Genomic DNA, 57,671 nt, shown 5'->3' with positions numbered 1-57,671 from the left:
ATGCTTTTTACTTTGCCGATAGGCTTGTAGTAATGATGCACCCTCAAGTACAAAAGCAACCGCCAAGACAATAAAACCAATGGTGTAGTTGGTCTCAGATTCAGCAGCATTCCATTCTGTAATTCCGGTATAAATAGAGACAATAGAGCCTGCCATGAATACACCAAAAGCCGCAATCATCGACCAGACATAGGATTCTTTGCCATAGCCTAGTGGGTGGCTTTTATCAGCAGGTTTGACTGCCTTTTTTTCCGCAACGATTAGTAACGTGCCATTACCTGTGTCCGCCCAGGAGTGTGCCGCCTCTGCAATCATAGAGGCTGAGCCGGTCATAAAAGCAGCAACCGTTTTGGCGATAGCGATGATCAGGTTGGCACCAACTGCAATCAATACTGTAATCAATGAGCTAGAGTGCTTATCATCACCAGGTACAGAATTAGAATTATTATTAGACCCAGAACTGGCATCATCATTTGCATCGAAGATAACATGACCAGCACCACGGGCACGACCGTTCGGCGTAGGCACGGGATGCTTGAGATCAGGCGGCGGATTGGCAACAGACGGCTTTAAACTCATGCTAAGCTCAATAAAATGACCAAAAACATCCTGATGTTTAGGATGTTAATATTTAGATTAAAAGATAGCTTAGCCTAAAATAAGTTGCTTATAGTATCAATAGCTTTTTAGTGAGTCGCTGTTTAGTTTGTTAGTACTTTGAACAGTTGGTTGTTACTGTATTTATTGCCGCACTAAAGCGTGTTTCCTGGCTCACCAACCATGGTGGAGATTTCACAGCTTGGGCGATTTGAACCTTCCGTATGCAAACGCTTGCGCTCTAGGGCGGCGTCAAAACGGCATTGCTGCATCGGGGTGTCTACTTTGAGTGGTGGAATGAGTGTTGGTTTACCATTGTCATCAATAGCGACCATGGTAAAATAACAGCTATTAGTATGACGAATGGTGCGCGCTCGCACGTCTTCCGCCTCAACGCGGATACCAATTTCCATCGAGGTTCTACCAACGTAGTTGACACTGGCTGCAAAAGTAACCAACTCGCCCACATAAACGGGCTTACGGAACATCACTTGATCCACTGATAATGTCACGACGTAATTACCGCTATAACGACTGGCACAGGCATAGGCAACTTGGTCAAGCATCTTGAGTAAATCGCCACCATGGACATTACCGATAAAGTTAGCCATATCGGGAGTCATGAGCACCGACATATATAACTCATGGTTTAAAGGTGCTTTTTTGGCAGTTGAAGTGGTGTTAGCTTGAGGCATAGCATTCCTTACGAGCATTTGAGATTTGTTTATTTGGAGGCATATTTATACAGCAGCACGCATGGTAGCGCAACTTAATGGCGACTAGACAGACACCTCATATACCAAATAGTCTTTCAGTAGCAGTTTTAACTCATGACTCGGTGAGAGTTTTTAGCTAAGGACAGTCATAGGTTTGAGTTGATGGGGCTATGTTAACGGGGCTATATTAACCGGGCTATATTCAAGCTAATAAAAAACTATGAATTGCTTGAGCTCTCAGAGCCAAACAACTCATAGTTAAATATAAGCGGCTGATTTAAGTTAGCTGAGCCAGTGAAAACGATAAGCCAACCATGCCACGATGGCACTGACTGAACCAGTCAATAATCCACCCCATGCAAAATCGACTAGTGCCGTATCTAGGGTAAAGCCTTTGTACAATGCTAAGTTGGTGAAATCATACGTTCCATACGCCATCAGCCCAATTAGGCCACCTAATAAGAAGATATATCCAACTGAATTACCAGCTTTAATTTGTGGGTACAATACCAGTATGCATAGCGCCAATACATAGAACATATAAAAAACGCCAGCTGCGAGCATATTTGGTTCATCAGCAAGCAAGTGTCCGATACGCTCCTCATAAAATGCGCCTTTCATGGTCGTCAGCCAGACCGCATCGACACCTAAAAATATGACAACAGCTGCAAGATAAATAAATACGTAAGCCATGATAATGTCCTTTTATAATGACATGCTTTAAGCATGATGCTTTTTTGTAGCGTTGGTTGTGATGATAGCGCTTCATCATAACAATGTTTGCCTACTCTTTCTATGCTCCCCCACTCAACCGACTATTATGCTGCTGGCAAGTCGGAAAAGTGTAGCGTATCTATATTGTCGGGTTTCACCGCAGTGACCTGTACCACACCAATAGTACGCTCCAAAAACCCCCCTTCACAATAACAGAAATAAAACTCCCATAGGCGAATAAAGGCCTCATCATAGCCAAGCGCTTTAATCTCTGCACGCTGCGCCATAAAGGTCGCACGCCAATCCCGCAAAGTATAAGCATAATCAAAACCATAATCATGTAACTGCTTGACGACCATATCCGTTTGCTTGGCAAATTGTGTGGTCAGTTCCTGGTTGGACAATAAGCAACCACCAGGGAAGATATGAGTCTGAATAAAGTCGACAGATTTTACATAATCGCTATAATTTTGATCATTAAAAGTAATGGCTTGTAGCACCATCAACCCAGTTGGCTTGAGGAGATCATTACATTTGGCAAAAAAAGTAGGTAAATACTCGTGTCCAACCGCCTCAATCATCTCAATACTGACCAGTTTATCATAATGCCCGGTCAGCTCACGATAGTCCTGTTTTAGCAGAGTAATGTTATCAGAAAGCCCAGCTTCCTCGACACGGCGGCGTGCTTCTTGGTACTGCGCGTCAGAGATAGTGGTGCTGGTCACCTTGCAGCCATAATGTTGCGCCGCATAAATCGCAAACCCACCCCAGCCTGTGCCGATTTCAATCACATGATCCTCAGCTTTGAGTTGTAATCGCTGACAGATGAGCGCCAGCTTGTGCTGCTGCGCCTGTGCCAGTGACATATCAGGCGTAGGATATACCGCTGATGAATACATCATGGTTGGGTCTAAAAACCGCTGATACATCGCATTGCCTAAATCGTAGTGTGCCAAGACATTTGACTTTGCACCCGTCTGATCATTACTACGTAACTGATGCTTGGCTTTTTCAAAAGTCTTACTAATGCTGGCAAAGCGATTCTCTAAATTATCAATTACCGCTAGGTTGCGCGCTGATAGACGTATGAGCCCCGTTAGATCATTAGTGTCCCACTCCCCATTAATATAACTATCGGCCAAGGCAATAGAACCCCCAAACAACAGTTGACGATAGACATTGCTATCATGAATATTCATGGTGATATGTAAGGGATGTCGACCAACCGCCGAGCTACTACGCACTTTTGAATGATTGGAAACTGAATTTTTGGTAGGGTCGCCAAAGGTCTGAACGACAGGTGTCACTTCATCAGAGTCCTCAATGATAGTGATACTGCCAAACTGAATATGCTGCAGTGCACGAAATATAGCCTTTCTTGCCAGATAGTTCACACTATTATTTACAGGTTGCAAGACTGCGCTGTTATTAACGGCTTGGCTTAATCGTGCCGTAATTTTTCCAACAGTTGAAGATGGTGTACGATCGGTTGGGCGTGCTGGCATGGTCTCGTTATCCTTGTCTATATATTTTGTATTCTGTGACTGGACTCCTGAAGCATCCAGAATGGTCTTTTGAGAGTGACTGTTTTTGTCATCATATTTATTGATATCGACTGCCTGCTGTTGGCTATCTGCTAACTTTTGATCATAGCTAATGTAGGGCACTTTTTTAATGGCATACAGTTTAAATGCGTGCCAATAAATGCGGGTCAATGAACTGATATTCATCAACGGATTTTGACGTAAGCTTTGTCGGACACTGTCAGCAGTCATCGGGATGCCGGTCATTTTTACCCCAGTTTTTAATACCTCACCGCGCACATCGCTGATATTGATTGCGATACGAATCTGCAAGCAATCACCTTTCCCATCATTTATGTCGGTAGTTTTAGGCTCTTTGATGGCATTATTTTTTACCGAAACCTGCCATTGGTACCGTTGATCGATAGGATTAAAGGGTGAAACATGGAAATCCTTATCATGACAAAACTCAGTATTCGCACCCGTCAATAAAAATCCATAATAATGGCGTTTATTCCACGGGGTGTTAGAGACTTCTGCCAACAAATGAGTGGGCGTCTGCTCACTATCGAACCCCAAATAAAAATTTACCGGGCTAAAATATATTCCTGCATTACGGCAGACTACCAAGCCGATCATGTCACCGGTCGGCACGCTACCTGCATACTGGTTAAACGCCTGATGTAGACGCTGTGTCAGATTTTGCGCTGAAGTTTGCGCTGACAGTGGCACTGATGACGCTGGTTGTTCGACCTTACTGCCATGAGCAACATCAACACCAATGTCAGTATCATTGTTGTCGTCATCGACGCTATCCCTGACTTTTGCATCATCATTTAGACAATCGGCATGTAGAGAATCAGCAGGTAGAGAAGGATTATTTAAATAATTGCCCTTTAAATAATCTTCAGCGTAAAACTGCTGCAAAGCGCTATGCTGTGCTGAAAATAACGGTAGCCCTTTCAGACCTTTATGCTGACTAAATGTTGGTGTCGCTACTTCTGGCAGGCACTGGCCTGCTGCTAATGCGCTAATATTCACACCCCAATAACGATAAGGATAAGTGAATTTGTGCACGCTTGGTAATAGGCGACTGTGCCAAGTCGTACCCTCAAATAACTGATGAGGATAGCTTGGCGTCGAAGCCGATTCGGACGGATGAGCAATTGTGGACATAAGGCTCTCTTTAAGTGTTGCAGCTAGCAAATGTTGCAGCAATATTAATTATCTTAGATACCACTATTAAAATATAAACTATTGTTGAACTATAAGTTGTCGTTACTAATTAGCCAGTATCGACATCCTATTGTGCTTTACGACGTCTACCAAACAAGCCCCGTTTTTTCTTGCCACTGAATTCATGAATGGTTGGTTGTAGAGTGGCAATATAGTCAACCAACTCTTGGTTAGTAGTCGCGGTAACCACCTGACGTTTTTTAAGTTTCCGCGGCTGCTTGTCTGCCTTTACTGGCAAATCTTGATAACGAAATGGCGTATGGGCCGTTTGGGCATCAGGTAAATGGCTAGGGTCAACCTCATCTTTAATCTCAATATCACGACCCAACGCTTGGCAAACGCGCAGCCCACTTCGCACGCCGTCTTCATGGAAGCCATTGAACCAATACGCCCCACAAAAGTGCGTATGCAAGCCATTACCAGAGATGCTGGTCCACTTTGTTTGAGCGGCAACCATCGCTTGATCAAACACTGGGTGACTATAATACATACGCTTTATAACCTGAGCGGGATCTATATCATGATTTAAAGTGACCAGATAATTATGTTGCTTCGTCAGCCGCTGCAAAATATTCATATGATACGTGAGTGCTGGTTTGACCGGCTGTTGCTCACTCTTATTTTCAACATCATTTTTTCGATTGGGCTTTTTATTTGCCTTATTATCAATAAGGTAATTCCAACTTGCCCATGCCAATGGTTTTTTGGGTAACACGCTAGTATCGGTATGCAGTACAGCGGTATTTTTGGTAAAGTGGAAATGGCTTAGCACTTCGGTCTCATCTTCGCTGGCATCGCTTAATAGACGCAAAGCGGTATCGGCATGGCAAGCAAAGATCACTTCATCAAATATTAAAGTTTGCAAGTCACCGCTAGTTTTAACATTTGTATCAGTATTCGCATTGGTATTTGCATTAGTACTGATATTGGTATTTGCATTAGTACTGACATTGGTATTTGCACTAGTAGTTACAAAACTTATGGACACCTTGCCATCATGACGTTCAATGGACTGTACTGGGCTATTAACTCGCACGGTGCCGCCCGCTTTGACAAAACGGGGCACCAGTTTATTAACATATTGCTTAGAGCCGCCCTTGATAGTAAACCACTGCGGACGATTAACAACCTCAAGTAAACCATGGTTATCAAAGAACTGAGCAAAGAATACCAGTGGAAATCCTTGCACTTCTTTCAGATTAGTTGACCAAATCGCGGACACCATTGGTAATAAATAATTATCAGTGAACAACTTACCATAGCGCTTACTGGCTAGATAACTACCCAATGTTTGTTCTGTAAAGGCACTGACATCTTGTCCTTGCTCGCGTGCAGTATCGTAGTCTTTTCGGATCTGCAAGATATGCTTGTTAAACTGCAAAATATCTTTGATAAATTGCCAAAATTTGGGGCTGAGTATGTTTTTGCGTTGCGACAATAAGGTGTTGAGCGTATGACCGTTGTACTCGAAATTACGCGCGGTATTTTTAACCGAAAAGCTCATGTCCGTTGCCTGAAACGGTACTTGTAAATCGTGAAGTAAACGAAAAAAGTTAGGATAAGTACGTTCATTAAACACGATGAAACCGGTATCTATCGCACTGCTTTCTGTTTTGCTGGCTTTTGATTTTTTGCCATCTTGTAATGCCACATCGATAGTATTAACGTGCCCACCGATATAGTCATTGGCCTCAAATACTGTCACCTCATATTGCTTCGCCAAATAGTGCGCGCAAGTGAGACCTGATACCCCTGAGCCGATAATGGCCACTCGTTTCTTAGCTTGAGAATTAATGGCATTAGAATCAATGGCATTAGAATCGACGCTTGTTTCAAGTTCAGATTTAGACTTCGTTGATTGCGACATTGATTGCAACTTTACAGATTGAGCTGGTGCAGGCTCACGCTTGCGGCGGATAAACGACATAAACACTTTCCTTTGTACTCTGTGTAGACATTCTATTTGGTGGTGTGTTACTGACTATTTTTTATTCATTTTTTTGCTGACTTGCTGCCAGATCATATCGGGTAACGCCCCCAAAGTCTTTAGTGGTAAGGTCAGCTTTTTGGGAAATTCAATGACCTTATTGCCATTCTCAATCCCAGCACGGATAGCGCGGCTGGCTTGCTCTGTAGTCTGAAGGAAGGGCATTGAGAAGTCGTTTTGCTTGGTCATTGGGGTTTCCACAAATCCGGGCACCACTAAACTCACCGCAACACCCTGAGGCGCTAAGCTAATTTGTAAGGTTTTCATTAGATAGTGAATCGCCGCTTTTGAGCTACCATAAGCTTCTGCTCGTGCAAAAGGCACATAAGCAGAGGCTGAACCAATACCAACTAATCGGCCTTTGGATTCAATCAGTTTTGGTAACACCCCTTCAATAGCATGCGATAAAGTGCCCATATTGACTGACAATACCTTCATAAACACACTGCTATCAAAGTCTGGCATATCTAAATATTCGCACATGCCAGCACCACAAATCGCTAGGTCAACCTGACTTATTTTATCAAAGGCCTCAATCACCTTATCGCGGTCCATCAAGTCCAGATTAATCGTCTCTGCTCCCAATTCTTTGAGCGCAGCTAATGCCTGATCATCACGTCCAACGGCATAGACTTTGTGGCCTGCTAACAGATAATCTTTAGTCAATTGGTTACTAATACCAGAGGTCGCACCAGTGATGAGAATATGAAGTTTTTTAGGAGAACTGGTCATCGTGAACATCCTTCTTTTGATCGTTATTTATTGGGATTCATTATAGTTTATCACTAAAAATTGCTGTATTTACCGCATAAGTAGTTAATTCTTTATGTTCTTTTAGAACCTGTTTCTAACAGACACATTATTAACCCTCTTTTAATAATTTAGGTTTTCTATTTAGAGCATCTAACCAATTATAGTATAAGGTAAGACAACTGTTGTTGTAACTTCGCAAACCATTGCTTAATTGTAGATTTTTATTGAGTATTTTTCTCAGATTAATTTGGCAATTGGTGTAATCAACCCCTATATATTTAGGGCAGGACAATAAATATAGGTTGTTGCTTTTCTGTTGCTAGCCACCTAAGACAGCCTGATAGCAGCATGCTACAATACTAAAACGGAACCTGTTTATAGTGACCATTAAAAGAATATTAGGCAAACTCATAAGTAGAACTATAGATTTTTATTTAATCGTTTCATAATGATCGAATAACTGTTAACAAATTTGATGTAAAACGCTATGAAAATTATCAAAGCATTATGAAAATCATTAAAACGTTATATAATCGGTATTCAATTTTTCCAAGCCCCACTCACAGATAAAAAGGATCTCTCATGAGCGAACTGCAACTGTCTGACCGCGTCAATAATATTAAGCCGTCACCGACCCTTGCCATCACCAACAAAGCCAAAGAGCTTAAAGCGGCTGGCAAAGACATTATCGGTCTGGGTGCAGGTGAGCCTGACTTTGATACCCCAGAACATGTTAAGCAAGCAGCAATCAAAGCAATCAATGATGGCTTCACTAAGTATACTGCCGTTGATGGTACCCCAGAGCTCAAAAAAGCAATTATCGAAAAGTTCAAGCGTGATAATGACCTCAGCTATGAACTCAATGAAATCTTAGTGTCAGTTGGCGGCAAGCAGTCATTCTTTAATCTTGCCCAAGCTTTTATGAACCCCGGTGATGAAGTCATCATTCCAGCCCCATACTGGGTCAGCTACCCTGACATGGTTATCATCGCTGAAGGCGTGCCGGTCATCGTAAAATGCCCTGCTGAGCAGGACTTCAAAATCACCCCGGAGCAATTAGAAGCCGCCATTACTGACAAAACTAAAATGTTAGTGTTGAACAGCCCTTCTAACCCTACCGGTATGATTTATACTTTAGATGAACTAAAAGCACTGGCCGAAGTACTCAAAAAGCATCCACAAGTCTATGTTGTTTCAGATGATATGTACGAGCACATTCGCTGGACCGGTGATAAATTTTATAACATCTTGAACGCTGCCCCTGAATTAAAAGAGCGGGCGATCATCTTAAATGGGGTATCAAAAGCCTATGCGATGACCGGCTGGCGTATCGGCTATGCCGGTGGTCCAGCTAAATTGATTGGCGCGATGAAAAAAGTACAGTCGCAGTCAACCTCATGCCCAACGTCAATCAGCCAAGTGGCTGCCGAAGTGGCTATCAGTGGTGATCAAAGCGTCCTTGTGCCGATGGTAGAGGCCTTTGAGAAACGTTGTGACCTAGTAGTTGATGGCTTAAATGCTATTAAAGGTATCACCTGCTTACGTCCTGATGGTGCGTTCTATGTTTATCCTAATATCGTACCGTTGATTAAAGCTGCTGGCTTGTCTTCTTGTACCGAATTCTCAGAATGGTTGCTAGAGAAAGTTGGTGTTGCGGTCGTTCCTGGCGATGCATTCGGCCTCGGTGGTCATATGCGTATCTCATACGCGACTGATGAAGCAACGCTAAAAGATGCGCTAGCACGTATCGAAAAAGCAATCGCTGATTTAGACGTTGTCGAATAAGCGTTAAAAACCAGCTGTTTTAGGAACTGGTTTTAAAAAACAGTCGCAAAAACGAGCTTAGCAGAGAGTGTTTAAACTAAAAAAGACGTCCTATACTAGGCGTCTTTTTTGTCATAACTTTATAGACGCTTTATTTTTGTAGACACTTTATTCTTGTAGATGCTTTATTCTTGTAGATGCTTTATTCTTGTAGATGCTTTATTGGAATTTTAGAGATATTTTATCTTTGCTGTTATTAGCGCTGTCATTGATGAAACCTAACCTTAAAATGGCGTATTCACGCGAAAATAACGCTAATGGTTATTAAAAATAAAAAAAAGGCTTGACCTATTTTTTATCTTTGCTAGAATACGCACCTCTTAGCAAGAACTCGTTAGAGTCTGCGCTAAGCTAATTGTGAAAATGTTAACTTTCACAACTTATTCCTCAATAGCTCAGTTGGTAGAGCAACGGACTGTTAATCCGTGTGTCCCTGGTTCGAGCCCAGGTTGAGGAGCCAAATTTTAGTAATAGCTAGTAAATAACTTGAGTCACCTTTGATTCGATTATGGCATATGCCAAAACCCTCATCACTTTGATGGGGGTTTTTTTATAGCTGTCTCTTTATAGCTGTCTCTTTATAGCTGTTTAGAATCACTTGAGCCCTGCTATAAACCGCTGTGCAACTATAGTTAAAATACCTTAAAAACGCGACGGCACTGCTGGTATAAGCTTTTTGCAGCCTCTGTCTGCGTAGGCACAGCAAGCAAGAAAAACTTATGCCAGCCGTAGGCTATGTATCGATATTACTTTTCATTGACTATACTGGCGTCAGAGGACTGTTACTAAACATGATTAGAGATAATAATGTTGCACAGAAATTATTTATTTAGCGACTGAATGGATATTTTTACACGATACAAACTTCATATTAAGCTTAGTAATGGGCTTTTATCTGCTCTTAAAGAAGAATCTCATAAAGTTACTGATAAATGACATCTTAAGGTTGACAGCTAATCGCTACTTGGCTAGAATATGCACCACATAACGCGAACTGGCTCAGCATTTATGCTCAGTAAGTCCGTGGTTATCACCGTTTATTCCTCAATAGCTCAGTTGGTAGAGCAACGGACTGTTAATCCGTGTGTCCCTGGTTCGAGCCCAGGTTGAGGAGCCATATTGTAAGAAACCTTCATCACTATCCGATGAAGGTTTTTTTATGGATGCTGTTTTGGCGTGGCCATAGTGTTCTTTTGGGCCGTTTTGTTGTATGGTAGGTACTACTGCTCACGTTTGGTCAGTAGCGTCTATCTTCAGCATTGTCGGACGTTGTCAGCGCTTTTAACAAATAGCCTAACCGCTATTTATATAAGACCTACCTATAGTTTTCGTTCAAGTTCTTTATTCCTACTCACTACTAGTAATGGTTTATTATGATACCTGCACGCATAAAAAATAAATTTTCTGATCATCCGCAAAAAATCATGCGCCCGATTAGTATTCGTCTCTCTGAGGAGATGATTGAGCTGTTAGGGGCGACTTCATCAGAGCTTGGCTTTAAACGTATTCAAGGGCTGATTCGTTTGTATATTCGCCAGGGTCTTGATCGTGATCATCAAGATTATACCTTAGCACATGACGAGGTCTTCATTGAAACGCTACGTAAGCGTGGTGTCAGTCAGCATATTATTGATGAGGCTATTGTCGTCACTCATAACAATAATACTACCCACCCATTATCTGAGCTTCAAGATGATGATTAGCCTTCCCGCTCATATTCTCGTTGTTATTAACAATCGCATTACTGTGAAAAATCACTGATAAAAACAGCTGTTGATAAAAAATACGTCAAGGTTAAGCTTACTAAGTAATGCTTAACCTTGACGTATTTTATTTTCTGATACGCTTACCTGCCTCTTGTTTACTTTAAATCCTTGTTTTTTCAGTCAGCCATTATGGTTTCTTAGCCCTTATCTTGCAAAATTTAACACAATATTCAGCGATAGTTGAGCGCACTAACCCGTGAAACACAGTATATTAAGACTAATGGTCTACTTATAGATCATAGTATATTTTCGCTCGGACCAATTAATTGATCGCATTGCTAACACTGTTAAATGATATAAGAATACCTTGGTCCAATTGTAAAAATCTATAATGACGCACTGACCGTAAGCATATACTTAGCTGAGTGTTGACCTAGATAGACGCTCACAATAGCTAGACACTCGCAAAGACTCAGTACTTGTAATGGCTCAGTACTTGCGTAGTGACCTATACCTAGATGCTGATGAGGAGGCATATGATGGTAAATTTCTCAAGTAAGCAGTTAATAAATCGCTGTCACGCGGTAATACACTGCCTTGATATATTGCGCCCAGCGCTAGCCGGTAAGGGTATCCCTAAGCGTATGAGCAGCGTTATGCTGCTGTTGCTGTCTTTGGGTATGGCACCGGTCTTCAGTGGCTGCACTATGCCCCAATCTGATCCCAGTAAGCAAGTCATTCCTACTGACTCTGATCAATGGCAAAAAAAGCTAGGTGATAGCTTTGAGCAATTACCTGAGAACGATCGTCAGCTTCTCAGCCGCTATATGCTGCGTATGAAACTTAGTGATGCTTACAAATCAGGAGCCAATACACGTACGTCTATTAAGCAGGCTCTAGTACAGCAACGTGAGTATGAACGCCTCCACCCTAATAATCCAACGGGCAGAAAAAGCCCAATCGTCGCTAGTAGACAAATGGGAGCTGTTAATGCCCAAACTTATCCAGTTGCCCTACTGCCAGTCAAGACTAGCGATAGTGACAGCCTAAACCAAGTTAAACTACCGTTTATGCTTTCCAATCATGGCACTGTACCTATTAAGAGCTTTAAAGGCTCGCTACTAATGAAAGATGCTAGGCTAACTAAGGGGAAACGCTTTAACGTGCCGCTTACTCAGTTCGTACCGCCTATCTTGCCTGAGCAGTCGGGTAAAGTAGTTATTGAGAGTAGTATTGAAGACCTCAACGTCATGCGCGCCATTAAAAACACGCAAGACGTAACCATAGAGATTAGTGAGGGCACACTGATGCTTGCCGATGGACAAAAAATTGAGTTTACCGATATCCTAGAAAAATGATGGTGGATATTAATCTTTGGTATTTACTAATCATAAGGTTAAAGCATAAAAATGAACCATAAAAAAAGCCCCAATCAGCTAATGATTGGGGCTTTTTGAATTTGGAGGAGACGGAGAGATTCGAACTCTCGAAGGGCTACGAACCCTTGTCGGTTTTCAAGACCGGTGCATTCAACCACTCTGCCACGTCTCCATTTGTGCATCATTATAACGATCTGAAATGAGAATGCAAGGGCTAATGTAAAAAACCCAAACTATTTTGCCACTAACCGCTGTTTGCTGGCCTGTTGTTTACTAGAAGCGAGATGCAAGCACATATCGAGCAGCCGGTTGGCATAACCCCACTCGTTATCATACCAGGCAAAGACCTTATATTGATTGCCGATTTGCATCAGCTGCTGACCATCAATAATCAGCGACTCAGGCTGGTGAATAAAGTCGCTTGAAACCAATGGCTCATCAGTATAGGCCATAATGTTGGTCAAATTATCGTCGCTAGCAGATTTGAGCGCCTTACGCAGCGCTTCTACACTGACATCCGGCGTACTAAATACAAAGGTCACATCAATCGCCGCGACGTTAATCGTCGGTACTCGGATCGAGTGGCCGTTTATCTTCCCTACCATTTTCGGTAACACGCGCTCGGTCGCCGCAATACTACTAGAGGTAGTAGGAATAATATTGTATCCCGATGCACGCGCCCGTCTCGGATCTCGATGTGCTTGATCAAGCACAGTTTGGTCAGCAGTAACCGCATGAATCTCGGTCATCATCGCCGACTCCACTCCAAAGGCTTTATCAAGGGTAGCGATTAGTGGCACTAGTGCTTGAGTCGTACAAGATACGCTGGAAATAATTGGTAGATCATTGGTTAGTTCGTCACTATTAACCCCCATAACGATACAGGCATCGACATCATCAAAGGGTGCTGCACCAATGATAACTTGGCGTGCACCCGCTTCAATGTGTAGATATGATTGCGCATAGGAGCGAAAATGGCCAGTGCATTCTAGTACCACGTCTACCTGCAAATCTTTCCATGGCAATGTTGCTGGATCAGATCTTGATAATAGACGGATGCAGTAAGTAAGATTGTTTTTGGTCAAGCACAGCTGAATGTCATTCTTTGCTGTCGCACAGGGTTTTTGCTGACGATCGGTGATGCCTTCTTGTACTATATCAGCAGTAACGCCCAATCGGCTCAAGCGTCCATGCGTGCTATCGAACCTGAGTAGATGCAATAAGGTCTCAGCCGGCGCTAAATCATTAATAGCAACCACATGAATGGCACGACCAAGCACCTCAAAGCGCTCCAGTAGCGCGCGTAGTACGTTACGCCCTATACGACCAAAACCATTAATAGCAATTCTGAGCGGCTGGGTATGCTCGCTGGTCGCATGAAGCGCCGCTGCTATCGCGGGGTCAGACGTCAGACGATAAGTGGCACTAGAAAAATCAGGCATAAAGAGTTATCGCTATAGATATAGGAGCAGGGAGATTTAGGCGTTGTAAGGACCACAACAAAATGATGTCAGAATACTAGTACGCAGGCTTAGGAACGCGAGCTTCTAGGATAGTAAGCACTTATAGTGTAAAAAAACCAGTATCTTACGGTGTGATAAAAATTAGGGCCAAACGGATAATGTTATAATCGATGCTCTGCTTGAGGTGCTCAAAAACGGGGCGCAATTTCACATTGCCATCGTCATGAAAATCATTAGGATTGTTGGCCACTTTAATAGCCACATAGGCATTACCGACCGCCGTCATCACCTCATCTTCAGGGCGCAGATGATCACAAGCAAGGCTTGAATCTTGGCGTTTAAGATCACTAATATGGCGCATAATCGTCGATTGTGCAAGCCCACGTGTCTGTGCAATTTCAGCTATGCTGAAACTTTCTTCCAATAGTAGCCGTGTTGCGAGTAAAGTACTCTCTGATTTGTCGGCAACTTGATTGCCTAATTTTTGCTTTTTATCTTGCTGTGCTTGCTGCTGTTCCCGGCGCTTCTTTTGCAGATTAGCGTAAGCATCAATCACTGCTTGGTTGAGAGTACCACCCGTTTTTAGAATGAACTTCTCATGCGCTTGTTGCATGCTTTTTTCGTCAAGCATCGCATAGTTGGCATCCGCTTCATCAGAAAGCACTAAAAACCGTTTATCTGCCCCGCGCGCTAGAGGGTCTAGCTGTAAGCTCATATCATTCATGCCAAGCAGCTGTAAGCCTGCCAGAGACTTTAGCCGCGATAATGCTACATATCCCTGCCCAAGCTCAAAGGTACGGGATAAATCGATTTCAGCGGCATCTAGGGTCATCCCTTGCGATTTATGAATAGTAATCGCCCACGCTAGACATAGGGGTACTTGTAAATAGCTGGCCAGCACTTCACCACTTTCATCCTCAATCATCCACTCTTCAGGCTCAGCGACCACTTCACGTCCTGTATTAAGCCGGACCACTGGCATTTTTTGCGGTGCAGGTTTCTTGGTTTTAGCTTTAACTTTTTCTTTTGTTTTAGTGCCCGCCTTAACATTAGTGCTATCGTTAGCGCTTAGTTCCTCGCTACCTTCATTAATTAAAGCATCGTTTTTATCTTTGCTACTATCATCAACTTTTACGGCTGCAAAACCAATCAACTCGCCCATCGTGCCATTAGAGACCCCAAGCTCAGTGTTGTTTTTGATAAACATCACTTTCGCACCGACTTTCAAAATAAGCTCGTCTTGGGTACGCACAGTTTTCTTTAGGGTATCTACTAGTTTATCGTCGCCAGTCGAGGTCGCGTCGAAACGCATCATCTCGCCAGATAAGTCTGCCAGCTCTTTATCATTGATTTTATTAACGTTGAGATTATGGGTGTATAGACGAGTACGTTTGATGTCGACATCTTGATCGTAGGTAGCTTCTAGAGCCGTAATTGCCTCAAAGGTCACATGCTGACGGCGAATTTGGTTCAAAATATCGTCCAAATCGATACCACCATTTGCCGCTTCACTGACCTGCCGATGCTGCTCACTCAAATAGCAAACATGAAACTTAGCATCCAACCACGCCTCAGACATAAAGGCAAACTTTTCTCTATTACTCTCGCCCTTACTACCAATGGGTGGCAACTGAAAAAAGTCCCCTGCGACCACCACCTGAATCCCGCCAAATGCGGTGTCATTTTTACGTACATGCTTGAGCACTTGACTGACTAAATTCAGCTGCTTGGCATGCAGCATGGATATCTCATCAATGATAAGTACTGCAGTGTCTTTCAGTCTATCCGCTAAAAACTGTTTGCGAGATAAATTGGTCAAATCGCGTTCGCTCAGTTCATCCTTAATGCCAATCCCTGACCAACTATGAATCGTAGTGCCATTCATGTGGGTAGCAGCAATGCCAGTACTGGCAGTCACTGCGACTGGCACTCGGCGGGCACGCAAATAATTGATGTACTGGTTAAGGGTATAGGTCTTACCTGAACCTGCCGAGCCCGTCAAAAAGACGTTTTGACCTGTTTTTAAGATATCGAGAGCAGAAGATTGACGCATAGATCCAAACCAACCAATAATATGAGAAAAGAAGAGAGCTGCTATTGAAAACATTCAATGGGTAGCGGCCTAAACATGGTAAAAAGTAGAACTGTCTGACTGTCTATTGAACAAGTAGACTGTTAAGCCCACAATTATAGCAGCTGTGCGAACTTTGCGAACCTCTTTAAGCACCTAACAACTAATAACTTAAAGTTATTATTAAACTAAATTATTATTATTAAAAGTAACTATAAGTCAGAGCGAAAGATTAGTAGGATAGAGTGGTAACACAAGTCAGGCAGATCAGGAAGATCAGAAAACCAAGCAGTCAAATATATGTAATTTCGACACCAGCGAACCGAGCGCGAGCGATACACAGTTATGGCAAGCTCGACTAAGACCGTTGCGAAACTATAAGTATTTGGCTATATATACAACCAAGGAGTCTTTAATGTTATACGCCAATCCCAATACCGAAAGCAGCCCCGTACAATTCCGCAAAAAATACGACAACTTTATCAATGGTGAATGGACCGCACCGATTGATGGCGAGTATTTTGACAATACCAGTCCCATCAATGGTCAAACTATTTGTCAAGTTGCCCGCTCTAAAGCCGCCGACATTGAAAAAGCCTTAGACGCCGCCCATGCTGCCAAGGATGCTTGGGGTAAAACCAGTGTCACTGAACGCTCAAATTTGTTACTCAAGCTCGCCGATAGCATCGAAGCCAACCTTGAACATATCGCTATCGCCGAATGCTATGAAAATGGTAAACCCGTCCGCGAAACCCTGGCTGCTGATATTCCATTAGCGATCGATCATCTCCGTTATTTTGCCGGTGTCATTCGCGCCCAAGAAGGGGGCATCAGCCAAATTGATGACGATACCGTTGCTTATCATTTCCATGAGCCCCTTGGCGTGGTGGGTCAAATTATTCCATGGAACTTCCCAATTTTAATGGCCATATGGAAGATTGCTCCGGCACTTGCTGCGGGTAACTGTGTCATTCTCAAACCTGCCGAACAAACACCTGCCTCTATTATGTATTTACTTGACGTCATTGGTATCGCTGATATTTTACCCAAAGGCGTACTCAACGTGGTTAATGGTTTCGGTGTCGAAGCCGGTAAACCTCTCGCCTCAAGCCCGCGTATCAATAAGGTGTCCTTCACTGGGGAGACCACAACGGGTCGCCTGATTATGCAATATGCTAGTGAAAACATCATTCCAGTTACCTTGGAGCTGGGTGGCAAAAGTCCCAACGTATTCTTCGCCGATATTATGGATGAGGACGATGACTTCCTAGATAAAGCAGTTGAAGGTCTCGTACTGTTTGCCTTTAACCAAGGTGAGGTTTGTACTTCTCCCTCACGTGCTCTAGTACACGAAAGTATCTATGATGAATTTATCAAGCGCTGCGTTGCACGGGTAGAGGCCATTAAACTGGGCAATCCGCTAGATACGGACACGATGGTAGGCGCTCAAGCGAGCTCTGATCAGCTAGAAAAAATCCTCTCTTATCTCGATATTGGTAAGAAAGAAGGGGCTAAAGTTCTGGTGGGCGGCGAACGCGCTCATCACGATGGCGATATGGCAGACGGTTATTATGTGCAGCCGACTATCTTTGAAGGCACTAACGACATGCGGGTGTTCCAAGAAGAGATCTTTGGTCCTGTGCTGGCTGTGACGACCTTTAAAGATGATGAAGAAGCCATGAGCATCGCCAACGACACCCTATATGGGCTTGGTGCTGGCGTATGGACGCGTAACGGTAATCGTGCTTATCGCTTCGGTCGTGGTATCAAAGCGGGTCGCGTCTGGACCAACTGCTATCACCATTACCCTGCTCATGCAGCCTTTGGTGGTTACAAGCAATCAGGTATGGGCCGTGAGAATCATTTGATGATGCTCGCTCACTATCAACAAACTAAAAATATGCTGGTTTCTTATAGTAATAAAGCGATGGGGTTTTTCTAAATCATTCACTCACAACATTTTATATATCGAATCATAATCGTAAAACCATAGCATAAATATTTTTTGACCCTTTAAATCAAATGAATATAACTAGGAAACATTATCATGAGTAATAAAATGAAAGCGGCTGTCTTACATGAGTTTGGACAACCTTTACAGATTGAACAAGTTGACATACCAACGCCAGGTGCTGGCGAGATTGTCGTCAAGATGCAAGCGTCTGGCGTTTGCCACACAGACTTGCACGCCATTGAAGGAGACTGGCCGGTAAAGCCTAGCCCGCCATTTATCCCTGGTCACGAAGGCGTCGGCCTGATAACCGCAGTTGGCGACGGCGTCACCCATGTCAAAGAAGGCGACCGTGTTGGGGTTGCTTGGCTGTACTCTGCCTGTGGTCACTGTACCCATTGTTTAGGCGGTTGGGAGACTTTATGCGAGAGTCAACAAAACTCTGGCTATTCAGTTAATGGCAGTTTTGCAGAATACGTGCTAGCCAATGCCAACTATGTCGGTATTATCCCTGATAGTGTTGACTCTATTGAGATTGCACCGGTTCTATGTGCAGGTGTCACTGTATATAAAGGTCTTAAAATGACCGACACTAAGCCAGGCGATTGGGTCGTTATTTCAGGTATCGGCGGATTGGGTCATATGGGCGTACAGTACGCGATTGCCATGGGTCTTAACGTGGCTGCTGTCGATATTGATGATGACAAGCTTGAATTTGCCAAAAAGCTAGGCGCCACTGTCACTGTTAATGCTAAAAATACCGATCCTGGTGAGTATCTAAAAAAAGAGATTGGTGGTGCTCATGGCGTGCTAGTGACCGCTGTGTCCTCTAAAGCGTTTGATCAAGCACTAAGCATGGTAAGACGTGGTGGTACTGTGGTCTTTAATGGTCTACCAACAGGTGATTTCCCAGTATCGATTTTTGATACCGTTCTGAACGGTATCACCATTCGTGGCTCAATCGTCGGTACACGTCTTGACTTGCAAGAGTCATTAAATATGGCAGCAGCAGGAAAAGTAAAAGCGACCGTCGCTGCTGAACCGTTAGAGAATATCAATGATATCTTTGAGCGTATGCGTGCTGGAAAAATCGAAGGGCGTATTGTCATCGATTACACTATGTAGCTGTATCATAGCTCGATGTGGCTATGGGGTTTAATATAGTTGCATCGTTTAATATAGTTACATTGTTTAATAGTTAATACGCTTGGTCATAAATAATGGGTTGTATTATCTCCAGTCACATACTACTAGTCATGTGACCAGATGTGATACGACCTTTTATGTTTTTACACGGAGCGCTTATCTCTAATAAAATGGACGTTTTAATGATAAGGAGTACGACATGAAACTCGAAGCTACAGAATCTTGTAAAGAGCTTATCGAATTATTGAAATCTAAACATGGCGAGCTGATGTTTCATTTATCAGGCGGCTGCTGTGATGGCAGCTCTCCGATGTGTTATCCATTAGGTGAGTTTAAGGTGGGTGGTCAAGATGTGCTGATCGGTGAACTTGCTGGCTGTCCATTTTATATGGGTAAGCCGCAATATAACTTATGGCAACATACAGACTTAACCATCGATGTAGTCAACGGTCGCGGTGCTAGCTTTTCGCTAGAAATACCAGAAGGCAAACGCTTTATGGTGCGTTCAGAAGTGTGTGCGGTTGAAAGTGATACTGAATCTGCTAAATAATTAAACTATTATATAGCAACTTGTTATTAGCTGATATTCACCACTCCACGACACTTTGGAAACTGTGCAGCCAGTAGCAAATGCTTTATCAATTATTAACTAGCTATTTCCCAATTTTGGTAATGCTAATTATTTTCACAACATATAACTTTAATAATACACGACAATCAAATAGGTGTAGTACGCTATCGACTCGTTACTCGCTGTAAAAAGCTGGCCAAATTTTCATATAATTTCGTGAAGATCGCCCTTTGGATTATAAGAATGAATGCACCTATCACCTTTTTACTTAAAATAACCCTGACTGCCTGTTTATTAATATCAGTACCGGTAATGGGTTTAGCCTCCACCAACACCCCGCAAAAGTGGAAGATGGATGTACCAAAAACCAACGTAGACTTTAAAGTGGCCTATTTAGGAAATGGCACTATTGACGGTCAGTTTAATAAAGTTAACGGTTCAATCAATTATGATATGAAGAATCCAACGGCTACTACGATAAATTTTACCGTGCATACCCATAGTGTCGATGCAGGTGGCAATCTACGGAATGCTTTGTTGCGCCGAAAAGAGCTACTTAACATTGCGCAATATCCTACTATGACCTTTGTATCAAAAAAAGTTAATATGATTAATGCTAAAGAAGCGAACGTAACGGGTGACTTTACCGTTTTGGGTCAAACCAAACCTTTAACCGTTAGGGTGACGCTAGCAAATATGAAAAATGATCCCGTGACTCAAAAACCTATTTTAAAGTTTCGGGCAACGGGCATGATTGATAGGTTTACTTATGGGGTAACGGCTTTTCCAAGCATCGTCGGCAATATGATACCCCTTGATATAACAGGTAGCCTCGTGGCTGCTAACTAAGAGTGACAAGCATAAAAAAAGAGCTACTAGAATATTCTAGCAGCTCTTTTTTAATTCAAACTATTAGAACCTCTTAAACCAAACTATTCACCGCATCAACTACCGCTTCAGTGGTAATACCAAACTCTTTATACAAGTCTGTCGCAGGTGCCGACTCGCCATAAGTGGTCATACCTATTACCTTGCCGTCAAGACCTACGAACTTGTACCAGTAGTCCACATGTGCCGCTTCTACTGCGACACGTGCGCGGATATTGGCCGGCAATACCGCTTCACGATAGCTGGCGTCTTGCTCGCTGAATATTTCAGCACATGGCATAGAGATTACACGAACGCTAACGCCATTTTCACTTAAGGTCTTATACGCTTGCATGGCAAGACCGACTTCTGAGCCAGTAGCAATAATGATAGCTTGTAATCCTTTATCACCAGCCCCCTGCTCTTTTGCTAATACATAACCACCTTTGGTGATGTTTGCCACCTGTTCGCTATCACGCTGCTGATGCGGCAAGCTCTGACGACTAAAGATCAATGCTGATGGATTATTTTCTGATTTGATGGCTTCAACCCAAGCGCTAGCAGATTCTGTCGCATCACACGGACGCCATGTGCGTAGATTAGGCGTGGTACGTAGGCTAGTCAATTGCTCAACTGGCTGATGCGTAGGACCATCTTCACCAAGACCAATCGAGTCATGAGTGTAGACATGGATAATACGCTGCTTCATCAATGCGCCCATACGGACGGCGTTACGTGCGTATTCCATAAACATCAGGAAGGTTGCTACGTAAGGGATAAAGCCACCATGTAGCGCGATACCATTAGCAATTGCGGTCATACCAAATTCGCGCACACCATAATAGATATAGTTGCCTGCGGCATCATCTTGAATACCTATGGCGTCTTTAAATAGCGTTAAGTTCGAGCCAGCTAAATCCGCTGAACCACCCATGAGCTCTGGCAATAATGGCTGTAAGGTATTAATCGCGTTTTGACTGGCTTTACGACTGGCAACATCACCGCCTTGCTCTTGAGTTTGCTGAATGTAGTCTTGCGCTTGCTTATCAAAGTCAGCTGGTAGATCACCATCTAGACGGCGTAATAGCTCAGCTGCTAACTCTGGATAAGCTTTTTTATAAGCTGCAAAATCCGCATCCCAGTTCTTCTGCAGTACATCGCCTTTTGGCTTGCCGTCCCACGCTTGATAGATTTCGTCGTCTAACTCAAAGGGCGCATGCGTCCATGATAATGCATCACGGGTTAAAGCGATTTCGTCATCACCCAATGGCGCACCATGGCTAGACGCTAAGCCTTGTTTATTCGGGCTACCCGCGCCAATAGTGGTTTTACAAATAATGAGGCTAGGTTTGATGCTCTCTTTGATCGCTGCTGCTGTCGCTGCGGTAATGGCATCGGTATCATGACCATCAATTTTTATAACGTGCCAGCCGTAAGCTTCAAAACGTGCTTGCGTGTCATCAGTGAACCAGCCGTCAACATTACCATCGATAGAGATGCCATTGTCGTCGTAGAAAAGTACCAATTTACCAAGACTTAAGGTGCCAGCAAGTGAGCAAACTTCGTGACTGATGCCTTCCATCAAACAACCATCACCTAAGAAGGCATAAGTATGATGATCAACGATATTATGACCATCACGATTGAACTGTGCGGCTAGCGTTTTTTCTGCGATAGCAAAACCAACAGCGTTGGCAATACCTTGGCCTAATGGACCGGTAGTGGTTTCGATACCTGGGGTATAACCCAGCTCAGGATGGCCCGGAGTCTTTGAATGCAGTTGACGGAAGCCTTTTAGGTCATCAACACTAACGTCATAACCTGATAAATGTAGCAATGAATAAATAAGCATCGAACCATGGCCGTTCGATAACACAAAGCGGTCGCGGTTATACCAGTTAGGATCGGCAGGATTATGCTTTAAAAATTTGCGCCACAAAACTTCAGCAATATCGGCCATGCCCATCGGCGCGCCAGGGTGACCAGAATTGGCTTTTTGAACCGCATCAAACGACAGTACGCGGATGGCATTGGCTAATTTACGTTCGCTAATTGGAGCAGGCATAGAGTGTCCTAATATTCGAATGAGAGGTATTGAAGATAAGAGGAGAGTTTACTCAAGGGTAAGCAAATAAGGACGCTAAATGCGCCCTTAAATAATAGGCTGTAAAATTAAAGCGCAATCTTAACATATTTGGCACCAGCCACACCAAAAATTGGCATGATAAGACCATGTATATTTAACAATAACTCATATCAGTTTTATTAAATGAGTATCAATAATAAGTGTGAAATTATCAGGCTATAGTGCCTAATTTTCGGCTACTCATTAAACAGAAATAGTTTCTGCACCGCCCATAAATGGACGCAACACTTCTGGAATGGTGATACTACCATCCGCGTTTTGATAGTTTTCCATGACCGCGAGCAAGGTGCGTCCGACTGCCAATCCCGAACCATTTAAGGTATGAGCCAGACTGGTTTGCTTACCATCTTTAACACGAGTGCCCATACGCCGTGCTTGAAAATCGCCACAGTTTGAGCAGCTAGAGATTTCGCGGTAAGTGTCTTGGCTGGGCAACCATACTTCAATATCGTAAGTTTTTTGCGCACTAAAGCCCATATCACCGCCACATAGCTGCACAACACGATAAGGTAGATTGAGCTGTTGTAAGATATCTTCTGCTTGGCCAGTCATTGCCTCAAGCAATGCATCAGATTGCTCAGCAGTAGCGATATTAACCATTTCAACTTTTTCAAACTGATGCTGGCGAATCAGACCACGGGTATCGCGACCATGCGAGCCCGCTTCGCTACGAAAACAGGGCGTATGGGCGGTGAATTTTAAAGGTAACTCACTGATGTCCAAGCGCTCGCCGCGTACCAGATTAGTCATCGGCACTTCAGCAGTAGGGATCAGATAAAAATCCATTCCCTCATTATGCGTGTGATTGGTTAGCTTAAACAAGTCATCTTCAAACTTGGGCAGCTGCCCAGTACCTTTTAAGCTGTCTGAACTGACAATGTAGGGCACATAGGTCTCGGTATAACCATACTTCATAGTGTGAGTATTGAGCATAAATTGAATCAGTGCCCGATGCATTTGCGCCAGCTGGCCGGTTAGCACGTTAAAACGACTACCCGTAATCTTGGTGGCCGCTTCAAAGTCCAGCATACCCAAAGTCTCACCAATATGGGTATGGTCTTGAATCTCAAAATCAAACGCGCGAGGCGTGCCCCATTGGCGCATTTCCACATTATCGTCTTCTGAGGTACCAATTGGTGTATCTGCTGCGGGGATATTTGGTATTTGTAATGCCGCTTGAGTGATACGTTCTTGTAAGCGGCGCAACGCGTCTTCAGCCGCCTTAATGTCACCACTCACACTCTGCATCTCGACTAACAAGTCGCTAGCATCTTCACCTGACTTTTTGAGCGCGCCCACTTGCTTGGCCCCTGCGTTACGACGCGACTGCAACTCTTCAGTCTGCATTTGTAACGATTTACGTTCGTTTTCGATGGTTTGCCAAAAGTCCATATCCAACTCATAGCCACGGGTGGCCAATTGCTGTTTTAAATCGTGTAAGTCGCCGCGTAAGAGTTTGGGATCGATCATAATATCTGCCTGTAGCGCTGAGAGTTAATAAAAAGTTGATAAAGAAAAACAATAGAGTCATTAAATAATGAAGAAAGAATTAATCTTATATGCTTGTTAAGCTATTATATCTAATGTGCGGGTCATAATGGCGCATGCTAGCTGCTATGATACCAAGACCCAGCAAATTTAACTACATTTTCACGCGTTTAAGTCATCGCTTGCCAGGTACTTTGCTGCTTTAATGTCAGCGTAATTTTATGCTAACCTTACTATGTTTGACGTTACTCATCCGATGTAATCTATAGCATATAGACCGATTAGTACTGTCGCCTGTAAATCTAACAGTGAGTTGATCTGCTTATATGTTTCTTTTAGAGACACTTTTCGGTAAGATAAGCGCATAGCTTCAATCCACTTCCAGCCAAGTACGGCGTAATCGATCACGCCTAGCGCTTTTAAACCAACGCCTTTAATATAAGTATTTGAGAAACCTTTATGGCCCTGTACCCCTACACCCTACAACCTGTCGCCTTAAACCTGACCGAGGCTGAATTTTATCAAGCGCAATATGAGCTATTTGCTAGTGCCAGCCCTTCTTTTGGTCTAAAGAGTCTCAAGACTAAAGAATGGATCATTATGGCAGTGGTTGTGATACTAGCGCTTGCAGGACTAGTCTTTGTGACCGGTTACTCAACGATTATTTTTTGGCTAATGCTAGTCGCTGTGGCGATTTATCTACTGGTTCGCACTCTAGGCTTTAAATGGTATGTCAAAAGAGAGTTTGAAAAGCAAGTTGCTGAACAAGAAATGCCCGATGAAATGCGCCAAATGAAGCTAGGTATACAGAAGCATGGATTGGTTATGGTGATGCCAACCATTCAACCCGATTTAGCAAAAAACTCACAAGCGCGCGGCATGCAGATGCGTGCTGGTAGCACTCAGCAAGCTATTGTTCCGTGGACCGCAATCAAAAGCTGGGATGAAACTGACGACTTTATCTTTATGATGTTCGAAATGAAAGGCCAGCAAGGTAGCCAAATCGTACCCAAACGTCTACAAGCCCAAAAGTTCCCTATTGCGACCGTACGCCAGCATTTAGAAGCGGTGGTACCAGTACGAGGCTTACAAACCGAACAATTACAGCCACCCGCATAATTATGATGAGAGCGCCTAAAAGATATATTGGTTTTACAAAACATAACTGCGTTTTTGATTTAATTAACTTAACTTATCGCTGATAGCTTGCTATGATAGTAAACATCAGAGGTAAGGCCACTCACCCACTACTTTTATATTCACCCTTTTTATATTCACCCTTTTTATATTCAAACCTTTTATAATTAGATTCTTATAACCAAAAATTTTATACTTACACCATAAGGATAACACTATGAGTAACTCTACTAACAATACCACTAATAATGATAGCACCAATCAAATCGGTTTAGAAAAAGCTGAAGTAAGTCAAGTTATTGCCAAATTGAATGGCTTATTGTCTAGCTACCATGTGTTTTATATCAACGTGCGTGGGTATCATTGGAACGTCAAAGGCGAACACTTCTTCTCGCTACATCCTAAATTTGAAGAGCTGTATACCGCATTGCAAATGCAAATTGATGAGATTGCTGAGCGTATCTTGACTCTAGGTGGCACGCCATTCCATGCTTACAGCGATTTTGCCCAACATGCTGGCATTCAAGAAGACAAGAATGTGAAAGATGGCAATACTTGCGTCAAAGGCGTGGTAACTGGTCTACAAGAGCTTATTGAAGAGCAACGTCAAGTATCTGCCCTAGCAGCAGAAGCTGAAGACCAAGGATCAGCGGATCTGGTTGATGCTTATGTACAAGAGCAAGAGAAACTGGTTTGGATGTATAACGCCTTTTTAGGCTAATAGCTGTATAACCATCATTATTTATTAATAGACTCTCAAGTAAAGAAAAGCACCTCATTTAGGTGCTTTTTTATTACTTAAATATCGCTAAGATTAAAACAGTTCAACTTAGAACGACAACAACTTAGTTGCTGCTGTTTATTTTTGAGCCCATTGGCGCATCTTTTCACGCTCAGCTGGGGTAGCATTGAGCCATAACTGCATGAATTGGTCTAGGGTGTTGGTAGATGTACTAACACTGGTCGTTTGCTTGACAGTAGCCACTGCCCCCGTATTAATGGCACTTTGATTAAAGCCACCTTGATTGACGTCGCCTTGAGTGGTCGTGGTGGCAGGCTGACCTAATGCAGCAATGGCACGCTGATTTTGTAGTTCAGCATTACCGTTGCCACCGAACACCCCGCCCAAGGCTTTACCCAGTCCAGAGAATAGTCCGCCGTCATTACCACCAATACTTTGTTGCTGTGCAATAATGGTATTATTCTGTTGTACCGCTAGTGTTGGTAGTTTGGCATACTCCTTAGCAGCCTCATATCTTTCTGGCTGATTGGGCATGGTCAAACGGTAAGTTTGGTTATCGGTCAAATCTGCCGCGACACTGATATTCCCTGAACGCAAATAATCATGCTCATCACGGGGCAAATTATATAAACGATCATATTTAGCGGTGATCACGTGCTGACCAGGCTGCAAAGTGAATTCTTTAGTCGCTGACTGAAAAATACTTTGCTTGAGTTCTTGTCCATTGATGGCGGTGACTTTGATATTATCATCAACCAACAAGGTAACTGCGGCGTGGGACAGCATAGATACTGAGCCAGCACCAAGTAACAATGCACTGATGGACAGTTTTTTTAGCGAAGAAGCAGTATATTTCATGAGTTATCCTATCAATGATAAAATTTTTCGAATAGAAAAAGTAAATATTATTTAGTTTAAAATGTTTTTAGTTTAGAGCGTTTTATAGTGTATAAAGTTCTAAAAATCTAATGGTATCGTATGTTGTTCTTGGCTGGCTGTGTCATTATCTACCTGGGTCTCTTGTGCAATATCAGCAAGTTCGGCAGCTAAAGTCTGCTCGTCAATCGTACGTAGCGCATCACTGATAACTGCTTTGGAAATATTACTACGCCCAAGGTTAGAGAACATCGGCTGAATATAGTTCAAAACTTCCATCATCGCACCGATACGATGCGGGCCTTCATGCAGCAAGTGATGAATAATACGCTCATCAAACTGCCAACCTCGGCGACGCAAAATAGATTGCAATAATGCTTGGCGATCGGCCAAATCACGACCGTTGGGTACTTTAAAAGTAGGTGCTTGCGCCAACCTAGTGAGTAAATCTGTCAAGTGAAAAGGCAGTTCACTGGCCGGCTTGTTGGCCGCGAATAATAACTGACGTTGCCCTTCACGACTACGGTTAATTAGGTGAAATAAAGCTTCCTGCCATTCGCTGCTATGCTCAAGCACCTCTAAATCGTCAATAGCAATGACATCAAAGTTCTCAAGCGAAGACAGTACATTGACATCCGTATGTACCAACTCATCAAGCGATAAACAAATCGCTGACTTGTCCATTTCGATAAATGATTCACAAATAGCGGATAACAAATGAGACTTACCAGTCGCTGGGCTACCAAAAAGGTACAGCTGACCGATCAGGCCGACATGTAATTGCCGCACTGCATCAATAATCGACATCCAACCTGGACCTGCAAAGTCGCTGAGACTCGCATCATGTTTGATGTCTAGATTGAGACTTAGCTGCGCTTCTGCCATGAATCATCAACTCGGTTCGGGTATAGTAATATTTGCATGTGGTAATAACAGTAGTGTCATGAATATGAAGCCAAACACTAGCTTGTATCTTTTTAAAGCGTCTTCGAAAATGCCTGACATAAAGTTATAATATTTTTCTATGGGTAGAATTGTTCTGTAGTTCTGGCACGCAGTGCTTGCTACCTACAACGTATCACTGCATTACTCATTCAAAACTGACCCAATAATGGCTAGTATCACAAACTCCGCGTCTATATATACCATATTTGCAAAATGACTGACAAGTCTTTTACGCCTCAACGCTTATTAGTCGCTATTTTACCGATAAGTTTTAAAATGATTAGCAACTAGGGTAATTAGCATTAAAATGCTGATTTAAGCTAAAAAATACCCTACCTACTGTTATAAATGAGTTATTTTTTTTCAAATAAATTTAGCTGCTTGTGGCCCTTGTAAGAATCAGTGGTCTGATAATGAGCGTATAGATGACGGAATAGTACATTGAGGACCGCAGATACGGGTAGCGCAATCAGCATCCCGACAAAGCCTAATAAACTGGCGCCTGCCAATACTGAAAAGATCACCCATAGGGGTGACAGACCAATCTTATCACCTAATAGTAATGGCTGCAGCACATAGCCTTCAGCCGCTTGCCCGATTAAAAATGCGCCGACAATTAAAGACAAATAAAACCAGTCCAAACCAAACTGAAATAAACTAGCGATAACAGCAGCAATAAATCCAAGACCAAAACCCAAATACGGTACAAAGCTGGCGATACCGGCCCCCATGCCAATAATCAATCCAAGCTCCAGTCCAATGAGCTGTAGCTGAACAGCATAAATGATGCCCAGTAGCACCATAACCAGTAGCTGCCCTTTCACAAACCCCATCAATGCGCGATCACATTCTTGCGCGATATCAATGACTTTTTTGCTGTAAGCCGCAGGAATCGCCATCTTCCAGCTATTCAAACGTTTGTCCCAGTTGAATAAAAAGTAAAAGGTCAAGATCGGTACCAACACAATCAATCCGGCGCTATTGATAAAACTCATACTAGAGGCAATAACTTGACTCATTAAAGTGCTGGCATCTTCAAATCTATAGTGGCTCTGCATATACTCTAATAGAGTCTCAGAAAAGCCTTTAGTCTCTAGTGGGGGCAAACGAATGGGGCTGTTATTATCAAACCACTCACGCAGTACTTGATTGTACCAAGTCAATATCTTTGGCAAATACTCCCAAGCCGCTTGCAACTGATGCCACAGAGTCGGCACCAGCCACCATAACAGCAACGCCACACTCAAGGTGATGGTAGAATAAACAATAATAATAGCTATCCAACGCTTGACGTATTTCGACAAGCGTTTTACCAGGGGATTAAACAGATAGGCCAGCACAAAAGCAAATACAAACGGTACAATGACCGGCATCATCAAGTATAGCAAGACCAGCCCCACCACAATGGCAACGACGATAAATAAGCGCCGAAAAAAGGGATCTATTGATTGATTAATCATTAATGGCAATCCTACAGTTAAACTGATGTTAATGACTTAGAGATGTCGAGGGCCTTTCTATTGCTACGGCATCACTCTCGCGTTATATTGAGTATACAAATTCCAATTGCTTTATTATCGCAGAGTAAACAAAAAAAGCAGTCTCTTTTTGTTTCTTAACTTTTTATTTGGCTCATATGTTCAATGTTAGCGGAATATTGGTAAGTTGCTTTGCGAGTGTAGGCTGTTTTTGGGTATAATGCGCGCATTAAAGTCAAAATCCAAATGACTGACCTCCATTACCGATCATAACTACTGATTCTAATCCCAATCACCTATCCAATTGTGAGATGACCATGAGCGACAAGCCTTCTTTAAGCTACAAAGATGCCGGCGTTGATATTGATGCTGGCGATGCGCTGGTTCAGCGTATTAAGTCAGTGGCAAAAGCCACTACTCGTCCTGAAGTTGTGGGCGGGCTTGGCGGCTTTGGCGCGCTGTGCCGCATTCCGACTGGTTACACATCACCCTTATTAGTTTCTGGAACTGACGGTGTAGGTACCAAACTTAGGTTGGCATTACAACTTAACCGTCATGACACTATCGGGATTGATTTGGTAGCAATGTGCGTCAATGATCTGTTGGTTTGCGGCGCTGAGCCTTTGTTCTTTTTAGATTATTATGCGACTGGTAAACTTGATATTGATACTGCTGCTACCGTAGTCACTGGTATTGGCGAGGGCTGCAAGCTTTCTAACTGTGCGCTTATCGGCGGTGAGACGGCTGAGATGCCAGGAATGTACCATGATGACGATTACGATTTAGCCGGATTTTGTGTGGGTGTGGTTGAAGAAGCAGAAGTTATCACGGGTGAAAATGTCGCAGAAGGTGATGTATTGATTGCCTTAGCTTCCAGTGGCGCGCATTCAAACGGTTATTCACTCGTGCGTAAAGTCATTGAAGTCAGCGGTATTGATGTGACTAATAGCACTGAGCAACTAGATGGTCAGTCTATCCAAGACGCACTAATGGCCCCTACTCGTATTTATGTTAAAGCGATTAAAGCCTTACAAGATAGCCTTGGTAATAAGAATCTTCATGCTATGTCACATATTACCGGTGGCGGCTTAACAGATAATTTACCCCGTGTCCTACCTGATAATTTAGCAGCCAGCATCGACACCAACAGCTGGCAGTTTTCAGAGCTATTCACTTGGCTCCAAACGCAAGGTAATATTAGCCAAAGCGAAATGTATCGCACCTTTAACTGCGGTGTGGGCTTCGTGATTGTGGTTCCTAAAGACCAAGCTGAAACCGCTATTAAAACCTTAAATGACGCCGGTGAACACGCTTGGCAAATCGGTGAAATGATCAGCCGTGCAGCGGATGCAGTGGTGTACCGTTAATGTCTGTTGATGACTTAAAGCAACCAAGCCAGCAGCAGCGGACAGGCCCGTTACGCATTGCAGTATTAGTGTCCGGCAATGGTAGTAATTTACAAGTATTAATAGATGCGATACAAGCGGGTGCGCTACCGATTGAGGTTGTCGGTGTCATCAGCAATCGTGATGATGCTTATGCTATCACGCGCGCCCAACAAGCCCATATTCCTGTTGCCGTGTTGTCACATACTGACAGTGGCAAACGCATGGGGATTAAAACCTTTGAGACCCATGCTAGCGCGCAACTTGTGGCATGGCAACCTGACTTAATTATACTTGCCGGCTTTATGCGCGTGTTGAGTGCAGCATTTATTGATAACAGCACAGCGACGATGATCAATCTACATCCGGCCCTGCTACCTGCTTATAAGGGGCTTAATACCCATCAGCGTGTCATACAGGCCGGCGAACGTTATCATGGCTGTAGTATCCATGTAGTCACCGCTGAGCTTGATGCTGGGCAAGTACTAACCCAAGCCTTGCTGAATGTTAATCCCAAAGATACGGCTGACCGCTTACAGACACAGGTGCAAGCGATGGAACATCAGCTATTGCCGTGGACTGTCTTATTATTAGCGAAAGGTATTCTACCTCTTAATACCAATAAAATATCAGCCGAGGCGAAATCTTATTTGCCAACTTTACCTTTAAGACTTTTTTTAGAGAGTTAAATTTTTAGTCAGATAATTGAAACTTATTGTTCAAGCTAAATACAATCGCTATAAGCTACAGCCATAAAAAACCCCCACTGTTCGACAGTGGGGGTTTTTTATGGCTTATAAGTTATATTTTATAAATAAGGGTAGCTTAGCAAGCTATAAATAAATATCAAGGCTAAGCAGATTTTTTACCCACTACATGTACCGCTTTAATGTTAACAAACTCTTTTATACCGAAACCACCATGTTCACGGCCATAACCCGAATTCTTCACTCCGCCAAATGGCAATCCTGGGTTCACTAGGTCATAACCATTGATATAAACCATACCGGTATCGAAGTACTGTTGGGCTAGGCTAATCGCTTTGTCTTCATCTTTAGAAAAGATAGCACCGCCTAAGCCATAACGGCTATCGTTAGCGATACGTAACGCATCGTCTTGGTCTTTGGCACGGATTAACGAGGCCACTGGGCCAAACAATTCATCTTTGTAAGCAGGCTGATCCGGCATAATGTTTTCTAAAATAGTGGGGGGATAAAAAGCCCCGGGCATATCGGGCACCTCACCGCCTAGAGTAATGGTTGCGCCTTTACTGACACTCTCTTGAACTTGCTGGTGCAAGTTATCGCGTTGCTTGGCACTCGATAGCGGCCCGATATCAGTTGAATCGTCCATTGGGTCGCCGACCTTATAGCTATTGAATTTCTCAATAACCAACTTACGGAACTCATCATAGACACTATCCACCACCACAAAACGTTTGGCAGCAATACAGGTTTCACCATTATTATATAAGCGAGCATGCGCGCAAGTTGCGGCAGCTAAATCTAAGTCTGCATCATCTAACACAATGAAGGCATCGTTAGAACCAAGCTCCATAACTGTTTTCTTCAAAACTTTGGCCGCCTGCTGGGCAACTACTCTACCCGCTACATCACTGCCTGTCAGCGTAACGCCCCTTACTTTATCGTGTTCAATCACTTTTTCAGACTGATCATGGCTGATGAGAAGGGTACGGAATAAAGCATCTGGTAAATCAGACTCATGGAGTATTTTTTCAATCAACAAGCCAGAGCCAGTCACGTTTGAAGCGTGCTTTAAGAGAATACTGTTACCGGCCATTAAGTTGGCAATGGTATAACGGAACACTTGATAGGCTGGAAAGTTCCAGGGTTGGATACCATAAATGATACCGATAGGCTCATAGCTGATAAGCCCTTTTTTTAGGCCTTCAGTTTCTCGTTCATCTTCAGCTAATGCCGCTGCCCCTTGCTCAGCGGTAAAAACACAAATCGCTTTACATAGATCAACCTCTCCTAAGCTGGCCTCATAAGTTTTGCCGCGCTCTTCGGTCATTAGTTTGGCGAGCTCTTCTTTGTGCTTCAGCAAGGTGTCACCGATAGAGGTGATAACTTTTGCACGCTGTTCGTGGCTAACCTGACGCCATTCTAAAAAGGCCTGATGAGAAGCGTCGATGATCTTATTGACTTCATCGCTGCTCATATAATCGTAATCTTTAATATCTTTACCCGTAGTTGGGTTTACAGTCGTAATATCTGTCATGGTTATTGTCCTTTTTGGTATTGCGTGTTTGGTTTTATTAAAATTTATATTTGTCTAGTAATTTTTTTAGTTATGCGTTTTGTTGGTATTTTAGTTTTTAGTTTTTAGTTTTTAGTTTTTAGTTTTTAGTTTTTTTCACTACAACTATCATAACAAGATATTTGATTTGAAATTTTACAAGATATTATGAAATGTGTTGAAGATGTTAAGAATGTGACTGCCTTTAAGAGCAATGTATTTAATCGCCACAATTCACAGATAATAAAAAACCAGCACAATGGCTGGTCAAATATTAAGTGGCAATTTAATTTTAAGCTTTTACAACATGCTATCTAATGTCAGAACAAATGATTAATTACTGGAATCTCTTCTTGTGTTTGATGCTCTTCGTCAGCAACCACTTGCCGTGCGACGTGCATGATTAATTGACGCAACCAACGATGTGCGGGATGGTGCTGTAATAACGGTGACCACGCCATCGTTAGCTCAAACTCAGGAATAAAAAATGGTGGCTCAACCATCATAATACTGTCATTGTTTGCTTGCATCCGTGCCACACGGGTAGGCAGGGTTGCAATCAAGTCTTTATTTGCCGCTAGCATAGCTGGCATTTGGTAATGACGGGTAAACACACTAATTTTTCGTTTTTGTCCCAAACGCTGCAATGCTTGATCGATAGACCCTAGACCGCCAGACTTGTCTGGATTGACCCCAAAGCCCACACCCATACCCGTTTTTGACACCCAAACGTGCGGTGCTTTAAGGTAGTTTTTAAGATTAAAGCGATGAGCATAAGGACTATCAGAAGATAACAAGCAACTAAAAGTATCACGCCAAACCAATACTTGATGGAAACTTTGCGGTATTTCATTAAAGCGATTAATGGCCAAATCTACCCGGCCCTGCTCCATATCACGGTAAGAAACATCCGATGGCGTTAAGAAATCTAAGATAACGTTCGGCGCTTCTGAACGTAATGCTTTGACCAATTTCGGTACCAGCGTTGCTTCAGCATAATCTGAAGTCATGATACGAAACACTCGCGAAGTACTATAGGGTCGAAACTCCGTTCTTGGCTCGAGTACTTGGGTAAGATCAGCAAGTATTTCACGGATACGGGGTTGGAGCTCGAGTGCGCGCTCGGTCGGGGTCATACCTTCAGATGAACGCACTAGCAATGGATCATTAAATAGTTTACGTAGACGACGCAAAATATTGCTCATCGCCGGTTGGGTGATTCCCAACTGTTCAGCGGCACGTGTCACATTTTTTTCTCTTAGCAATACATCTAAATGTACCAATAAATTCAAATCAACCCGCTGCAAATTCATATATTTTTCTCTTTGCTATAGAATAAATGCTACTTAAATTTTGGCAATTTTGCGCACTATTATAGTTTTTACATCGTATTAAACAGTATGATACCACTGTTTTTTTAACTGGATTTCACCTGAATTAGGATAAAATGTACCAGCGTCAATGTAAAACGACTGTCTCAAGCCTTTGTTTTTATTATACTATAACCAAATAAAATACCCAAGATAATAATCATAAACTAGATAAATCTTGGCAAGGCAGTTATAGTGAGTAATATAGATGAGTCAAAGCACAGATGATAAATTCTATGTTGGGTTGCTAATTACTTATATAAATTTCTAGACACTTATGAGCCGCGCTAGACTTCAATGACTAACGTATGTATTTTAACAACGCGGCAATTGCCTATACAATAGTTGCTTATACAAGTGTTACTGATATATTTAGTGTCAGCAGCCTCCAACATTTAGGTCGTTCATTGTTAAGTAAATGCCCGGTTATTATAGCATTTCTTGCTGGCGAGTAGTGATACTGCTACTTCCTAGTATTATAAAAGGCATGTTAAATACAACCAGATCACCTTCTCAAGTCTGATAGATAGCAATGGCATGCAGTTGAACCTCGTATCGCACTACCGAATATCAATTACCCTCACATGCTTACTAAAACTTAGGTCCCATGCGACACTGATAGCCGATGGTCTTGTCCTTGTTTATATCAGAAACTAAATATAGATAATGCGGTATTTAGATAATGAGTATCATGGTGGTTTATAAGTAACCAACTATTTTTTAGCAATCAAATCAAGCAAACCACTTGTATTTACCAGCAGGTTTGTTTAGGGTAATGGGGCTAAGATTTACGATAAATTACTATTTGTGGTTTATGGATCGAACTTCAATATATTCTTAGTCATGCTTAGCCATGCCAGCAAACATTAAATTTAGATCTAATCAATGCAATCGTAATCCCAGCAAATCCTATACAAAGAATGCAAGCATAATGGTGATGACTTTTATCACCCGGTTTTTTGTGCATTAGTATTTAATACCCCACCAAGGAGAAGTCTAGATGTCAACTTATACATCTGCGTTAGAACTAGTACGTGAACTAAAGCAAAAACATGGCAATTGGGAAAATATCAGCGAAACTGATGCCGCACGTATGATGGTACAAAACCGCTTTAAAACCGGCTTAGATATTGCAAAATATACGGCCGATATCATGCGCCAAGACATGGAAGAGTACGATAACGACACCTCTCAGTACACCCAGTCTCTAGGTGCTTGGCATGGTTTTGTGGCCCAACAAACTATGTACGCCAACAAAAAATACTTCAACACCACTTCAAAAAAATACATCTACCTTTCAGGTTGGATGGTTGCCGCTCTACGTTCAGAGTTTGGTCCATTACCTGACCAATCTATGCACGAAAAAACTGCCGTACCTAAGCTAATCGAAGAAATCTACACCTTCTTGCGTCAAGCAGATGCTAAAGTGCTCAACGACTACTTCCGTGAGCTCAACGATGCTGAAGAAGCCGGTAAAGACACTAAAGAGATTCAAGCAAAAATTGAAAACTTTGAATCACATGTCGTGCCAATTATTGCTGACATTGATGCCGGTTTCGGTAACGAAGAAGCGACTTACCTATTGGCTAAAAAGATTATCGAAGCGGGTGCTTGTGCCCTACAGCTCGAAAACCAAGTATCTGATGCTAAGCAGTGTGGCCATCAAGCTGGTAAAGTTACCGTACCGCATGAAGACTATATCGCAAAAATTAACGCTATTCGTTATGCATTCCTAGAGCTAGGTGTTGAAAACGGTATTATTGTTGCTCGTACTGATTCTGAAGGCGCGTCACTTACGCAAAAAATCCCAGTATCAAATGAGCCAGGTGATTTGGCTTCTAAATACATCGACTTTATCGAGATGGAAGAAATCACTCTTGATCAGGCGCATGAAAATGACAGCTTGCTTAAGCATGATGGCAAATTGGTGCGTCCAGTACGCTTGGCAAATGGTCTATACCAGTTCCGTGAAGACACTAACATTGATCGTGTTGTCCTTGACTGCGTCACGGCACTTGAAAATGGCGCTGATCTACTATGGATCGAAACCCCAACGCCAGATATCGAACACATCAAAATGATGGTCGATCGTATTAGAGAAGAGCAGCCAAAAGCGAAATTGGTCTATAACAATAGCCCATCGTTTAACTGGACCCTAAATTTCCGTAAGCAAGTAGTCGCTAAATGGGAAAAAGAAGGCTACGACATGTCGCAATACAACAAAGACGACTTGATGAGCTCTGATTACGATGGTACTGAACTCAATACTGAAGCTGATAAGCTGGCCAAAGACTTCCAGAAAGATGCGGCACGTGAAGCGGGTGTATTCCATCATCTAATCACCCTACCGACTTATCACACTACTGCACTAGAGATGCATAAGCTTGTGAAAGGTTACTTTGGTGAAGACGGTATGCTTGCTTATGTCGCTGGCGTACAACGTAAAGAAATCCGTGAAGGGGTATCAGCTGTTAAGCACCAAGCAATGGCAGGTTCTGACATCGGTGATGATCATAAAGAGATCTTCTCAGGTGACAACGCGCTAAAAGCGGGCGGCGGCAAAAACACGATGGATCAGTTCAAATAGGCACTATGCTATAAGTAAGCCCTAGAAGTAAAAATAACAGCCGCCCTACAGCATGTAGGGCGGCTTTTTTGTTGCAGATTGAGTAATATTAGCCTTAATAAATAGCTATTACCTGGATTCGTGTGATATTAATTAGATGTAGATCTTTGCCATAATAATAAGCAATCAAAATCATAGGGAAAATACCATGCAAGAAATAGAACTTAAATTTTTAATCCCTCAAGCGCGTCTAAAAGGCCTAATGCGCCAAGCAAGGGTAAAGTCGTCACAACTCACACACATGGCCGCCCACTATTATGATACCTCTGAGCAAGATTTGGCACAGGCTGGTATTGGGCTGCGTATTCGTCAAGAAGGCGATGTTTGGGTACAGACTATCAAGGCCGGTGGCGATGGTATCGCTGCGCGCTTAGAGCATAATACGATATTAGATAATGAACACGTACAAGCGATGCTAGATGCTAATGAATTAATGCCTGATTTAACACTTTATAAAGACACCGCTATCGCGCCAGCACTGGCTGATTTTAAACTCAAAAAACTAGCAAAAAAATTAACACGCCAATATCTGACTGATGTGGCGCGTACCACGCGCCTGCTAATAGAAGACAGTAATGAAGAAAACAGTAGCAAAGAAAGGAGCACGATTGAAGTCGCTTATGATCTTGGACAGATTATCCACGGTAGTGACGACTCTCAGTGCCAAGATATCCACGAGATTGAGTTTGAGCTCGTATCAGGTGAGCTGGCGTTTTTATTTGCGACTGCTAAAACCTGGTGTAAACGTTATAAGCTGTGCTTGTCCACTGTAACCAAAGCTGAGCGCGGTGGTTTGCTGGTTAAAGGACACTCATATAGCCCAGCAGTTTGTGCTGACCTTGGGCAGTTAAATGTGAATCAACACAGCAGTAGGCCTGCCTTTGTACGCGCAGCGGTACACAACTGTCTATTACAGATACTTCCGAACAGCAGTGCTATCGCGGCAGGTAGCCGAGATGATCAGCACGTCTTACAGCTGCGTATTGGCATCCGTCGCCTGCAGGTCACCCTAAAAGCTTTTGAAAAATTCTCAGATCAACTCAATACCGAGTGGCATTCGATATTAAAACAAACCGCGGCTTTACTCGGTGATTACCGCAAGCTTGCTCATCTAGCAACGACTATTGAGCCTGATCTTCGGCAACGAGGTGCACCTAGCATCGATTGGGCTATAGACCTTGAACGAATTAAAATCACACCTATGGATACGGTACGTGCCAATGACTTTCAGATTATTCTTCTTGAGCTCATTGAATTTACCATGAGCGATCCCAGCACTGAGCCCCAAGCAAACAAGCTCGCTATGGATAAGCTGCCGAAGATATTAGCTAAAAAACATATAAAACTACTCGAAGCTGAGCAGGATTTTGAGGATTTTCAATACAATGACTCTAAACGTAATGGCTTAATAGACAGTGGCTTGAAAAACAGCGACTTAATAAACAGTGACTTGGAAGATAATTCTGTAGAGCAAGACAATCTAGAGCCTAGTCATTCAAGTAGCAATCCTGTACATAAAGTACGCCGTCATCTTAAAGACTTACGCTATGTGAGTGAGTTTGCCGCACCGTTGTATGCTAAAAAGAACAGCAAACGCTGGCTTAAGCGCTTAATAAAGGCGCAAAAAGCGTTAGGACAGTATCAAGATCATAACTACTATCAACAGTGCTATCAGCAAAAGGCATTTACCGACCCTAACGCATTATATGGAGCAGGATGGTTTGCCGCACTGTTAAAAGATGACGGTAAACGCATGCAAAAGCGGCTGGCTCGTATTCAAGATAGTGCGATGTTTTGGTAAAATGCTGACCCAGAAAAATAAAAAAGACAGCCCAAGTTAATGATGCTGTCTTTTTTTATTTCTCTAACGCTATAGCGATTTTTTAACTTGCTGATATCAGTCAACCAGTCCAAATACCTTCATGCGCTCATTAAGCGGCTGATAGCTTTTTTCGCCAGCAGGCTCGAGGATATTGCCAAATGGCATTTGTGCGATTAGATCCCAATTTTTGGGAACCGAAAATGCTGTTGCTACGTCATCATCAATCAGTGGATTATAGTGTTGAAGGCTGGCACCAACCTCTAAGGTGCTAAGCTCGGTCCACATGGCATACTGGTGCATCGCTGAGGTCTGATGTGCCCATAAAGGGAACTTATCGGCATATAGCGCAAACTTATCTTGCAACGACGTCACAACTTCTCTGTCTTCAAAGAACAGCACTGTTCCTGCCCCAGCACGGAAGCCATCTATTTTCTGTTTGCTACTCGAAAAGTCTCCATCGCCGACAGTCTGACGCAGATTGGCTTCGGTAATGTCCCATAGCTGTTGATGGTGCTCACCAAATAATACTATCAGTCGCGACGACTGCGAATTAAAGCAAGAAGGTGTCTGTAGTATTACACGTTCAGCGATATCAACAATCGCCCGTGGGTCTACTGGCAAATCGTTGCCTAGAGCATAAATAGTACGGCGTTCTTCAAACGCTTGTTGTAGAGTCACTAGGCTGGCTTTGGTCATTATTGTTATCCTTGTAATAATTATTACTACGTTTGGTAAATTAGTATTATGGTTTGATTGCTATGAATTTGAGGGTTATCGCTGCTTCAAGATAAATAACCCAAATAGAAGTCTTCATAAGACATCGTAAGTACCAATATCCTTAAGTACAAATATTGGGCCTTCACTTACAATCTTGAAGGCTATTATAGCAATTAACTTAACAAACATTGGTTACTGTTAATTTTATTTTATTAATAACCTTGTAAATAAGCCTTGTAAATAAACCTTGTAAGTAAGTCTTGTGAACGTGGCTTTTCTAACATCGAAGATCTAATGAATGTCTGTAACCATACGCTTTGCCGATTACCAAAGCTGTCACCTATTTATTTAATGCTAGTGATGTCGCTAACACCACTAATAATAGAAACAGCAGTGCCCTCGTCTACCTGCGCGAACATTGTGATAATGTCTTGATTGCGCATACGTACACAACCATGTGAACGCGGTGAACCCATAGGTTCGCTATCAGGTGTACCATGAATATAGATATAACGCTGGAAGGTATCACAGCCACCTTGACTATTACTGCCTTTGTTCACACCGATCTCAAGTCCGCTCAGCCACAAAATTCGGCTTAATATCCAATCACGTTCAGGCTGCTTAGCGCCTAGAGCAGCGCTATAAATTTCTCCTGTAGCCACGCGCCCGATAAATACTGTATTGATAGCCTCACTACCCCCTATCTTTTGGGCAATGACGTGTGCCCCAAGTGGGGTACGGCCACTGTCTTGCTGACTACCAATGCCATTCTTAGCAGTAGATATCGTATAACGGCAAACCTCAGTATGCTCTTGAAGTAAGGTCAAGGTTTGCTCAGCAATATTAATGATTAGCTGTGTGCTTGGCTGATTATTTGGTGTCATAAAGGGCTGTCCGGCTGTTATTTAGAAGTATTTTAGCTACAAACTCTCATGAATTAGTAAAAAATCTAATTTTAAGGGATTGTATCAAGGCAGTTGGCACCGTAATATAGGGGCTCACTTTTTGATGCTAGCAAATTATGACGTCTATTTCACCGACACGTGTGTCGATGTATGATTTTTTATATCAAGATACTCAGCCTATGGTGTCGTTGTTGGCAGATGCGGCCCAGCTGTCATTACCCCAAACGCAGCTTGCGCTCGGTGCCAGCTTGCAAGCAATCGTCAGTGCTTTGCTCGCCTATCAGCAGCGCTATCAAGGTCAAGCGGTTCGAAAAAAGCTTTTTGGTCGTAGCGCAGTTAAAGAGCTGCGACACTATAACGCCATGAACTTTGTGACCATCAAGGCCACTTTGTACCATCGTCATGATACCGCTAACGCCTTATTTGGTGATAGTGCACAGGTCATTAAGGCCAGCGAGCATATTGCGACGCAAATTGATGCGACCACGCCACAAGCGCAAACTTTACTGACTTGTCTGTGTGTCATCGTCTTACGTGAGTTGGCTATCTTAACTGACTACAGTCAGATTGATAATGATGAGATGGATAAATGGTTTGCATTGCAGCCGCAGTTTTTATCAGTAGGCCGTCTGACCACTATTGCACCAGTAACAGTAACAGATGCTGTTAAAAAAGACATGAGTATCGAAGAAAAAGCTGCACCCTCAGAATCAATAGCGCCAGAAATAAAAGATCCTTCTTTAGATTCTGAGCGGCTAGTGTCTAACCAGCTACTGAGCGCGCCGCCACCTTTTGACCCTTACTGGTACGAGTTGACCACGTTTAAACCTGATAATCATGAACCTGATAATCATGAACCTGTACAAGACATGCAGGAAGCCACGGCAGATTACTTAAAAGTCATTGGTCGCTCATCAGAAAATATCCAGCAGGGTCGACATAACGACTTATTGATATTCGCACAGATGCGTGCCATCACATTACCGCACCAACGCTGGCTATTGCAACTTGCTAAAATTTCAGATATTTACTTGCAGCAAAATCGGCTGCGTATTACCTCTGAGCCAACCACCCCACCGACCGCGCCACTGGTGACTTTAAGGTCAATTGGTGATAATGATGACAATATCCCAATTGCTACTAGCGAGACCCCTATTGAGCATAACGCGCCGACACCCCTATGGAAAAACCCTATTATTCTTATTATTATTCTAGTGATTGGTAGTCTTGGCGCACTGGCTACCCTAAAGTACCAAATGAAGAAGTCTAATGGTGCGATACCAGCGACTGAAGTAGTCTTAGAGCAGGACCTTGCTGAAAAGCGACAGCAGCAGGATACAGCAGTTATAAAAGAGGATGATGCAGATAAAAACTAGACCTAAAGCACTAAAGCTATAGTCAATGAAAAGTAATATCGATACATAACGTACTGCTGGCATAAGTTTTTCTTGCTTGCTGTGCCTACGCAGACAGAGGCTGCAAAAAGCTTATACCAGCAGTACCATAGCGTTTTTAAGGTATTTTAACTATATTAGTGAATACCCAACCCTAAAAGGTAAAATCAACGGCAATAAAAAAACAGAGACGTGATGTCTCTGTTTTTTTATTACCGTTTTTTCGCTACTCTATTTAGACAAATCACGACCACGACTGGCTTCAATTGCCAAACGTAAACCATTAAGACGGATGAAACCTTCCGCATCTTTTTGATCATAAGCACCGGCATCATCTTCGAAGGTAGCGATTTTTTCATCAAATAGTGAATCGTCTGACTTACGCCCGACTACACTGACACTACCTTTATATAGCTTCACGCGAACCGTACCGTTAACATATTCTTGTGACTTATCAATTAAGGCTTGTAGCATCATACGCTCAGGGCTGAACCAATAGCCATTATAGATAATTTTCGCATAGCGCGGCATCAGCTCATCTTTTAGATGCGCGGCTTCACGGTCTAGCGTTAATGATTCAATACCGCGATGCGCTTTTAGCATAATGTTACCTGCTGGAGTCTCATAACAGCCCCGTGATTTCATGCCCACGTAACGGTTTTCTACAATATCCAAACGGCCAATACCATGACTGCCACCAATTTCATTCAGCTTAATCATGATTTCATACGGCTTGAGTCGCTCGCCATCAATAGCAACCATGTCACCTTTTTCGTATTCTAATTCTAAATATTGCGCTTGATCTGGTGCTTGTTCTGGGCTCACTGACCAACGCCACATGTCATCTTCTGCTTCAGCGTATGGGTCTTCTAAAATGCCACCCTCATAAGAGATGTGTAATAAGTTGGCATCCATTGAATAAGGCGACTTGGTCTTATTACCCGCATAGTCAATAGCAATGTTATGTTCTTTGGCATAGTCCATCAAGCTTTCGCGGCTAGACAAGTCCCATTCACGCCAAGGCGCAATAGTAACGACATCTGGGGAAAGAGCAACAGCACCCAGCTCAAACCGTACCTGGTCATTACCTTTACCGGTTGCGCCATGGCTGATAGCGTCAGCACCATGTTCTTTGGCAATCTCAACCAAACGCTTAGCAATAAGGGGACGCGCAATAGAGGTGCCGAGTAAATACTCGCCTTCATAAATGGCATTGGCGCGGAACATAGGGAACACATAATCACGGGCAAACTCTTCGCGCAAGTCTTCAATATGAATACTCTTAATGCCCATCGCTTCTGCTTTAGCACGCGCCGGCTCGACTTCTTCGCCTTGTCCGATGTCAGCAGTGAAGGTAATCACTTCAGCATCATAGGTGTCTTGTAGCCATTTGGCGATAATGGAAGTATCTAGACCTCCAGAATAAGCCAAGACAATTTTATTGATATTTTTTGGGTCAAGCTGAGCCATGAATAACTCCTAATATGAGAATTTAGTTATAGAGTATCAAAACAATACGGAAGAATCAGTCAAAAGTTAGTTTGCATACTCAGTGTACATCATATTTACTATGGGCAAAAGTGTAACCACCATGTGGCGCTAGGTTTTAGCTTAAATCTGAACTTGGACTGGGTCTTCATTTGACCCTGACTTTGATTGTTAAAGTATTAATCTCTCATGGTAAGCTCAGCAGTCAATTCAATGGTCAATTCAGCGGTCAGTTAAAAACGTGCTAATAAATTATGTATAGAACAAATTATGTATAGATAGTTAGGCGCATATTTAGTCAAGCAGGCAAATCTGTTATCATAGTCGCACATCAAACACTATTATTATCAGTCCTGTGCCACTTCCTTTTACCCCCATATTTTATGATATAGAGCGCTATGACACCGATTATTGATTCAATTAAAGAGTTAACCATTCTCCAACCAGACGATTGGCACATCCATTTGCGTGACAATCAAGCGCTAGCAACCACAGTACCTCATGCCGCCAATAGCTTTAACCGCGTCATCTGTATGCCAAACCTAGTGCCGCCGGTCAAAACCGCTGATGATGCCCGTGCTTACCGAGAGCGTATCTTGCAGCATCTACAAGCCAGCGATCTAACGGCCGAACGCAAAGCAGCCTTTGACCCACGTATGACCTTGTATTTGACTGACCGTACCACCGCGCAAGACATCGAACTGGCTGCGTTATCCGGTATCGTACAGGCGGTCAAGCTTTATCCTGCTGGCGCAACTACTAACTCCGCTGATGGCGTCACCGACATCAATGCCTGCGTTGAGGTATTTGAAGCACTAGAAAAATATAATTTGCCGTTGCTGCTACATGGCGAAGTGACCCATGATCATGTTGATATCTTTGACCGCGAAAAGCGTTTTTTAGATGAAGTACTAGCACAAATTATTATGAAATTCCCAACATTAAAAATTGTGTTGGAGCATATCACCACCAGTGATGCCGCTGACTTTGTGTTGGCTCAAGGCAATCATATTGCAGCAACTATTACCCCACAGCATTTGATGCTCAACCGCAATGATTTATTACTTGGCGGCATCAAGCCACATTTTTATTGTTTGCCCATTTTAAAGCGTGCCTCGCATCAAAAAGTATTATTAGATGTGGCAACCAGTGGTAATCCTAAGTTTTTCTTGGGGACTGATTCAGCGCCGCATGCGACTGATAAAAAAGAAGCGGCTTGTGGCTGTGCAGGCTGTTATAGCTCAGCAACGGCCTTGCCGCTGTACGCTACCACTTTTGATAGCGTGGGTAAAATTGATAGGCTTGAGGGCTTTACCAGTCGCTTTGGTGCACAATTTTATGGGCTACCTGTGAACGAGAGTACCGTTACTTTAATCAATATGCCGATGCAGGTACCGACAGACTACCCTTATTTTGATGGGTCAACCCTGACGCCACTGATGGCTGGTGAAATACTACCCTGGTCTCTTAAAGTGTAGCGAACGACTCGCCATTACTACCCGATTTTTCCCGATGGCATTAATGACATATTTATACCATCAAATACTGGCCTTACCTCAATATGTCTGTACGACCGATAAAAGCGATTTAACCTGATATGACTACCCCAAATAACACTGATTTGCTTACCAATGATTCATTAACTGACCCAGTAACGGGTCAAATCGACAGTACGTTAGATAAGAGCGCCAGCCATAACCACACCGTTAATGCTGATAGAGAAAGCTCGGAAGACCAGACAGAAAGTGCGGCACCGATGACTATAAAAGAGCGTTTTCGTAAATTCTTGCCAGTCGTTGTCGATGTCGAGACGGCTGGCTTTAATGCACAAACTGATGCCCTATTGGAAATTGCCTGTATTCCTATTTTACTCGATGAGCAGGGGGTATTTTATCCAGGAGAGGCCATTAATGCCCATATCGAGCCTTTTGAGGGCGCGAATCTAGAGCCAAGTGCGCTGGCCTTTACCGGTATAGACCCCAATAACCCCATGCGTAAAGCTATTGCCGAAGATGAAAAGACCGCGTTACGGCGAATCTTTAAAGACCTTAAAGACGTGCGCCGCGATACAGGTTGCCGTCAATGTGTATTAATTGGTCATAATGCACATTTTGATTTGGCTTTTTTAAATGCCGCTGTGTTACGTACCAATAGTAAAAACCACAACCCTTTCCATCAGTTCTCGGTATTTGACACGGTAACTCTGGCGGCACTGGCATTTGGTCAAACAGTACTAGCACGCGCCTGTAAAGCGGCAGGCCTTGATTTTGACGGTAAGGATGCTCATTCTGCATTATATGACACGCAAAAAACTGCTGAGCTGTTTTGTCATATTCTTAATCACTACCCTATGCTGCCTAATGCTTTACATACTGAACAAACCAAGGTAGAGTTGATTGATAACGACAAGCAATAATTAACAAATATAGCCGTTTTTTATAGTTATCAATAAATACTCATTTGTAGGTACTGGTTGGTAAATATTAAGCCAATCAGCGTCATGTTTACCATAACGATCCATAAGCTACTTTGTTAAAATTTTGACTTTGCCATCTTGATTTCGAAATCAATAAGGATATGATTGATACGATGATAAGCAAGTCAACTGTCAGCCCTGATCTTGTACTGTCTAAATGGAATTGATAGTTCGATTACTTGTTACTGTCCCGAGTTGCAATGACGCAATAATATTCTGTAGATGAGTTAAGTCGCCCACACCGCCTTGATAGCCAGCGATGCGCTATTTATTTGGTTTAATAAAAGGGACTTTACTATGCAACCAGATCACATTATATGGGGAACAATTCTTGGTTATATGCTGCTCGCTTTAACCATTAGCGCTTGTACCACCTTATGGATTCGCCATCATCTAAAAAACAACGACTTGCACCCACAGCGTGCGATTAAAAAGAAATATTTAACTTTAAAAAAAAATCGAAGAAAATAGCTTGACAGAAAACCACTATCCTACTATTATGTGCACCACTTCAACGTAAACGGTGAAAGCAGTTGAAGCGCGTTTCTAGTCCCCATCGTCTAGAGGCCTAGGACACCGCCCTTTCACGGCGGTAACGGGGGTTCGAACCCCCCTGGGGACGCCATATATTAAAATGTTGTTAATAACAGTATTTTCAAAACTCTCAAAATCTATAAGATTTTGAGAGTTTTTTTATGCCTGATTGTTTTTCTACTTATAAGCTTTTTGCAGCCTCTGTCTGCGTAGGCACAGCAAGCAAAAAAAACGTATGCCCGCAGTAGGTTACGTATCGATATTACTTTTGATTTTCGTAATCAATGATTCAATAATGTTTCTATCAATCAACCAGGCGGGCGAACAGGCGCAAATAACGCATTACCATATTTCGAGATTGACACTATAGCGGCTTTATAGTGGGCAAACTGTACCGAGTATATTATGCCTTCAATCTAATCTTTATAAAATTCGCGGCTGCAAAACACAAAAAAACAGCAATATATGCTGGTTTAAAAAAAAGAGGTTATAAATAAGTCATTTAAAACTTATCTGATAGCAGAACCCATAATAACGTTAATACAATAGCTAGACCTAATACCGTTTGAATCAAAAAAAACGCTTGATGCTCGCTCACTACTCTACTTAACGTTAGGCCTAATGCACTATATTTTACGGGCTGAGTATCAATATCACCAGTCTTTTCTTGCCCTGTGTAACAGCCTTGCAAAATATCTAAAAATTGATGATGCTGATCAGAACTCCAGTTATAAGGCTCAAATGGCATCAGTGCCTTAACTTTAGCATCATTATTCATCCAGTGTTCAAGCTCAATAGAGCGTAGCGACCAACCGGTAAAGCGACGCTTAGTCAGTGCTGAGAATTCTAATATTTTTAGGTCTTTGTGTCGATTGTCTGTCAACAAACGATTTTTAAGATTAGTCAATACTTGCTCAGTGCCTTCAATACACTGAAAAAAACAGCCATTGCCATAACAAATAATACCCGTCATGTTATCAGCTTTGTTATTTTTTATGGAAACTTCTGCGATATCATTGAGAGTACTGGCGCCTGACAGACCAGAGGGCGTTATACGGCTGATGTAGATAAGCTCGTAGAGGTCTAGTGTTACTGGATTTGTCGAATTATTATTAATTGCTGACATTCAGTTTCTCCCCATTATTAGGCAAATCTAGCTAAGATAACTGTATGAATATAAAAAAGAAACGTAAAAAATATGAAGACAAAACGAACGAGCAGGATTGTGACGTTGGTTTTCACGCGTTACGAATATTTATACTAATTGTATTAAGTTAGTTACATCATAGGTTAGTTTAGTCATCAAAGCAAATTATTACCAGAAGACAACAATAATTTATTGTAATTTGACAAAAATTGATAGCTAACTAATATTGCAAAGAAATTACATAGTAAAGAGATGGAATGAAAAGCGAATGCAAGTGGTAGGCAAGCTATGAGCAACGTAAAAAAGACATAAAAAAAACGCTGACACGAGTGCGTAGCGTTCAATGATTGTATTACACAGCGGTATTGATTAGCGGCATTAATTGGTGGCGTTAATACTTTATAGGGCTGACGATTGTGCCATGAGAATAGCAGATAGCAGAATAGCATCGTCAGGGTATGTCAGCTTAATATTTTGACGACTGCCAGTAACGAGACGAATAGGTAAGCCTAAATGCTCGAAGGCGCTCGCTTCATCAGTAATATGAAGATTATGTTCAGCAACATAAGTGAGCACTCGGTGTAATTGATCGATACGAAACACCTGCGGGGTTTGTGCCTGCCATAGACCATTACGATCAATAGTACGCTCGACATAATCATTACTATTGGCGTTATTTTTACCTACAGGCTTTGATTCAGTTTTTGACTGGGTATGCGGCTGATACTGTGATTTTTTCAGAGTATCTGCGACCGGTGTGGCTAAGATCGCGCCATACCGTTCTAGCTTTGCCGCGTCAATAACTTGATCAATATCACGACTTGGTACCGTAGGGCGCGCCGCGTCATGAATCAAAATCAAATCATTAGCCACACCCCCTTTTTTAATGATGGCGTCTAGTCCCGCGTAGACTGACTGCCAACGCTCAGCGCCACCAATTGCGTACCATACGGGCAGTGCAAAATCTAAGTTTTGTGGCCTGGTATCATCTGCTGCAATAATCAACAAACAGTCATGAATATAAGCGCTACCTGCCAGTCTTGCGACACTGTGCTGGAGTAACGTTTGACCATTGAGTGGTAAATACTGCTTGGGTACAGACGAGCCAAAGCGACTACCGCGACCAGCAGCGACAATCATGGCATACACGCAGGGGGTGTTATTCATGGCTAGACATTCAAAGTATGGGTGGGGAAAAATAGAGTACTAAACGGTTTATAAGACTGTTTATGATAAATAGAAGATATTAATAAGCCATTATGACTATTAATAGCGACTTATTAATAGCGGCTATGGGTCGTTGGTGCGGTTGATACTTGTACAAAAGTCTCATTAGGCTTGATGAGTCCTAAATCTAAACGCGCATGCTCTTCTACCGCTTCAAGTCCGTTTTTTAGATCGTAGACATCTGTGCGTAACAGGTTATTAGCCCCAACTTGATTGTCATTTAATTGCTGTTGGTTGTTGATTTGAGCAAGTAGTTTATTACTCTCAAAGTGACCATTTTCACCCAACCAATATTGATATTGCAGTCCTAATAGCACCGCAACGGCCAAAGCAAGTAACATGAACTGGCTAAAGTATTTCATATGAGAACAACGCCAAGCGAGATAGAAGTAAGGTTAAAAGGCTAAAATAAACAGCACTCTAGCACTAGGATTTTAAATTAGACAATCTATGACCATAAAACAATCGTAGACTGTCTAACTGTAAACCAAGCTAGCTAGCACTCAAACCAATAAGTCTTAACTAAACGACCTGAACTGCTTTAGAATAAATGGTTGAGTATGCACGCTTCAAACTTAACCACGTAGACCGATGAACTCTTCGCGGCCACGATAGCTTGCACGTACTTGCTGTTCGATACGGAGTAATTGATTGTATTTTGCGACGCGATCCGAGCGGCATAATGAACCGGTTTTGATTTGACCCGCTGCAGTACCGACTGCTAAATCAGCAATGGTGCTGTCTTCGGTTTCACCTGAACGATGCGAAATAATGGTCGCATAGCCATTTTTCTTCGCCAGAAAGATGGCATCTAAGGTTTCAGATAGCGTACCAATTTGATTAAATTTAATCAAGATAGCATTAGCAATATGCTTATCAATACCTTCTTGTAAGATAGCAGGATTGGTCACAAACAGATCATCACCAACCAGTTGCACTTTATCGCCGATTTGTTCAGTCAAATATTTCCAACCATCCCAATCTGACTCATCAAGACCGTCTTCGATAGAGATAATAGGATATTGACGCGCAAGGCTCACTAAGTAATCAGAGAAACCCTGGCTATCAAAAGACTTATTACCTTCGCCTGCCAAGATATATTTACCATCTTTGTAAAACTCACTAGCAGCACAATCTAAGGCTAGGTGGACATCTTCTCCTGCCTTATAACCAACCTGCTCAATCGCCTGCATAATGACGGTGATGGCTTCTTCATTGCTACGTAAGTTGGGGGCAAAGCCGCCTTCGTCGCCTACTGAGGTACTAAAGCCTTGAGACTTTAGCACTGACTTTAAGCTATGAAATATTTCAGTGCCAGCGCGTAGTGCTTCTGAAAAGCTACTAAAACCGACTGGCTCAATCATAAATTCTTGGATATCAACCGTGTTGTCCGCATGTTCGCCACCATTGATGATGTTCATCATCGGTACAGGCATGGTCAGCGAGGTTTGATTGCGCAGGTTGGCGATATATTGATATAGGGGTAAATTTTGTGATTTTGCCGCCGCTTTAGCAGTAGCAAGCGATACCGCTAGCATCGCATTAGCGCCTAGATTGCCTTTATTATCCGTACCATCAAGGGCAATCATAGCATCATCGACGCCCTGCTGCTCAGTCACGTCTTTGTCCATTAAAACGCTACGAATTTGGCTATTTACATTGGTAACGGCTTTTTTGACCCCTTTACCCATATAACGAGCTTGGTCGCCATCACGCAGCTCTAATGCTTCACGTGAACCCGTTGATGCGCCACTGGGTGCGGCGGCACGTCCGATAGTGCCATCGGCTAAGATCACATCAGCTTCAATCGTTGGGTTACCACGCGAGTCTAAAATTTCACGGGCGCGAATGTCTTTAATTGCGGTGACGTTGTTGGTTTCTTCAGCGTACATAGTGTCTGTTAATTCCTTTGGTCATGCCAAGTTTGCGGGATAGAAAAGGGACAATCAGTTATAACAAAGGTAGGGTAAATAATCGTACCACTCGCACACTAAAAATAACATTAAATATCTATTTAAATTGCAATATATAAGTGCCTTTAGATGTCGATTGAGTATATCAATAATCGGCTACAATGCTTGGCATCATAGCATAAATCGAATTAAACATCGCCTATCTTAATGCGAATCATTATAGATTATAACTGATTGTTCGACCCATTTTTAAATGTGATATTAGCGTTGATATCTTTATAACGTTGATATCTTTATAACGTTGATATCTTTATAACGTTAATATCTTTATGAGTATCAACCCACACTCAGCCAATTATGCAGAAACTGATTGTTGTGCGTCTGGCTTAGACGTGGTCACAGTATTCTCCAGCTCAACCTCTGTTTTGAAGCGCGTTAAGCGCAGCGCATTCATTAATACTGATATGGAACTGAGGGCCATTGCTGCCGCAGCAATCATTGGGTTTAAAAAGCCAAAAGCGGCTAATGGAATACCCAGACAGTTATAGATAAAGGCAAAAAATAGATTTTGTTTAATATTACGTACCGTTGCATGGGCGATTTTTTGTGCGGCATCGATATGCATTAATGATTCACCCATCAAGCGCGCAGAGGCACTATGCTGTGCCACATCAGTACCTTCAAACATGGCAAAACTGGCATCAGCGGTTGCCATCGCTGGCGCATCATTAACCCCGTCCCCTGCCATAGCCACTTTGCGACCCGCCGTTTGTAATTTAGCGATTTGACTGGCTTTATCGCGCGGACTCATTTTACCATAAGCCACCTTAATACCCAGCTGCTCTGCCACATGATCGACCACCGACTGCTTATCTCCACTCATCAAGATCACATCGATACCCGCATCTTGTAGCGCCGTGATTGCTTGCGGAGTATCAGCCTTTAAATCATCAGCCAAGGCAAACGCGCCCAATGGCTCATCATTAATACTAATTGCGACAGTACTGGCGATTTGCCATACTTTTGGCATCATCTTTGGCAGTATTAGATTGGCAAATTCTGCTGTGCCAACCTTCACTATACCCAGACCTACAATTTGCGCTTGAATGCCAGCACCTTTAATGACGCTAATGTCTGTCACCGATAATAACGGCAATTGACGTTCGTTTGCGGTATTGATTAATGCGGTAGCCAATGGATGGCTAGCATGGACTTCCACACTGGCCGCTAGCTGGAGCACTTCGTCAACGGATATTGATTTATCAACCATCACTTGATCGACGATGGTGGGTTTGCCAACGGTCAATGTGCCGGTTTTATCGAGCACCACGGTATCGATATCGCCTGCGGCCTCTAAACTTTGTGCATCTTTAAACCAAACTCCATGACGTGCCGCCACGCCCATACCTGCCATAATCGCAGCTGGCGTCGCCAAACCGAGCGCACAAGGACAGGCAATGACCAATACCGACACGGCATGCATTAAAGCGATATCGACCATACCGGTCAGCCACCACGTTAGCCCAAAGGTGACAAGCGCAATGGTGACAACTACAGGGACAAAGATAGCGGTTACTTTATCTGCAAGGCGAGCCAGCTTGGCTTTAGAGCCTTGCGCATCGCTAAGCGCTTGTACCATATCGCCCAATTTAGTATCGCTACCTTTAGCGCGTACGCGATATAGTAAGCTGCCATTTTCGACCAAGGCACCTGCCAGTAGCTCATCGCCTTGTTGTTTTTTGAGTGGTACTGATTCACCGGTTAAATGACTTTCTACACACCAACCACTACCATCAATAACCACCCCATCGGTTGCTACGCGGCTGCCTTGCTTGGCGCGTAAAATATCATCAACTTGCACCTCCTGTAGCGCCACTTGATGGAAGTCACCATTAGGCTGCTGCTGTTCAACTTCATCTGGCGTCAGGGTTAGTAATAAATCAATGCTATTGAGGCTGTGCTTTTTAGTGCGTTCTTCTAGATATTTACCCGTACGCACAAAAGCAATGACCATCACGCCAGCTTCAAAATACACTTCTGCGCCATTACCGCCACTATGAGTAGCACTTTGTAGCAGGCTGGCCAAGCTGCCATCACCATGAGTCAGCCAAATGTAAGTCGAATAAACCCAGATAGTTACGGTGCCAAGGACCACCAGCACATCCATATTGGCCAGACCACCTTTAATCGATGCCCAGGCACTACTATAAAACGGTAATGCAAAGCCGAACTGTACAATAGTAGCTAAGACGAACTGTATCCACACTGGCGGCATCCACATCATACCCTGGCCGACCACCATACCTGCCATTCCAACCAAAAATGGTAATAGACATAGCCAAAGCCCAATCAGTCGCCACGGCAGTTGGGTAGCAGTATCTTTATCCGTTTGGGCAAATAAACTATCGCTCTCTTGTAAGTTGGCAATGAATCCGGTCTTATTAACCCATTCAGTCACTTCCTCTGCCGTAGTCTGCGTGGGATTATAGTCCACGTTAGCAGTCTCGCCAGCGAAGTTCACACTCACCTCATAGATAGCCGATTTTTTATTCAGTACTTTTTCTATTCGCGATGCACAGGCCTGACATGACATCCCATCAATCGCTAACTGCAAATGCGCACGCTGCGGTTGGGTTTGGGTATTCGATTGGATATCAGTTTCGACGTCATAAGAAGGGTCAGATGCTGTACTGGTAGAATCATTCATAGATAAAACTCGTCATGGCGATTATAAAATTCTAGAGGCGGTAAATGAGTGCTGTAAATAAGTGCGGCAAATAAGTGCGGTAAAAAATATACTAAATCCATCAATCAGTATCCAACCCATCGATCAGTCATTATCAATCAATCATTCTCAATCAACAGTTACCAAAATAAAGTCAGATAACAGAAACGACTTAACTTGAAATGAGTTTATTACTTAACTTTTCAAATTAGTATGCGTTAACCCTATTATTATACTAAAAAACATATTGACAATACATACTAACTGCTTATTATTGATAAATATTAGGAGAATTTTTTACTTTAACCAATAATTTAGTTTAGATAATTTAATAAATCAGTTGATTATACGCTATAGCTGGGCTATCTATGACGCGTATGAGCTACTGGTTTTCTTAATATTCATGCGTTAAAAAACCAGCCGTGATAGCTGGTTTTATTATAAATATTTCTTAGTTCAAGAATTTGCGACTTCAGTTTCATAACCCGCATCTTCAATTGCGGCAGCGATTTTTTCAGCGCTGGTTAAGCTGTCGTCAAAGGTCACGGTAGCTTGGTTGGTTGGCAGCTCTACAGTCAGGCTAATTAGCCCATCAATATCTCCTGTAACGCTATGTACACTTTCAACACACTTAGCACAAGTCATGCCGTCAATTTTAATAATACGCGTTTGATGTGCCATGTTAGGCTCCTTGTTATTATTTACTAATTTAATATCTATTGATGTAATTATAAGCTAACTAATAATAATTATGAGTTAACTGCTTATACGTTAAGCGATATCGGCTCTAACATCAAGCCAGTTTGGTAGGTGGTTTATTACCAACTTAATAATCCCTAGGATAAGGCGTAGCACTACTAAACAATCAGAATTGAGCATTGAGCATTAAACATTAGACACTAAGCATTAGCAACCCTTACTCATAGTAACGTGGGTTTTGCGGCGCATCAATCGGATACGGCTGAGTGACATAATCGACCATACTAATTGCTGCTGTAAACGCATGGATGGAGGTATCGGTATCCTCATAGCGCACCAAAGCGCTACTACTGGCAGGATCAAGTTCAATAGCCGTCACCCCAGTGATGTTTTTGAGTGCAGTCATCACGCTTTCCAAGCCTTCAGTATCATCGATATTTTCGATACTTACTTTTGCAACTTTAATCGCCATAACCCTATCCTCTTATCGTTATTGAGTGTCTAACCCTTTAAAGCCTTTGACCAAATCATCAATCTGCTTTAGTTGCTGTAAAAATGGCTCTAGTTGACTCATACGCAGCGCACAAGGGCCATCACATTTTGCGGTCTCGGGGCTAGGATGCGCTTCTAAAAACAGTCCTGCTAGACCAGTTGCCATCCCAGCACGTGCAAGGGTTGTTATCTGTTCGCGGCGTCCACCGGCACTGTCACTACGTGCTCCTGGCTGCTGCAAGCTATGGGTCACGTCAAAAAATACAGGCACATTCATCTGTTTCATGGTGTCAAAACCGAGCATATCGACGACTAAATTATTGTAACCAAAGGCACTGCCCCGCTCACATAAGATCAGCTTGTCATTACCGGCCTCCAGGCACTTATTCATGATATGGCGCATTTCATGGGGCGCTAAAAACTGGGCTTTTTTAATATTAATAATCGCGCCAGTCTTGGCCATAGCCTCTACCAAATCGCTCTGTCTCGATAAGAAGGCTGGCAACTGAATAATATCAGCGACTTCTGCCACTGGTGCTGCTTGATACGGCTCATGCACGTCAGTGATAATCGGCACTTGATACTTCTCTTTAATTTGTCCCAGCCAATCAAGGCCTTGTTCTAAGCCAGGTCCACGAAATGAATGCAGGCTTGAGCGATTGGCTTTATCGAAGCTGGCTTTAAACACGTAGCCAATACCCAAACGCTGGCAGATATCGATATATTGCTCAGCGATCTCAAACGCCAGTTCTTTAGACTCTAAAACATTCATACCACCAAACAATACAAACGGCTGATCGTTGCCAATATTGATAGGTTGATTGTTAAGAGGATTGTTATAAGGGCTATTGAGCTGAATATGCGACTGTGCGGTTAATAAGTTGTCCATAAAAAGCTATCCTAGTTATTATTTTTGATGTATCACTATAGTTAAAATACCTTAAAAACGCGACGGTACTGCTGCTATAAGCTTGTTGCAGCCTCTGTCTGCGTAGGCACAGCAAGCAAGAAAAACGTATGCCAGCAGTAGGTTATGTATCGATATTACTTTTCATGGACTATATTACCTATAGCAAAAGATATTACCTATAGCAAAAGATAGTCACTAAAAAACCTTACGTCTATTTTTTATAAACCATCATTTAGGTCATTCAAGCATATTGTAACCGATAGTACTGCAAAAAAAAGCGCACAAATGCAATTAGCCACAATCCACATCAAAACTGTCATGCTTGTCAACCGTATGGTGCTCCGAATTAATTAATGTAATAATGCTCTGCGTTGCGTATAGTTAAAATACCTTAAAAACGCGACGGTACTGCTGGTATAAGCTTTTTGCAGCCTCTGTCTGCGTAGGCACAGCAAGCAAGAAAAATTTATATCAGCAGTATGTTATGTATCGATATTACTTTTCATTGACTATAGTATAGAATTTAGATAAAAAAAGACCAATCCGTAGATTGGTCTTTTTTTATCTGCAACACATGAACTAGTTAAGTGTTATTTATTCAGATCATTTGTACGAGTCATTTAAAACCGCTACTTATTATCACTATAATTTTGGGCCGCTTTTACGAAGCTGTTAAATAACGGATGACCGCCGCGGGGTGAGCTGGTGAACTCAGGATGGAACTGCACTGCGATAAACCAAGGATGATCGGCCAGTTCAATCGACTCAACCAAATGCTGCTTGGCAGAATAGCCTGAAACAATCATACCCGCCTGCTCTAATGGTTCGATATAGCGACTGTTCATCTCATAACGATGGCGATGACGCTCAGTGATTATGCTCGCGCCGTAGATTTGGCTAAGCTTACTACCCGCAACTAACTCTGCTTGCTGTGCGCCTAAACGCATCGTACCACCAAGATCTGAATCATCGGTACGGATTTGTAGCTCGCCGCGCTCATCTAACCATTCAGTAATCAAGCCAATAATAGGTTCGGCAGTCTTGCGGTCAAACTCAGAAGAGTTGGCATCAATATTGAGTACATTACGGGCGTATTCAATCACTGCCAGTTGCATACCCAGGCAGATACCCAGATAAGGGACTTTGTTTTCGCGGGCATAAGTAATGGCTTTTATTTTACCCATGGTACCGCGCTCACCGAAACCACCAGGCACTAAGATGGCATCAGCATCACTCAAACGGGCGAATAAACTGTCATTACTCTCCAAGTGTTCGGCATCAATATAATCAATCTTGACCGCTGCTTTATGAGTAATACCCGCATGTAGTAAGGCTTCATTGATAGACTTATAAGCATCTGGTAACTCAACATATTTACCTACCATTGCGACCGTCACAGTGGTCTCAGGATTGAGCTGAGCCGCGACTACTTTATCCCAATCACTCAAATCTGCTTCAGGTAAATCAAGACCAAAACGCTCACAAACTAGATCATCAAGATCTTGCTCATATAGAGTACGCGGTATCTGATAGATACTTTGAGCATCTTCACACATGATGACTGCACGCTCTTCAACGTTAGTAAATAGCGAAATCTTGCGGCGGTTATCGAGTGAAATATGATGTTCTGAGCGGCAAATCAAGATATCAGGCTGCAGACCAATAGAACGCAATTCTTTGACTGAATGCTGAGTTGGTTTGGTTTTGGTTTCACCGGCGCTGGCAATGTAGGGAACCAAGGTCAGATGCATGAGCATAGCGCTGTTACGACCCAGCTCCACTTGCATTTGACGCACTGCTTCCATAAAGGGTAGCGACTCGATATCACCAACCGTGCCGCCGATCTCGATGATAGCGATATCATAGCCTACGCCACTGGCGATGATTTTACTTTTGATTTCATCAGTGATATGCGGAATAACCTGCACCGTACCACCAAGATATTCGCCACGGCGCTCTTTATTAAGGACGTTCTGATAGATGCGACCACTAGTAAAGTTATTACTCTTGCTCATCTTTGAGCGGCGTAAAAAACGCTCATAGTACCCTAAGTCTAAATCAGTCTCAGCGCCGTCTTCAGTGACGAACACTTCACCATGTTGAAATGGGCTCATGGTGCCTGGATCGACGTTAATATACGGATCCATCTTGGTCATGGTGACGTTGACACCGCGTGCTTCAAGTATCGCAGCAAGAGACGCTGCGGTAATACCTTTTCCTAGTGAGGACACTACCCCACCGGTCACAAATATAAACTTGGTCATAG

The 57,671-nt window shown here is 42.8% G+C and carries 44 protein-coding genes and 4 tRNA genes (1 of these 48 only partly in view); 20 read left to right on the top strand and 28 right to left on the bottom strand.

What is annotated here, in order from left to right:
- The 6 genes from RCH20_RS00450 to RCH20_RS00425 form a co-directional block, all read right to left on the bottom strand.
- Nucleotides 1–579, bottom strand: the 5' portion of a protein-coding gene (locus tag RCH20_RS00450) for a cation diffusion facilitator family transporter (RefSeq protein ID WP_327192204.1). The gene continues 519 nt to the left of window position 1, outside the view; the window shows 579 of its 1,098 coding nt (coding positions 1–579); its start codon is at nucleotides 577–579; its stop codon lies beyond the left edge, outside the window.
- Nucleotides 580–752: 173 nt separating this feature from the next.
- A complete protein-coding gene (locus RCH20_RS00445) occupies nucleotides 753–1,292 on the bottom strand; it encodes an acyl-CoA thioesterase (protein ID WP_327192203.1) in 540 nt (179 codons plus the stop codon).
- Nucleotides 1,293–1,595: 303 nt separating this feature from the next.
- A complete protein-coding gene (locus RCH20_RS00440) occupies nucleotides 1,596–2,006 on the bottom strand; it encodes a DUF2177 family protein (RefSeq protein WP_327192201.1) in 411 nt (136 codons plus the stop codon).
- Nucleotides 2,007–2,131: 125 nt separating this feature from the next.
- Nucleotides 2,132–4,726, bottom strand: coding sequence for a DUF1365 family protein (locus tag RCH20_RS00435; protein WP_327192200.1), 2,595 nt, complete (start codon nucleotides 4,724–4,726; stop codon nucleotides 2,132–2,134).
- Between the two features lie 127 nt (nucleotides 4,727–4,853).
- Complete coding sequence (locus tag RCH20_RS00430; RefSeq protein ID WP_327192199.1) at nucleotides 4,854–6,713, bottom strand: NAD(P)/FAD-dependent oxidoreductase; 1,860 nt, start codon at nucleotides 6,711–6,713, stop codon at nucleotides 4,854–4,856.
- Nucleotides 6,714–6,767: 54 nt separating this feature from the next.
- The gene (locus RCH20_RS00425) at nucleotides 6,768–7,505 is read right to left on the bottom strand and encodes an SDR family NAD(P)-dependent oxidoreductase (RefSeq protein ID WP_327192198.1); all 738 of its coding nucleotides are present in this window, start codon (nucleotides 7,503–7,505) and stop codon (nucleotides 6,768–6,770) included.
- 603 nt (nucleotides 7,506–8,108) lie between these two features.
- On the opposite strand from RCH20_RS00425, the gene RCH20_RS00420 reads away from it, so the two are divergent.
- The 5 genes from RCH20_RS00420 to RCH20_RS00400 all read left to right on the top strand — a co-directional run bounded on the left by RCH20_RS00420 (nucleotide 8,109) and on the right by RCH20_RS00400 (nucleotide 12,414).
- A complete protein-coding gene (locus RCH20_RS00420) occupies nucleotides 8,109–9,311 on the top strand; it encodes a pyridoxal phosphate-dependent aminotransferase (RefSeq protein ID WP_327192197.1) in 1,203 nt (400 codons plus the stop codon).
- A gap of 423 nt (nucleotides 9,312–9,734) precedes the next feature.
- A tRNA-Asn gene (locus RCH20_RS00415) sits at nucleotides 9,735–9,810 on the top strand.
- Between the two features lie 581 nt (nucleotides 9,811–10,391).
- Nucleotides 10,392–10,467: transfer RNA gene (locus RCH20_RS00410), tRNA-Asn, on the top strand.
- Between the two features lie 256 nt (nucleotides 10,468–10,723).
- On the top strand, nucleotides 10,724–11,053 hold the full coding sequence (locus RCH20_RS00405) for a CopG family transcriptional regulator (RefSeq protein WP_209956693.1): 330 nt from the start codon (nucleotides 10,724–10,726) through the stop codon (nucleotides 11,051–11,053).
- Nucleotides 11,054–11,592: 539 nt separating this feature from the next.
- Nucleotides 11,593–12,414, top strand: a complete 822-nt coding sequence (locus RCH20_RS00400; RefSeq protein WP_327192196.1) for a hypothetical protein — start codon at nucleotides 11,593–11,595, stop codon at nucleotides 12,412–12,414.
- Nucleotides 12,415–12,516: 102 nt separating this feature from the next.
- Here RCH20_RS00400 and RCH20_RS00395 read toward each other — a convergent pair.
- The 3 genes from RCH20_RS00395 to RCH20_RS00385 all read right to left on the bottom strand — a co-directional run bounded on the left by RCH20_RS00395 (nucleotide 12,517) and on the right by RCH20_RS00385 (nucleotide 15,951).
- Nucleotides 12,517–12,607, bottom strand: a tRNA-Ser gene (locus RCH20_RS00395).
- Between the two features lie 61 nt (nucleotides 12,608–12,668).
- Nucleotides 12,669–13,877: a type I glyceraldehyde-3-phosphate dehydrogenase gene (locus tag RCH20_RS00390; protein WP_209956692.1), complete on the bottom strand. Its 1,209-nt coding sequence runs from the start codon at nucleotides 13,875–13,877 to the stop codon at nucleotides 12,669–12,671.
- A gap of 145 nt (nucleotides 13,878–14,022) precedes the next feature.
- On the bottom strand, nucleotides 14,023–15,951 hold the full coding sequence (locus RCH20_RS00385) for an AAA family ATPase (RefSeq protein WP_327192194.1): 1,929 nt from the start codon (nucleotides 15,949–15,951) through the stop codon (nucleotides 14,023–14,025).
- Nucleotides 15,952–16,384: 433 nt separating this feature from the next.
- Between RCH20_RS00385 and exaC the strand changes: the two genes are divergently transcribed.
- From exaC to RCH20_RS00365, 4 genes are all read left to right on the top strand, one after another.
- Nucleotides 16,385–17,911, top strand: coding sequence for an acetaldehyde dehydrogenase ExaC (exaC, locus tag RCH20_RS00380; protein WP_327192193.1), 1,527 nt, complete (start codon nucleotides 16,385–16,387; stop codon nucleotides 17,909–17,911).
- A gap of 105 nt (nucleotides 17,912–18,016) precedes the next feature.
- Nucleotides 18,017–19,045 carry an alcohol dehydrogenase AdhP gene (adhP, locus tag RCH20_RS00375; RefSeq protein ID WP_209956689.1) on the top strand — a complete coding sequence of 343 codons (1,029 nt, stop codon included), beginning with the start codon at nucleotides 18,017–18,019 and terminating at the stop codon, nucleotides 19,043–19,045.
- A 220-nt stretch (nucleotides 19,046–19,265) separates the two neighbouring features.
- Nucleotides 19,266–19,616, top strand: a complete 351-nt coding sequence (locus RCH20_RS00370) for a DUF779 domain-containing protein (RefSeq protein ID WP_209956688.1) — start codon at nucleotides 19,266–19,268, stop codon at nucleotides 19,614–19,616.
- A 264-nt stretch (nucleotides 19,617–19,880) separates the two neighbouring features.
- Complete coding sequence (locus RCH20_RS00365; protein WP_327192192.1) at nucleotides 19,881–20,486, top strand: YceI family protein; 606 nt, start codon at nucleotides 19,881–19,883, stop codon at nucleotides 20,484–20,486.
- A gap of 73 nt (nucleotides 20,487–20,559) precedes the next feature.
- Here RCH20_RS00365 and tkt read toward each other — a convergent pair whose 3' ends face one another.
- Complete coding sequence (tkt, locus tag RCH20_RS00360; protein WP_327192191.1) at nucleotides 20,560–22,569, bottom strand: transketolase; 2,010 nt, start codon at nucleotides 22,567–22,569, stop codon at nucleotides 20,560–20,562.
- Between the two features lie 264 nt (nucleotides 22,570–22,833).
- On the bottom strand, nucleotides 22,834–24,120 hold the full coding sequence (gene serS / locus RCH20_RS00355) for a serine--tRNA ligase (RefSeq protein ID WP_327192190.1): 1,287 nt from the start codon (nucleotides 24,118–24,120) through the stop codon (nucleotides 22,834–22,836).
- A 477-nt stretch (nucleotides 24,121–24,597) separates the two neighbouring features.
- Between serS and RCH20_RS00350 the strand changes: the two genes are divergently transcribed.
- Together RCH20_RS00350 and RCH20_RS00345 are read left to right on the top strand one after the other, a co-directional pair.
- The gene (locus RCH20_RS00350) at nucleotides 24,598–25,257 is read left to right on the top strand and encodes a YcxB family protein (protein WP_327192189.1); all 660 of its coding nucleotides are present in this window, start codon (nucleotides 24,598–24,600) and stop codon (nucleotides 25,255–25,257) included.
- 235 nt (nucleotides 25,258–25,492) lie between these two features.
- Nucleotides 25,493–25,996, top strand: a complete 504-nt coding sequence (locus tag RCH20_RS00345; protein WP_209956683.1) for a Dps family protein — start codon at nucleotides 25,493–25,495, stop codon at nucleotides 25,994–25,996.
- A 138-nt stretch (nucleotides 25,997–26,134) separates the two neighbouring features.
- On the opposite strand, the gene RCH20_RS00340 is transcribed toward RCH20_RS00345, so the two are convergent.
- The 3 genes from RCH20_RS00340 to RCH20_RS00330 form a co-directional block, all read right to left on the bottom strand.
- Entirely contained in the window at nucleotides 26,135–26,875 is a 741-nt protein-coding gene (locus RCH20_RS00340) for a DUF2057 family protein (RefSeq protein ID WP_327192188.1), read from the bottom strand.
- A gap of 99 nt (nucleotides 26,876–26,974) precedes the next feature.
- Nucleotides 26,975–27,778 carry a DnaA regulatory inactivator Hda gene (hda, locus tag RCH20_RS00335; protein WP_209956681.1) on the bottom strand — a complete coding sequence of 268 codons (804 nt, stop codon included), beginning with the start codon at nucleotides 27,776–27,778 and terminating at the stop codon, nucleotides 26,975–26,977.
- A gap of 413 nt (nucleotides 27,779–28,191) precedes the next feature.
- A complete protein-coding gene (locus RCH20_RS00330) occupies nucleotides 28,192–29,298 on the bottom strand; it encodes an AI-2E family transporter (RefSeq protein ID WP_209956680.1) in 1,107 nt (368 codons plus the stop codon).
- Between the two features lie 335 nt (nucleotides 29,299–29,633).
- On the opposite strand from RCH20_RS00330, the gene purM reads away from it, so the two are divergent.
- Together purM and purN are read left to right on the top strand one after the other, a co-directional pair.
- Complete coding sequence (gene purM, locus RCH20_RS00325) at nucleotides 29,634–30,683, top strand: phosphoribosylformylglycinamidine cyclo-ligase (RefSeq protein WP_327192187.1); 1,050 nt, start codon at nucleotides 29,634–29,636, stop codon at nucleotides 30,681–30,683.
- A complete protein-coding gene (gene purN, locus RCH20_RS00320; protein WP_327192186.1) occupies nucleotides 30,683–31,390 on the top strand; it encodes a phosphoribosylglycinamide formyltransferase in 708 nt (235 codons plus the stop codon). The genes purM and purN overlap by 1 nt, the downstream gene beginning before the upstream one ends.
- Nucleotides 31,391–31,553: 163 nt before the next feature.
- On the opposite strand, the gene RCH20_RS00315 is transcribed toward purN, so the two are convergent.
- Together RCH20_RS00315 and RCH20_RS00310 are read right to left on the bottom strand one after the other, a co-directional pair.
- The gene (locus RCH20_RS00315; RefSeq protein ID WP_327192185.1) at nucleotides 31,554–32,942 is read right to left on the bottom strand and encodes an NAD-dependent succinate-semialdehyde dehydrogenase; all 1,389 of its coding nucleotides are present in this window, start codon (nucleotides 32,940–32,942) and stop codon (nucleotides 31,554–31,556) included.
- A gap of 338 nt (nucleotides 32,943–33,280) precedes the next feature.
- Nucleotides 33,281–34,273, bottom strand: a complete 993-nt coding sequence (locus RCH20_RS00310) for a LysR family transcriptional regulator (RefSeq protein WP_327192184.1) — start codon at nucleotides 34,271–34,273, stop codon at nucleotides 33,281–33,283.
- A 1,057-nt stretch (nucleotides 34,274–35,330) separates the two neighbouring features.
- On the opposite strand from RCH20_RS00310, the gene RCH20_RS00305 reads away from it, so the two are divergent.
- Nucleotides 35,331–36,917, top strand: a complete 1,587-nt coding sequence (locus tag RCH20_RS00305; RefSeq protein ID WP_327192183.1) for an isocitrate lyase — start codon at nucleotides 35,331–35,333, stop codon at nucleotides 36,915–36,917.
- A gap of 187 nt (nucleotides 36,918–37,104) precedes the next feature.
- Nucleotides 37,105–38,757, top strand: a complete 1,653-nt coding sequence (locus tag RCH20_RS00300) for a CYTH and CHAD domain-containing protein (RefSeq protein WP_327192182.1) — start codon at nucleotides 37,105–37,107, stop codon at nucleotides 38,755–38,757.
- Between the two features lie 96 nt (nucleotides 38,758–38,853).
- On the opposite strand, the gene RCH20_RS00295 is transcribed toward RCH20_RS00300, so the two are convergent.
- Together RCH20_RS00295 and RCH20_RS00290 are read right to left on the bottom strand one after the other, a co-directional pair.
- Nucleotides 38,854–39,474, bottom strand: coding sequence for a nitroreductase family protein (locus RCH20_RS00295; RefSeq protein WP_209956673.1), 621 nt, complete (start codon nucleotides 39,472–39,474; stop codon nucleotides 38,854–38,856).
- Nucleotides 39,475–39,839: 365 nt separating this feature from the next.
- The gene (locus RCH20_RS00290) at nucleotides 39,840–40,379 is read right to left on the bottom strand and encodes a L,D-transpeptidase (RefSeq protein WP_327192181.1); all 540 of its coding nucleotides are present in this window, start codon (nucleotides 40,377–40,379) and stop codon (nucleotides 39,840–39,842) included.
- 137 nt (nucleotides 40,380–40,516) lie between these two features.
- On the opposite strand from RCH20_RS00290, the gene RCH20_RS00285 reads away from it, so the two are divergent.
- Nucleotides 40,517–41,776 (top strand): hypothetical protein, encoded by a 1,260-nt coding sequence (locus RCH20_RS00285; protein ID WP_327192180.1) that lies wholly within the window; start codon nucleotides 40,517–40,519, stop codon nucleotides 41,774–41,776.
- 249 nt (nucleotides 41,777–42,025) lie between these two features.
- Here RCH20_RS00285 and RCH20_RS00280 read toward each other — a convergent pair whose 3' ends face one another.
- Nucleotides 42,026–43,264, bottom strand: coding sequence for an argininosuccinate synthase (locus RCH20_RS00280; protein WP_209956670.1), 1,239 nt, complete (start codon nucleotides 43,262–43,264; stop codon nucleotides 42,026–42,028).
- 416 nt (nucleotides 43,265–43,680) lie between these two features.
- On the opposite strand from RCH20_RS00280, the gene pyrC reads away from it, so the two are divergent.
- From pyrC to RCH20_RS00260, 4 genes are all read left to right on the top strand, one after another.
- Entirely contained in the window at nucleotides 43,681–44,760 is a 1,080-nt protein-coding gene (gene pyrC / locus RCH20_RS00275; RefSeq protein ID WP_327192179.1) for a dihydroorotase, read from the top strand.
- A 278-nt stretch (nucleotides 44,761–45,038) separates the two neighbouring features.
- Complete coding sequence (rnt, locus tag RCH20_RS00270) at nucleotides 45,039–45,698, top strand: ribonuclease T (RefSeq protein ID WP_327192339.1); 660 nt, start codon at nucleotides 45,039–45,041, stop codon at nucleotides 45,696–45,698.
- Nucleotides 45,699–46,055: 357 nt separating this feature from the next.
- The gene (locus tag RCH20_RS00265) at nucleotides 46,056–46,229 is read left to right on the top strand and encodes a hypothetical protein (RefSeq protein WP_209956667.1); all 174 of its coding nucleotides are present in this window, start codon (nucleotides 46,056–46,058) and stop codon (nucleotides 46,227–46,229) included.
- 78 nt (nucleotides 46,230–46,307) lie between these two features.
- A tRNA-Glu gene (locus RCH20_RS00260) sits at nucleotides 46,308–46,383 on the top strand.
- Nucleotides 46,384–46,794: 411 nt separating this feature from the next.
- Here the strand turns inward: RCH20_RS00260 and RCH20_RS00255 are convergent.
- The 9 genes from RCH20_RS00255 to RCH20_RS00215 form a co-directional block, all read right to left on the bottom strand.
- Nucleotides 46,795–47,418, bottom strand: coding sequence for a BLUF domain-containing protein (locus RCH20_RS00255; RefSeq protein ID WP_327192178.1), 624 nt, complete (start codon nucleotides 47,416–47,418; stop codon nucleotides 46,795–46,797).
- 420 nt (nucleotides 47,419–47,838) lie between these two features.
- Nucleotides 47,839–48,606: a 2-C-methyl-D-erythritol 4-phosphate cytidylyltransferase gene (gene ispD / locus RCH20_RS00250; RefSeq protein WP_327192177.1), complete on the bottom strand. Its 768-nt coding sequence runs from the start codon at nucleotides 48,604–48,606 to the stop codon at nucleotides 47,839–47,841.
- Nucleotides 48,607–48,719: 113 nt separating this feature from the next.
- Entirely contained in the window at nucleotides 48,720–49,028 is a 309-nt protein-coding gene (locus RCH20_RS00245) for an FtsB family cell division protein (protein WP_327192176.1), read from the bottom strand.
- A gap of 213 nt (nucleotides 49,029–49,241) precedes the next feature.
- The gene (gene eno, locus RCH20_RS00240; protein WP_327192175.1) at nucleotides 49,242–50,558 is read right to left on the bottom strand and encodes a phosphopyruvate hydratase; all 1,317 of its coding nucleotides are present in this window, start codon (nucleotides 50,556–50,558) and stop codon (nucleotides 49,242–49,244) included.
- A gap of 376 nt (nucleotides 50,559–50,934) precedes the next feature.
- Complete coding sequence (locus RCH20_RS00235; protein ID WP_327192174.1) at nucleotides 50,935–53,286, bottom strand: heavy metal translocating P-type ATPase; 2,352 nt, start codon at nucleotides 53,284–53,286, stop codon at nucleotides 50,935–50,937.
- 474 nt (nucleotides 53,287–53,760) lie between these two features.
- Nucleotides 53,761–53,985 carry a heavy-metal-associated domain-containing protein gene (locus tag RCH20_RS00230; RefSeq protein WP_209956661.1) on the bottom strand — a complete coding sequence of 75 codons (225 nt, stop codon included), beginning with the start codon at nucleotides 53,983–53,985 and terminating at the stop codon, nucleotides 53,761–53,763.
- 235 nt (nucleotides 53,986–54,220) lie between these two features.
- The gene (locus RCH20_RS00225; protein WP_327192173.1) at nucleotides 54,221–54,475 is read right to left on the bottom strand and encodes a heavy-metal-associated domain-containing protein; all 255 of its coding nucleotides are present in this window, start codon (nucleotides 54,473–54,475) and stop codon (nucleotides 54,221–54,223) included.
- An 18-nt stretch (nucleotides 54,476–54,493) separates the two neighbouring features.
- The gene (gene kdsA / locus RCH20_RS00220; protein ID WP_327192172.1) at nucleotides 54,494–55,384 is read right to left on the bottom strand and encodes a 3-deoxy-8-phosphooctulonate synthase; all 891 of its coding nucleotides are present in this window, start codon (nucleotides 55,382–55,384) and stop codon (nucleotides 54,494–54,496) included.
- A gap of 650 nt (nucleotides 55,385–56,034) precedes the next feature.
- On the bottom strand, nucleotides 56,035–57,669 hold the full coding sequence (locus tag RCH20_RS00215) for a CTP synthase (RefSeq protein WP_209956641.1): 1,635 nt from the start codon (nucleotides 57,667–57,669) through the stop codon (nucleotides 56,035–56,037).
- Between the last annotated feature and the right edge of the window lie 2 nt (nucleotides 57,670–57,671).

It is taken from the genome of Psychrobacter sp. PL15 (assembly GCF_035984995.1).
GTDB lineage: Bacteria > Pseudomonadota > Gammaproteobacteria > Pseudomonadales > Moraxellaceae > Psychrobacter.
Note: the sequence above shows the minus strand (reverse complement) of the source record. Positions and strands in the feature narration are given on the sequence as shown.

Bases quoted from the DNA above. Each gene is read 5' to 3' on its own strand.
- RCH20_RS00390 (WP_209956692.1), bottom strand. From the start codon at position 13,877: ATGCCTGATTTTTCTAGTGCCACTTATCGTCTGACGTCTGACCCCGCG.
- RCH20_RS00225 (WP_327192173.1), bottom strand. From the start codon at position 54,475: ATGGCGATTAAAGTTGCAAAAGTAAGTATCGAAAATATCGATGATACT.
- RCH20_RS00330 (WP_209956680.1), bottom strand. From the start codon at position 29,298: ATGATTAATCAATCAATAGATCCCTTTTTTCGGCGCTTATTTATCGTC.
- RCH20_RS00235 (WP_327192174.1), bottom strand. From the start codon at position 53,286: ATGAATGATTCTACCAGTACAGCATCTGACCCTTCTTATGACGTCGAA.
- RCH20_RS00315 (WP_327192185.1), bottom strand. From the start codon at position 32,942: ATGACAGATATTACGACTGTAAACCCAACTACGGGTAAAGATATTAAA.
- rnt (WP_327192339.1), top strand. From the start codon at position 45,039: ATGACTATAAAAGAGCGTTTTCGTAAATTCTTGCCAGTCGTTGTCGAT.
- RCH20_RS00295 (WP_209956673.1), bottom strand. From the start codon at position 39,474: ATGACCAAAGCCAGCCTAGTGACTCTACAACAAGCGTTTGAAGAACGC.
- RCH20_RS00305 (WP_327192183.1), top strand. From the start codon at position 35,331: ATGTCAACTTATACATCTGCGTTAGAACTAGTACGTGAACTAAAGCAA.
- RCH20_RS00300 (WP_327192182.1), top strand. From the start codon at position 37,105: ATGCAAGAAATAGAACTTAAATTTTTAATCCCTCAAGCGCGTCTAAAA.
- ispD (WP_327192177.1), bottom strand. From the start codon at position 48,606: ATGAATAACACCCCCTGCGTGTATGCCATGATTGTCGCTGCTGGTCGC.
- RCH20_RS00385 (WP_327192194.1), bottom strand. From the start codon at position 15,951: ATGCGTCAATCTTCTGCTCTCGATATCTTAAAAACAGGTCAAAACGTC.
- RCH20_RS00350 (WP_327192189.1), top strand. From the start codon at position 24,598: ATGGCCCTGTACCCCTACACCCTACAACCTGTCGCCTTAAACCTGACC.
- RCH20_RS00255 (WP_327192178.1), bottom strand. From the start codon at position 47,418: ATGTCAGCAATTAATAATAATTCGACAAATCCAGTAACACTAGACCTC.
- eno (WP_327192175.1), bottom strand. From the start codon at position 50,558: ATGTACGCTGAAGAAACCAACAACGTCACCGCAATTAAAGACATTCGC.
- RCH20_RS00425 (WP_327192198.1), bottom strand. From the start codon at position 7,505: ATGACCAGTTCTCCTAAAAAACTTCATATTCTCATCACTGGTGCGACC.
- RCH20_RS00445 (WP_327192203.1), bottom strand. From the start codon at position 1,292: ATGCCTCAAGCTAACACCACTTCAACTGCCAAAAAAGCACCTTTAAAC.
- kdsA (WP_327192172.1), bottom strand. From the start codon at position 55,384: ATGGACAACTTATTAACCGCACAGTCGCATATTCAGCTCAATAGCCCT.
- RCH20_RS00290 (WP_327192181.1), bottom strand. From the start codon at position 40,379: ATGACACCAAATAATCAGCCAAGCACACAGCTAATCATTAATATTGCT.
- RCH20_RS00370 (WP_209956688.1), top strand. From the start codon at position 19,266: ATGAAACTCGAAGCTACAGAATCTTGTAAAGAGCTTATCGAATTATTG.
- serS (WP_327192190.1), bottom strand. From the start codon at position 24,120: ATGATCGATCCCAAACTCTTACGCGGCGACTTACACGATTTAAAACAG.
- purN (WP_327192186.1), top strand. From the start codon at position 30,683: ATGTCTGTTGATGACTTAAAGCAACCAAGCCAGCAGCAGCGGACAGGC.
- RCH20_RS00440 (WP_327192201.1), bottom strand. From the start codon at position 2,006: ATGGCTTACGTATTTATTTATCTTGCAGCTGTTGTCATATTTTTAGGT.
- exaC (WP_327192193.1), top strand. From the start codon at position 16,385: ATGTTATACGCCAATCCCAATACCGAAAGCAGCCCCGTACAATTCCGC.
- RCH20_RS00400 (WP_327192196.1), top strand. From the start codon at position 11,593: ATGATGGTAAATTTCTCAAGTAAGCAGTTAATAAATCGCTGTCACGCG.
- RCH20_RS00340 (WP_327192188.1), bottom strand. From the start codon at position 26,875: ATGAAATATACTGCTTCTTCGCTAAAAAAACTGTCCATCAGTGCATTG.
- RCH20_RS00245 (WP_327192176.1), bottom strand. From the start codon at position 49,028: ATGAAATACTTTAGCCAGTTCATGTTACTTGCTTTGGCCGTTGCGGTG.
- purM (WP_327192187.1), top strand. From the start codon at position 29,634: ATGAGCGACAAGCCTTCTTTAAGCTACAAAGATGCCGGCGTTGATATT.
- RCH20_RS00420 (WP_327192197.1), top strand. From the start codon at position 8,109: ATGAGCGAACTGCAACTGTCTGACCGCGTCAATAATATTAAGCCGTCA.
- RCH20_RS00435 (WP_327192200.1), bottom strand. From the start codon at position 4,726: ATGTCCACAATTGCTCATCCGTCCGAATCGGCTTCGACGCCAAGCTAT.
- hda (WP_209956681.1), bottom strand. From the start codon at position 27,778: ATGGCAGAAGCGCAGCTAAGTCTCAATCTAGACATCAAACATGATGCG.
- RCH20_RS00365 (WP_327192192.1), top strand. From the start codon at position 19,881: ATGAATGCACCTATCACCTTTTTACTTAAAATAACCCTGACTGCCTGT.
- RCH20_RS00345 (WP_209956683.1), top strand. From the start codon at position 25,493: ATGAGTAACTCTACTAACAATACCACTAATAATGATAGCACCAATCAA.
- adhP (WP_209956689.1), top strand. From the start codon at position 18,017: ATGAGTAATAAAATGAAAGCGGCTGTCTTACATGAGTTTGGACAACCT.
- RCH20_RS00405 (WP_209956693.1), top strand. From the start codon at position 10,724: ATGATACCTGCACGCATAAAAAATAAATTTTCTGATCATCCGCAAAAA.
- tkt (WP_327192191.1), bottom strand. From the start codon at position 22,569: ATGCCTGCTCCAATTAGCGAACGTAAATTAGCCAATGCCATCCGCGTA.
- RCH20_RS00280 (WP_209956670.1), bottom strand. From the start codon at position 43,264: ATGGCTCAGCTTGACCCAAAAAATATCAATAAAATTGTCTTGGCTTAT.
- pyrC (WP_327192179.1), top strand. From the start codon at position 43,681: ATGACACCGATTATTGATTCAATTAAAGAGTTAACCATTCTCCAACCA.
- RCH20_RS00265 (WP_209956667.1), top strand. From the start codon at position 46,056: ATGCAACCAGATCACATTATATGGGGAACAATTCTTGGTTATATGCTG.
- RCH20_RS00430 (WP_327192199.1), bottom strand. From the start codon at position 6,713: ATGTCGTTTATCCGCCGCAAGCGTGAGCCTGCACCAGCTCAATCTGTA.
- RCH20_RS00310 (WP_327192184.1), bottom strand. From the start codon at position 34,273: ATGAATTTGCAGCGGGTTGATTTGAATTTATTGGTACATTTAGATGTA.
- RCH20_RS00285 (WP_327192180.1), top strand. From the start codon at position 40,517: ATGACGTCTATTTCACCGACACGTGTGTCGATGTATGATTTTTTATAT.
- RCH20_RS00230 (WP_209956661.1), bottom strand. From the start codon at position 53,985: ATGGCACATCAAACGCGTATTATTAAAATTGACGGCATGACTTGTGCT.
- RCH20_RS00215 (WP_209956641.1), bottom strand. From the start codon at position 57,669: ATGACCAAGTTTATATTTGTGACCGGTGGGGTAGTGTCCTCACTAGGA.